Consider the following 56731-nt stretch of genomic DNA (forward strand, 5'->3'; position numbering starts at 1 on the left):
ACTGCAGGTAGTCCAGCAGCAGTGTGCGAATGGCGTGGTCGTCATCGACCAGCAGGCAGCGGGTCATCGCAGAAAGCCCGAAAAGGCCAGCGGGCCGATGGCGCGAGTATCGGCGCGCTGGGGTGGACCCAAATGCGATCCATATGCGCGGCGGGGCAGGATGAACCCGGGCCCGCCGAGGCCACCGAGCCGCACACCCGCCAGGGAGTCGGGTACGCGTCTTGATTCGAATGACTCTCGACGAAGGGAATGATCGTGGAAATCGCGTTTGTGCTGCTGGTCGTTCTGTTGCTTTCCGGCCTGCGGATCGCGCAGGAGTACCAGCGTGGCGTCGTCTTCAGGTTGGGCCGCCATGTCGGTCTGCGCGGGCCGGGCCTGTACTGGATCATTCCGCTGGGCATCGAGCGGGCGGTGACGATCGACATCCGCACGCGCACCGTGTCGGCCGAACAGCAGGAAACGATCACCCGCGACAGCGTCACGATCAAGGTCAACGCGGTGCTGTGGTATCGGATCGTCGATGCTGCCAAGTCGGTGATCGAGGTGGCGGACGCCGAGGCGGCCGTGTACCAGCTGGCGCTTACGGGCCTGCGCAACATCATCGGTCAGCACGACCTCGACGAGGTGCTGCAGGAGCGCGACAAGATCAACTCGCTGCTCGGCGAAAGCATCGAAGGCTCGACGCTGGCCTGGGGGCTGGAAGTCCAACGCTTCGAGATGAAGGACGTCGAACTGCCGGTGGCGATGCAGCAGGTCATGGCGATGCAGGCCGAGGCCATCCGCGAGAAGCGCGCACGCATCATCAAGGCCGAGGCCGAATTCGATGCGTCGGTGAAATTGTCTGCGGCCGCAGCGCAGATCATGGCCAACCCGGCCGCGCTCGAACTGCGGCGGATGCAGATGATCTCCGAGGTCGGGGCCGAGAACAGCAGCACGACGGTGCTGATGATCCCGTCCGATTTCGTCACCTTGTCTCAGACCTTGAGCCAGTACCTGCAGCGCGGTGGCGCGGCGCCGGCAGCGGCGAGCGCCTGAGGCCGCAGGCGTCGGCCGGCGCGGTGCTCGCGCCCCTGTCGCCCCTTTGACAGCCACCGGCGACCGGCGTGACTAGAGTGGCCGCACAGGGCACTCTCAAGGAACGACGATGGGCGAGCTCAATGATCCGCTGGCGCAACTGCGCGCCGTGAACGAGACGGCGGCGTTCAACCGCTGGTGCGGGATCGAGGTGATGAGCGCGACGCCGGGCCAGGTCGAGATCGCGATGCAATGGCGGCCCGAGGTCGGCCAGTACGCCGGCTTTCTGCATGCGGGCGTTGTCGGTGCGCTGATCGACACCGCCTGCGGTTATGCCGCGGCCACGCTGGTTGGCCAGGTGCTGGCTGCGCACTATTCGGTCAACTGCCTGCGGCCCGCGATCGGTGAACGTTTCGTCGCCCGGGCGCGGGTCATCAAGCCAGGTAGGTCACAGGTGTTCACCGCCTGCGAGTTGTACGCCTGCACCGGCGGCGACGAGACGCTGGTGGCCACTGGCGAGACGCTGTTGTCGGTCGTGGCCAGCGCCGGCGGCCTGGCCACCGGTACCTAACGATTCAGCGCGCCTTCCACACCTTGCTCAACCGGTCGGCCGCGCCGTCGATGCGCTCCAGCCGCGGGTAGCGCAGGCCGCCGCGCCAGTCGATCGTCACGGTGCGGTACCGCTCGCCGTCCTTGACCAACAGCCGGATCGGCGCCTCGCCCTTGGTGTTGGCGCGCACGGCGGCTTCGAGCCGCTCGGCCTTGTAGGCGAGGTCGTTGACGGCCAGCACCGACATGCCCTTGGTCAGGCCGGCGTCGAAGGCCGGGCTGTTCCAGAACACCTGGGTGACGCGGCCATCGCCGATCAGCCGCAGCCCCAGCGAATAGGCCAGGTTCTGCGGCCGCTCGGTGCCGTTCTCGCCTTCCCAGCCGCGCTCGTTGCTCTCGAAGCTGCTTTCTTCGGCAGCCCAGGCCAGGCGCCAGCCACTGTTCGCGAGGCCGGGCGTCGGGCCGCCGACACGGTCGAGCCGCTCGTGCAGGAAGCGCCGCCAGTCGTGCGGGTGGATTGCATTCAATGCGGCCAGCAGTTCGTCTTCGGTGTAAGTCAGCCGCGCGATCGAGCCGTCGTCGCGGTGCTGCGTGTGGCCACCGAAGAAGGCGCGGCCCAGGTCGTCGAGCGAGTGCTGGTCGTGGCTGAGTGCACGCAGCGTCAGGTCGACATCGAGCCAGACCAGCTGCGCTTCGTCGTAGTAGTCGGCATTGCGCTRCCACTCGTCCCACTCGCGCGTCGGGCCAGGGCCGATCGCGGGGTCGATCACCGTGTCTTGCAAGGGCCGCCAGCTGCGGCCGCTGCGTGCGGCGACTTCGGCATAGACATTGGCCAGCCGGTCGCGCGCCTGCTCGGGTGTGCTGAGGCCGGCGCGGGCCGTCAGCACGTGGCCCCAGTACTCGGTCAGGCCTTCATAGGTCCACAGCAGGCTGTTGCCCATCGGCTGGTGGTAATCCGGCGTGGCCAGGTCGGCTGGCCGGCGGTGCTTGCCGTTCCACGAGTGCACGTACTCGTGGGCCAGCAGCTCGCGGCCGCGGATCGCCTTGTCCCAATCCTTGAAGTAGTCGGTTCGCAGGCCGTTCTCGCTTGACTCGTGGTGCTCGAGCCCGATGCCGCCGAACTCGTCGGACAGCGCGAGCATCAGGTCGTAGTGGCGATAGTGCCGCGCGCCGCCGAACAGCTTGTCGGCCTGCGTGATCAACGCGCGGTGCGCGTCGAGCTGCGCCTTGCTGGCGTCGAGCATCGTGGCCTCGTCGGCCAGCACCGTCAACGTGACCGGGTGCGCGGCGCCGGCGGCGTCCAGCGGCACCTGCTTCACATGGCGGCCAGCGAAGACCGGTGAATCGACCAGCGATTCGACCGACACCGGCGCGAAGTCGATCCAGCCGTCGGCGCCCGCCTGCACCGCCGCGCCCGACGGCCCGCGCAACGCGCTGACCTGCTGCCACTTGGGCGGCAGCTTCAGCCGCGGCTGCACGCGGATCGCGTGCACCGCCGGGCCGGCTGGGTACAGCAGCACGTTTTCCCACTCGACGCCGAGCAACTCGCGCGTCACGCTGATGCGTTCGCCGCTGCCGCGCACCGGTGCGAGGTACTGGAAATTGAGGGTTAGGCTGGCCGCGCCGGCCGGCACGTCGACCAGGAACGTGAACGGATCGGCCGCTTCGCGCCGCCATGACAAGCGCTGGTTGCCGGCCTGGATCGTCAGGCCGGCCAGCCGCGTCACGTCGCCATACGGGCCGTGGCCGCCCGGCAGGTAGCGCGCGTAGCGCAGCGCCAGGCGCTGGCCGGGCGTCGCCACCGGCAGGGTTTGCTGAACGCGCAGCACACGGCGATCGAGGTCGGTCGCATCGACCGCCAGCGTCATCGTGCCGGGCCAGCTGGCGGGTGGGGGGACCGTGGGCTGGGCCGCAGCGCTGGCGGCCGGCTCGGCGTGATCGCCATGTTCTCCATGCGCACGAGCGGGCAGCGCCGACCCGGCCAGCGCAGCCCATACCGCGAGGCCGAGCGCGCTGTGCCGGAGCGACGCTGCCGCGCTCATTTCGCCGCCCAGATGGCGCTGAGCCGATCGGGCGTGCCGTCCGTGCGCTCGAGCTTCGGATAGCGCAGGCCGCCACGCCAGTCGATGCGCATCAGCTTGTAGAGCTCACCGTCCTTGACCAGCAGCTCGATCGGCGCCTCGCCGTTCTTGTTGGCGCTGATCGCAGCCGCCAGCCGCTCGGGCTTGTAGACCTGCATGTTGACGGCCATCAGCTTCTGGCCAGTGGCAGCGCCCGCCTGGAAGGCAGGGCTGTTCCACATCACCTGGTCGAGCTCGCCGTCGCTGGCGACCATCAAGCCGAGCGAGAACGCGAAGTCGTCCGGCCGCTCGCGTCCGCTCGGGCCGCTGCGGCCTTCGTTGTGCTTGGCGAACTCGCTCTCGGTCTCCGACCAGCCGAGCTTCCAACCGCCGCGCGTCAACCCGTCCAGCGGTGCGCCGGGGCCGGTGCGGTCCAACCGCGCGCGCAGGAAGGCCGCCCAGTCGTGTGGCTGCACGCTGTTCAGCGTCTTGACCACGTCGTCGAAGCTGTAGGTCATGCTCTGCGGGCTGCCGTCGTCGTGCGGCTGCATCGTCGGGCCGAAGAAGGCACGGGCGAAGTCGTCGAGCGACTTGGTGTCGCCACTCTTCTCGCGGATCAGCGTGTCGGCGTCCAGCCAGATCAGCACCGCTTCGTCGTAGTAGTCGACGCCGCGTTGCCAGTCGCGCCAGATCTTGTCGCGTTGCGAGGCCAGCGTGCCTTCGGTCGTCGTGTCCTGCAGGCTGCGCCAGGCGCGGCCGCTGCGCGCGTCGAGGTGCGCGGCCAGTTGCGCCAGCCCGTCACGTGCCTGTTCGGTGGTCGCGAGGCCGCTGCGTGCGGTCAACACCTGGCCCCAGTACTGGGTCATCCCTTCGTAGACCCACAGCAGCGGGTTGCGCATCGGCACGTTGTACTGCGGTGTCCACAGATCGGCCGGGCGGCGGAACTTGCCGTTCCACGCGTGCGTGTACTCGTGCGGCAGCAGGCCGCGTGCGCGGATGGCCTTGTCCCAGTCCTTGAAGTAGTTGCTGCGCACGCCGTTCTCGCTCGACTCGTGGTGCTCCAGCCCGATGCCACCGAACGAGTTCGACAGCGAGAGCAGGAGGTCGTAGTGGCGCCACGGGCGCGAGCCGTAGAGCTTGTCGGCCTGCTGCACCAGCGCCTTGTGGGCGTCGAGCTGTGCGTTGCTTGCCTCCAGCTGCGAGGCCTCGTCGGCCAGCAGGTTCAGCGCCACCGGGTTCGGTGTGCCGGGTGGGTCCAGCTCGATGCGCTTGGCGTTCGGGCCGGCGAACAGCGGCGAGTCGACCAGGGTCTCCAGCGACACCGGCGCGAAGCGCACCCAGCCGTCCGAGCCGGCCTGCGCGACGTTGCCGTCGGCCGAGCGCAGCGCGCTGGCCTGCTGCCAACCGCCAGGCAGCTTGACGCTGGCCGCGACGCGGATCGCGCTGGCGTAGTGGCCGGCCGGGTACAGCACGGTCTGGTTCCATTGCACGCCCAGCAGCGCGCGGGTCATCGAGACGCGGCCCTGGCCGCGCTCGGTCGGCGTCAGGTGCTCGTAGCTCAACGTCAGTGTGCTGACACCGGCTGGCACATCGACGTGGAAGGCGTAGGGGTCGACCATGTCGCGCTGCCACGGCACGTTGCGCTCGCCGGCACGCACCTGCAGGCCGGCCAGTCGGTCGACATCGCCGTAGGGGCCGTGCGTGCCGGGCAGCCAGCGCGGGTACAAGAGTGTGAGCCGGCCGGGTTGTGCCACCGGCACTGTCTGCTGCACGCGCAGCACGCGGTGGTCGAGGTCGGTCGCATCGACGGCCAGCGTGATCACGCCGGGGTAGGGCGCGTTGCGCGGCGTCGGCTGCGGGATCGCGGCCACGTCGGCCATCGGCGTGACCGGCGTGATCGCCTGCGCCGCGACGGGCCAGGTGGTGGCGGTGAAACAGGCGAGCCCAGCGAGTCCGGTCCGAACGGCGCCGATCAGGCCCGCCCGGCCGCCCGCTGCGAACGCCGTGCCGGCCGGATGGGCCAGGCGGTGGGTACGCTGCATGGGTCGGTTCTCCAAAAGCCCCGCACCATACACGAGGGCAGGTCACCCCCTAACGCGCTAGGGACACGGGCTTGGGGCACGGGCTGGGGCACGGGCTGGGGCACCCGACGACGGCACGGCATACTACGTATCTACATGTATCCGCATGGCCAAGACCGAGGCGCTGTTGCCCACCACAGGTCGCGCCGTGCCATCACCAGAGGGAGGCTGGTTCGATGAAACAACAATGGAAGGCCGTCCACGGCCTGTTTTTCGGCCTGGCGCTGAGCACGCTCGCGCAGGCCCAGGGCTGCTACACCGTGTTCAATGGCCAGGTCGTCGAGCAGCGTTGCGCCCGGATGTTGCCGGCCGCCGACAGCACGTCGGAGCTCAACCGCCACCTGAGCCCGCGCTGCGCCAGTCTGAACGACGCGATGCGCAGCGCGGCCCAGCAGGGCAACTACAACACCATGCGCGATCTGCGGCAGGAGTTCATGCGCAAGTGCACCGACGAGGCACAAGCCGCCATGCAGAGCACCTACCGTGAACGCGAGAACGAACGCGAGCAGCAGCAGGAACAGCGCCGCCAGGTCGAGCAGGCTCAGGCCCAGTCGCGGGCGACGGCGCAGCAATGCGACGGCATGCGCGACGTGATCCAGATCAAGCGCAAGCGCGAGGCCACGCTGAATCCGACCGAGGTGGCGGCGCTGCGCCAGCTCGAGACGAGTTTCAACGAGCGCTGCCTGCGCCGCTGAAGGGGCGACCGCCGCGGTGGCGGTCGCCCGACTCGTTGGGGTCAGTGCTTCGGCGCGCTCAGCGAGATGCTGCCGTACAGCCCGCCCTCTTCGTCTTCGACGCCGGCGGCGAAGAACAGCGTGTTCTTCGGTTGGCCGAACAGGCCGTTGCCAAAGGCCAGGCCCCACAGCCCTTCGATGTGCAGCTTCTTGCCGTCTTCGCCGTGCAGGTAGCCGCGGAAGTGGCCGGTGCGCGGGTTGTAGGCCGCGATCGTGCCGTCACCGAAATTGCCGACCAGCAGCGCGCCGCTGTACTGGCCGAAGTCTTCCGGTGCCATCGCGAAGCCCCAAGGAGCGTTCATGCCGTCGTGCTTGACCAGGCGCTGCAGGAAGTGACCGTCGAAGTCGAACACGTCGATGAAGCCTTGGCCCTTGCCGGCGTGCTCGTCTTCGCCTTCCTTGTCGCGCTTGGCGTAGGCCACGTAGAGCTTGTCGCCGAAGGCCTGCACGTTGAACGGCGCGTAGTCGTTGTGCAGCTTCGGGTTGACGAAGCCGCCGCCGGTGGTGACCGGGGCGAAGCTGGCATCGAAGGTGTCGATGCGGCCGTTGACGAAGTCGGCCGCGTACAGCCGGTTGCCACTCGGCGTGGCGGCGATCGCCATGCCGCGGTAGCTGGCGTACGGCGTGGTGACCGCGACGATCGCGTTGTGCAGGTCGACGTTCGGCGCCCAGCCCGAGATCGTGCCGTCTTCGGTGCAGAAGATGAAACGGCTGGGGCCGCTCAGGCCGTTGGCGCTGACGACGAAGTCGCTCGAGCCGCTGAAGACGATGCCCGTCGGCGAGCCCATGTCGCCGCCCGGCGCCGGTGGCACCGCGACGACCAAGGTCTGCGGTACGCCGGCGCCGTCGTACAGCGTCGAGGTGCCGGTGTGGTTGTTCGAGACCCAGACGAAGCCGTTCGGGTTGAACGCCACGCCCCACGGATTTTTCAAGTTAGGGTCGGAGTGGTCGGCCGGTACGCTGCCGTCGGACACCAGGTTGTGCACGCTGTAGGCACTGCGCTCAGCCTGCGCGGCCGGGCTGAAGGCCGTGCCCAGGGCGAGCGCCAGCAGCGCGGCCAGCGGGCCACGCATCAGAAAACGTCGTTGCATCAGGTTCTCCTCGCATCCATGGTGGCCGCGCGCGGTTCACGCAGCGCGGGGTGGCGAGGCATGGGACGCTAGGACACACACCGGCCACCGTCAGTGGGTGCGGTGTGCGGTGCGCAAAGTTGCTGGCTGATTGTTTTTCGTTTCAGCGTTGCCAGCCGTGCTGCAGCGCCTGCTGCTCGGCCGCGGCGTTGAGTGGCGGGCCCTCGATGCGGCGGTCGACTTCGGCCAGCAGGGCGGCGGGCAAGGCGCTGCTGGCCTGGCGCATGCCACCAGACGGAGCAGCGCCGGTTGGCGAATCGACCAGCAATTGCACCGCCCAGTCATGGCCTTCGCGGCAGGCCAGACCGGCATTGCCGCTGGTGCTGAACGTCCGGCAGTAGCGGCCGGCCTGGTCGACGAAGCTGAAGTGCAGCTGCACAGCGGCGCCGGGCTCCGGCGTTGCGGCGGTCTGGGTCGACAGCGAGGCTTGCACCGGGCCGCGCGCCACCAGCTTGCCGGCTTGGAGCGCAAAGCCATCGGGCGCTGCGTTGCCGCTGGGCCAGCCGAAGTGGCCGATCAGCACGCCGATGGCGATGCTCGCGGCCAAACCGCCCCACTGGACCCAGCTGGGGCGAGCAGAGGGCATGGCAGGCACGCGTGCAGCTTCGACGGCGGCACGATGCCGGGCCAACGAGATGACGGGCGCGCGTGCTGGCGCAGGCGCAGGAGTTGGGGCCACGGTCTGCAGCAGGCGCTCGGGCACCGGCTCGTCCAGCTCGTCGGCAAACGCTGCGTTCAGCCGCGCACGCAACCGCTGCTGCTGCGCCAACCGCTCGGCCAGTGTCGGGTCGGCGGCCACTGCGGCGGCGACGCTGTCGCGCTCGGCGCCGTCCAGCTCGCCGTCGGCGAAGGCCATCAACTGCTCGTCGGTGATCGGGGTCGGGGTCATCGGGGTCTCGCGGTGTTCACGGTGCGGCCAGCAGGCCTTGCAAGGTTTCGCGGGCGCGGGCCAGGCGGCTGGTCAGCGTGCCGATCGGGATGCCCAGCACCTCGGCCGCTTCCTTGTACGGCAGGCCCTCGACCAGCACCAGCGCAACGACCGCACGCTGGTCGTCGCCCAACCTGGCGACCGCGTTGCGCACCGCGATTGCATCGATCTGGCTGTCGTTGGTCGACACACCGACCTGCAGGCCTTGCTCTTCGGGCACGAAGGTTTCGTTGTGCCGGCCGCGGGCGCGCAGCTCGTCGATCCAGGCGTTCTGCATGATGCGGAACAGCCAGCTGTCGAGCCGGCTGCCCGGCTGCCATTGGCTGCTGCGGTTCAAGGCGCGCTCCACCGCCAGCTGCACCAGGTCGTCGGCGTCTTCGCGGTGGCGGGTGAGGGTGCGGCCGAAACGCCGCAGGCGCGGCAGCAGGGCGGCGATGTCTTGGCGCAGCGATTGGTTCTCATCGTCCATCATGGCTTTGTCGCGACAACGTCGGGCGACGGGATTTTCTTCCCTCCGGCCGTCGTTATGCTCGGCATGGTGAAGATGCTGAGACCCGGTGCCTGCCTGCGTGGCTTGTTGTTTGCCGGCGCGGTGGCGGTGGCCTTGCCGGCGTGGGCGCAGCTGCGCTTGCCTGGCGCCGGTGGACTGCCGAACCTGCCACGCTTGCCCACGCAGCCGCTGGGGGTGCCACTGGACACGCGGGCGGTGGAGAGACAGGCCGAAGAGCGGCTGCGCGAGCTGCGGCGCACGACCTTGCGCGCGCTGCTGGCCGATCACGCCGACGTGCTCGAAGCCGACCCCGCTGGCGAGCCGATCGTGCGGGGCGAGCTGCTGCTGGTGTCGCCTTCGGCCGCGCTGTTGACCGCGGCGCAGGCGCAGGGCTTTTCGCTGCTGCGTGAACAGACGCTCGATGGCCTGGACGAGTTGCGCAACGTCGTGCTGCAGGCGCCGCGTGGCCGCAGCACGGCGCAGGCCCTGGCCACATTGCGGCTGCTGGACCCGGCGCTGGTGGTCGACTTCAACCACCTCTACACGCGCAGCGGTGAAGTCGATGCCTCGGCCACGAGTGCGCCCGCCGCGTCCGCGCCTTCATCGTCTGCAGCCAAGCCACTGCGCATCGGCCTGATCGACAGCGGCGTCGACGCCACGCACCCGGCGCTGCGAGACGGCGCGCTGCAGCGCTGGGGTTGCGACGGCGCGGTGCGGCCGAGCGTGCATGGCACGGCGGTCGCGTCGCTGCTGGTCGGGCGGGACGGTCGCTTTGCCGGCGCCTTGCCGGGCGCGACGCTGTATGCGGCCGATGTCTACTGCGGCCAACCGGTCGGCGGCTCGGCCGAACGCGTCGCGCAGGCGTTGGCGTGGATGGCGCGTGAGCGCGTGCCGGTGGTCAACGTCAGCCTGGTCGGGCCGGCCAACCGGCTGCTCGAACAAGCGGTGCACGCATTGACGGGCCGCGGCCAGCTGGTGGTGGCGGCGGTCGGCAACGACGGCCCGACGGCGCCGCCGCTGTACCCGGCGGCTTATCCCGACGCGGTCGGCGTGACCGGCGTCACCAGCCGGCGCCGCGTGTTGCCGGAGGCCGCCCAAGGGCCGCAGGTGCAGTTCGCCGCACCGGGTGCCGACCTGGCGGTGGCCGCGTCAAGCGATGGCGGTTACGGCACGGCGCGCGGCACCTCTTTTGCGGCGCCGGTGGTCGCTGGCCTGCTAGCGGCGCAACTGTCCAGCCCCGATGCGGCTGCGGCACGAGCGGCCGTACAAGTGCTGGCCCGCCAGGCGCTGGACCTGGGCGCCAGCGGCCGCGACCCGGTGTTCGGCTGGGGCCTGGTTGGCGAAACCTTGCGCACTGCGCCCGAGCGGGTGCAGGCCCGCGCCAGCGTCTGGCCTTGAGGCGATCCTGTAAGGGTTTGCAAGCGGCGGAAGAAGCGCTCAGCGGGGCTCGTTGTCAGGTGGCAAGGCGCAGATGGTCTGCCGCCGACACCATCGACAAGGAGTTTCACCATGAACACCCGCAACACCACCCGCATCGCTGCTGCTCTGATCACCGTGGCTTCCAGCCTGTTGACGCTGCCCTCGGCCCACGCCGGCCTGTTGGGTGGCGGGGGCGGCAACCTGGGCGGTGGCCTGATGGGCCAGGGCGGCCTCACCGGTTCACTCGGCCCGCGCAGCTTCGATGCCAATGGCGGCTTGGCCGGCCAAGGCCAGCAGGACCTGCGGTTGCCGCGCGCGCAACGCCAACTGAACAGCAGCGCTGATGCGACGGGCACGGCCTCGGCGCAAGGTCGTCAAGCGACGGCAGCGGCGCAGGGCAATGGCCAGGCGCTGTTGAGCGGCGCCAACGCGCCGGCGGCCCCCGCCCCAGCTGTCCCGACTGCGCCGGCCACTCAGAGCCTGAGCGGCGCCGCGGCCGGTGCCGCCGCAGCAGGCCCGGCCTCGGCCAACGGCGCGGCTGCGGCCCAGGCTACGCGCGAAGGGCGCAACGTCAACGCCGGCGGCAATGCGTCGGCCAGCGGCAACGTGCAGCGCTGACGGCGCCGCGCCTCAGGCGGGCTGCTCTTCGATCAGGTAGCTCGCCCCGTCGTACTGCGCCAGCACTTCGGTGAGGTAGGGCATCACGCCTTGCAGTGTCTCGTGCAGCGTGAACGGCGGGTTGATGACGAACAGCCCGCTGCCGGCCAGGCCGAAGCCCTGCGAATCGGCTTGTGCCACCGTCATGCGCACATGCAGCCAGCCTTTGGGCGCCAGCGCCATCAGGCGCTTGGGCGACTGTGCGGCTTCAACCCGCGCGATCTGCGGGTACCAGATCACGTAGACACCCTCGGCGTAACGCGCAATGGCCTCGCGCATCGCAGCCACCACCTTCCCGTAGTCGCCGACCAGCTCGTACGACGGGTCCATCAGCACCAGCGCGCGGCGCGGGTTCGGTGGCACCTGGCCCTTCAGGCCGGCAAAGCCGTCTTCGTTGAGCACCTGCACGTGGCGGCCGCCGAAGTGCGCAGCGAGCGTGCGTGCATCGCTGGAATGCAGCTCGAACAGCCGCATCGAGTCTCCTGGACGCAGGTGCATGCGGGCGAACGACGGCGAGCCGGGGTACAGCGCCAGCGGCGGCGTCATGCCTTTTTCCAGCACCGGCGCGGGCTGGCCCGGCTCGGGTGCCGGCAGGTTGAACTGCTGCACCAGCTGCACATAGTCGGCCACGGCCGGCGGCAGGTCAGGGCGGCTCCACAGCCGGTTGATGCCTTCGCGGTACTCGGCCTTCTTTTGCGCCTGCGCGCCCTTGAGCAGGTAACCACCGGCGCCGGCATGGGTGTCGATGTAGCGGAACGGCTTGTCCTTGGCCGTCATGTAGCGCAGCACCTGGTCGAGCACCAGATGCTTCAGCACATCGGCGTGGTTGCCCGCGTGAAAGGCGTGTCGGTAGGCGAGCATGGCGGGTCTTCTTTCTGGGCTGAACCCCAAATCGCGGCGCGCTGCCGCCTGGTTCGACGGAGGGCCTGGATCGCGTGGGGCCTTGGTTCAGCTCGCACTTTAGCCGGCGTGGCTTTCGATAGGCTGCGTGCCCATGACTTCATCTCTTTACGACCCGCTGCAGATGGGCGACATCGCGCTCGCCAACCGCATCGTGATGGCGCCGCTGACCCGCAACCGCGCCGGTGCCGGCCAAGTGCCGACGCAGCTGATGGCCGAGTACTACCGCCAGCGCGCCAACCCCGAGACGGGGGCCGGCCTGATCGTCACCGAGGCCAGCCAGATCAGCCCGATGGCCCAGGGTTACCTCGACACGCCGGGCATCTATTCGCCCGAGCAGGTGGCCGGCTGGCGGCGTGTCACCGATGCAGTTCACGGCGAAGGCGGCAAGGTCGTGATCCAGCTCTGGCACGTCGGCCGCATCTCGCATGTGTCGCTGCTGCCAAGCGGCGCGCAGCCGGTGTCGTCGACGGATCGCCCGGCCAAGGGCCGCACCTTCATCGAGGGCGGCTTCTTCCCGGTGTCGGCGCCGCGTGCCTTGCGCACCGACGAAATCCCCGGCCTGATCGCCGACTACCGCCGCGCCGCCGGGCTGGCGATGCAGGCCGGCTTCGACGGTGTCGAGCTGCACGCGGCCAACGGCTACCTGCTCGAGCAGTTCCTGCGCGACAGCATCAACGACCGCAGCGACGACTACGGCGGCTCGATCGAGAACCGCACCCGGCTGCTGGCCGAGGTGTTGCAGGCGATCACCAGCGAAATCGGTGGTGGCCGTACAGGCGTGCGCCTGTCACCGATCACCCCGTCCAACGACGCCGGCCAGGACAGCGATGCCCAAGCCACCTACGGCCGCGCAATGGAGCGCATCGCGCCGCTCGGCCTGGCCTACGTCCACGTGGTCGAAGGCGCGACCGGCGGCCCACGCGACCTGGGCGCGCAAGGCGTGGCTCCGTTCGACTACGCCGCCTTGCGGGCCCATCACGCCGGCGCCTGGATGGTCAACAACGCCTACGACCGCCCAATGGCCGAAGCCGCGGTCCGCCACGGCGATGCCGACCTCGTCGCCTTCGGCAAACTCTTCATCGCCAACCCCGACCTCGGCCGCCGCCTTCGCAAAGGCGCTCCGCTGAACCCGCTCGACAACGCGACGCTCTACGGCGGCGACGAACGCGGCTACACCGACTACCCCGCACTGGTGGATTGAGCAGGTCGCGGCGCCCGTAAGGGCCGCCGCTTCCAAGTGGCGTGCGCGGATCTGGCTTTGCCAGTCCGCTGCGCGAGCCCCCTCGGGGGCCGAGGCCGGACATGAACAGTCCAGTGGACTGTTCGTGCCTGCCGAGGGGCTTGGCCACTGGCCAAGCGCGGCCTGCAAGGTAGCCCCCCTGGAAGGGGCGTGGGGGCTTTATTTACGCGGGGACTCGCAGCAGCCATCCCGGCTGCAACTCGTCGGTGTCGCCAATCAGCGGCTGGTTGGCGGCGCGCAGTTGCTGTTCGCGTTGCGCGTCGCGATACAGGTCTTTGGCGATACGCGCCAGCGTGTCACCCGGCTGCACGAAGCGCCAGCGGGAGACCTCGGACGGCATCACCACCGTCATGCGGTCGTCGACCGCCGCCACGCCGCGCACGTTGCCGCAGCACAGCAGGATGCGTTCTCGGGCGTCCTGGCTCGCCGCACAACCGGTCACCCGAAGCATCGAGCGGGCCGGCTCGTAGGTCACTTCCAGCTGCTCGGCGCGCAGGCCCAACTGGGCCAGGCGGGCCTCGATGGCTCGGCACAGGGTGGCCGGCACAGCGAGAGTCGTCTCACCGTCCGGTTGGACGGGGTTCGTGACCAGCAAGTCGGCGCCGGCCTCCCGATCAAAACTCAATAGACTCACGGCCATCCCTCTTATCTTTTGTGAGCAGACGTAGGGTATCTGAAATTAGGGGGGTGCGATAAATGACGAGAGCATCGTTGACATTTCAAGTGTGATATTGGTCGCCGCTTGGCGGTGGGTGCCGGCGCGGCGGCTCTAAGTTCAATCGAAAGCATTCTTTGTTCGGCCCAGGGCCCGCCGCTAAGGTGGCTGGCATGCTGAATGCGATTCCGGTCCGCGAGCTTCCCCGGCAGGGCGCCGAGCCGGGCGCTGTGGCCGATGTCGCCGGGCCCGACCGGCCCAACCGACGAGTCGCCGCGCTGGCCGGCAGCCCGTCGGCACACTCCCGATCTGCCGCCTTGCTGCGGCAAGCCCTGCAGCTGTTGGGGCCGGACGCGCAGCCGGTGACGATCGACATCCGCAACTTGCCTGCTGCCGCACTGTTGCGGGCCGATGCCGCTGAGCCAGCCCTGGCGCTGGCTGTGACCCAGGTGCAAGCGGCCGAACTGGTGCTGGTCGCCACCCCGATCTACAAGGCCGCCTACAGCGGCGTGCTGAAGCTGTTTCTCGACCTGCTGCCGCCGGACGCTTTGCGCGGCAAGCGGGTGCTGCCACTGGCCACCGGTGGCAGCGTGGCGCACTTGCTGGCTGTTGATTACGCGCTGCGGCCGGTGCTGGCCGCGCTCGGTGCGCGCGAGATCCTCGACACGGTGTTCGCCTCCGATGCGCAGTTCGATGCCGACGAGTCCGGCGGCTGGCACCCCAACCACGCCGTGCGCGACCGGTTGCTGCGGGCCTTGGCCGACCCGCGCGCGCCTGCCGCAGAGCCGTTGAACTGGGTGCCGGCCTCGCCGCCGCATCCCACGTCGGTCGACCGCAGCGGTGCCGTCACCGCGGCGTGTTGACGCCCGCGCTGCCCCACTGATTTTCCTGAGCTCTGGTGGCTCCTCGTCCCGGCGCCGGCGCCTGTGTGCGCGCGTCGGGCGTTCGACCCCGGCTTTTTGCCGCGGGTCGCTTTTATTCGATGGCCGCCGCGCGCTGGCGCGGCGGCCCTGAAAGGCAAACCTTTTCATGAACGCTGTCATCGTCTGGATCCGCCGCGTCGTCGGCCTGCTGGTCGTCTCCTTGTCCCTGCCGGTGCTAGCGCAGAGCGCGTCCGCGCCGCTGCGCATCGGCTACCAGAAGTCCGCCAGCCTGCTGGCGCTGCAGAAGTCGCAAGGCACGCTGGAAAAGCGTCTGGCGCCGCAGAGCGTGGCTGTGCAATGGGTTGAGTTCCCGGCCGGGCCGCAGTTGCTCGAAGGGCTCAACGTCGGCTCGGTCGACGTCGGCTTCGTCGGTGAGGCGCCGCCGATCTTTGCCCAGGCCGCCGGCGCCAACTTCGTCTACATCGGCAACGACCCGGCGGCGCCCGAGGCCGAGGCCATCGTCGTGCCCAAGGACTCGCCACTGAAGAGCGTGGCCGAGCTGCGCGGCAAGAAGGTGGCGCTGAACAAGGGCTCGAACGTGCACTACCTGCTGGTGCGTGCGCTCGAGAAAGCGGGCCTGAAATACAGCGACATCCAGCCGGTCTTCCTGCCGCCGGCCGATGCCCGTGCGGCCTTCGAGCGTGGCGCGGTCGACGCCTGGGTGATCTGGGACCCGTTCCTCGCCGCGGTCGAGAAGCAGACCGGCGCACGCATCCTGGCCGATGGCCGCGGCGTGGTGAACAACTACGCCTACTACCTGGCCGAGCGCGGTTATGCCGAGCGTTACCCGCAGGTCATCCGCACGCTGTTCGACGACACGGTCGAGCGCGGGCGCTGGCTGAAGGCCAACCTGAAGCAGGCGGCCGCGCTGATCGCGCCGCTGCAGGGGCTGGACCCGGCGGTGATCGAGCTGAGCCTGCAGCGCTACCAGTTCGGGGTCACGCCGCTGACGCCGGCGGTGGCGGCCGAGCAGCAGAAGATCGCCGACACCTTCGTTGAGTTGAAGTTGATCCCGAAGCCGATCCGCATCGCCGACGCGCTGCCCGGTGTGCGCACCGCGCAGGCGAACTGAGGGCCGCGGCATGGATGGCGAACCTTTTCACTTCTCACGCCGCAGCCTGTTGGGTCTGCTGGGCGCCGCGGTGTCCGTGCCCGCATGGCGCAGCGCCCGTGCGGACGACAGCGCGCCGCTGCGCATCGGCTTCCAGAAAGGCACCGTCAATCTCGCGCTGTTGAAAAGCCTGGGCCTGCTCGACAAGCACCTGCCCGGCACGACCGTGCAGTGGGTCGAGTTTCCGGCCGGCCCGCAACTGCTGGAGGCACTGGCGGTCGGCAGCATCGACCTCGGCGCGACAGGCGACGCGCCACCGGTGTTCGCGCAGGCCGCGGGCAAGGACCTGCTCTATGTCGGCGCCGAACCACCCAAGCCCGACAGCTCGGCCATCCTGGTCAAGCCCGATGCGCCGCTGCATACGCTGGCCGACTTGAAGGGCAGGCGCATCGCGCTGCAGAAAGGCTCGTCGGCGCATTTCCTGACCGTGCAGGCGGTGGCCAAAGCGGGGCTGGCCTGGGCCGACATCACGCCGGTCTACCTGCCGCCGGCCGATGCCCGCGCGGCCTTTGAGCGCGGCGCGGTCGACGCCTGGGCGATCTGGGACCCGTACTACGCGGCGGCCGAGATCGATGGCCAGGTGAGGGTGCTGGTGAGCAGTCGCGGATTGACCGGCAACAACACCTTCTACCTGGCCTCTCGGGCATTGGCTGGACGCGAGCGCGCGCTGGCCGGCGTGTTCGCCGCATTGACCGAGACCGACGCCTGGGTGCAGTCGCATCGGCAGGACGCGGCCAAGCGCTACGCCGATTTCGCCGGCCTGGGCCTGGCGACCGTGCTGCGGGTGCTCGAGCGGCGTCAGCCCTCGCCGGTGGCGCCGCTGTCACCTGCGCTGGTGGCCGAGCAGCAAAAGGTGGCCGACGCGTTTGCCCGCCTCGGCCTGATTCCGAAGCCGATTCAGGTTGCACAAATCGTCTGGACGCCGGGCGCACCGCGCGTGGCGGCCCGCTGACGCGATGACAACACGGAGCTTGGTTCGATGAAGATCCTCTGGTTCATTCCCACCCACGGTGACAGCCGCTACCTTGGCACCTCGCAAGGCGCGCGCGTGGCCGACTTCAACTACTTCAAGCAGGTGGCGGTGGCGGCCGACACGCTCGGCTACGAAGGCGTGCTGATCCCGACCGGCCGCTCGTGCGAAGACCCATGGACGGTCGCGTCCAGCCTGATCGGCGCGACCGAGCGGCTCAAGTTCCTGGTCGCGCTGCGGCCGGGCCTGATCACGCCCAGTCAGTACGCGCGCATCGCCGCGACCTTCGACCGCCTTTCAGGCGGCCGGCTGCTGATCAACCTGGTGACCGGTGGCGACGCGGCCGAGCTCGCCGGTGATGGTCAGTTCCTGCCGCACGGCGAGCGCTACGCGCAAGCGGCCGAGTTCATGACCATCTGGCGCGAGATCCTGGCCCGCAGCCACCGCGGCGAAGCGCTGGACTTCGACGGCCAACACCTGAAGGTCGAAGGCGCGAAGCTGTTGTACCCGCCGCTGCAACGGCCGTATCCGCCGCTGTTCTTCGGTGGCTCATCGCCCGAGGCGCACGAGCTGGCGGCCGAGCAGCTGGACACCTACCTGACCTGGGGCGAGCCGCCGGCGGCGGTGGCCGAGAAGGTCGCCGACATTCGCCAGCGCGCCGCGCGTCACGGGCGAACCTTGAGCTTCGGTATTCGCCTGCACGTGATCGTGCGCGAGACCGAGGATGCCGCCTGGCGCGCCGCGGCCGAGCTGATCTCGCACCTGGACGAAGCGACGGTCGCACGCGCTCAAGAGACCTTCGGCCGCATGGACTCCGAAGGCCAGCGCCGGATGGCCGCGCTGCACGGCGGCCGCTTCGACAAGCAGGACGTGCGGCGCGGGCTGGAGGTGGCGCCCAACCTGTGGGCCGGCGTCGGCCTGGTGCGCGGCGGCGCCGGCACCGCGCTGGTCGGCAACCCGCAGCAGGTGGCCGATCGGATCAAGGAATACGCCGCGCTGGGGCTGGACTACTTCATCCTGTCGGGCTACCCGCACCTCGAAGAGGCCTACCGTTTCGCCGAGCTGGTGTTCCCCTTGCTGCCGCTCGACGTGCGTGAGCGCCTGACGCAGCCGGCGCTCAGCGGCCCGTTTGGCGAGATCGTCGCAAACACGCACGCACCACGGCCCGCCGAGCCTGCGTTGGCGCGGTCGGCGAGTTGAAGGGCAACGAGATGGCTGTATCGCGTGACGCGACCAGGCGAGCATTGCCGTGGCTGGTGCCGCTGACGATCCTCGTCGCCTGGGAGCTGGCCTCGGCCAGCGGCTGGTTGTCCACCCGCGTGCTGCCCGAGCCGCGCGCAGTGCTGGCGGCGTTCGTCTCGCTGCTGCGCTCGGGTGAGCTGCTGCACCACGTGCTGGTCAGCACCGGCCGCGCATTGGCCGGCCTGGCGATCGGTGGCAGTGCCGGCCTGCTGCTGGGGCTGTTGTGCGGCAGCTTCCGCTGGGCCGAGACCTTGCTCGACAGCAGCCTGCAGATGCTGCGCAACATCCCGGCGCTGGCGCTGATCCCGCTGGTGATCCTGTGGTTCGGCATCGACGAGGCGGCCAAGCTCTTCCTGGTCGCTGTCGGTGTGTTCTTCCCGATCTACCTGAACACCTTCCACGGCATCCGCTCGGTCGACCCGGGGCTGATCGAGATGGCGCGCAGCTACGGGTTGTCGGGTTGGGCGCTGTACCGACAGGTCATCCTGCCCGGGGCACTGCCGTCGATCCTGGTGGGCTTGCGCTTTTCGCTCGGGCTGATGTGGGTGCTGCTGATCGTCGCCGAGACGATCTCGGCCCAGGCCGGCATCGGCTACCTGACGATGAATGCGCGCGAGTTCCTGCAGACCGACGTGGTGCTGGTCGGGATCATTCTTTACGCGCTGCTGGGCAAGCTGGCCGACGGTATCGCCCGCGGCCTGGAGCGATGGTGGCTGCGCTGGCACCCGGGGTACCAGGCGGCGGTGTGACGATGAGCATGAGAGGGATGTACCGCATGATGCACAGCTCAGAGTTCGACTTGGCGCCTTGGGGCGCCGTGGCCTCCTTGCGCGAATGGCTGGGGCCGGTGCCGCGCGAGGAGTGGCAGCCTGCAGGGCGAACACCGGCAGGTTCGCCTGGCGTGGCAGTGCAGGTGCGCGGCCTGTCCAAGCGCTATGGCGACCGGCGTGTGCTGCAGGACGTCGACCTGGCGCTCGCGCCGGGCGAGTTCGTTGCCATCGTCGGCCGCAGCGGTTGCGGCAAAAGCACCTTGCTGCGCCAGCTCGCCGGGCTCGAAACGGCTGATGCCGGTGCGGTGACGTTGGACGGTCGGGCCGTCGACGGCGCGCGCGACGAGTTGCGCATCATGTACCAGGACGCTCGGCTGCTGCCCTGGAAGCGGGTGATCGACAACGTGGCGTTAGGCCTGAGTGGCCACAATGCGCGTGCCCATGCCCACGAGGCGTTGGCTCAGGTCGGCCTGGCCGATCGATCCTTCGACTGGCCGGCGGCGCTGTCGGGCGGCCAGCGCCAGCGGGTGGCGTTGGCGCGTGCGTTGGTGCACCGGCCACGGCTGTTGCTGCTCGACGAGCCGCTGGGCGCCTTGGACGCGCTGACCCGGATCGAGATGCAGCAGCTGATCGAGCAGCTGTGGCAACACCACCGCTTCACCGCACTGCTGGTGACGCACGACGTGGCCGAAGCGGTGGCGCTGGCGGACCGGGTGGTCTTGATCGAAGGCCAGCGCATCGCGTTCGACGAGGTGGTAGCGCTGGCCCGGCCGCGCTCGCGAGGGCTGGCGGGCTTTGCGGCGTTCGAAGAACGGGTGTTGAGCCGCGTGTTGCAGCAGGCGGAACGCTCGTCGTCACCCGACGCGCCGATTCAGCGATGGCCCGACGCCTTGCCGCCGGGTTTACGCTTCGCCATCTGATTCCCACCTTCCGTTTCGCATGTTCCGCCAACTTTTCGACCCCACCTCTTCCACCTTCACCTACCTGCTGGCCTGCGATCGCACCCGCGAAGCGGTGCTGATCGACCCGGTGCTCGACCAGCGCGAACGCGACCTGGCCCTGCTCGCCGAATTGGGGCTGCGACCGCGCTGGCTGCTCGACACCCATGTGCACGCCGACCATGTGACGGCCGTATCGCTGCTGAAGGCCGCGCTGGCCGACGGGCCGGCGATCACGACCGCGGTCGGCCTGGCCTGCGAGGCCGAAGGCTACGAATGGGCTTTGTCGCACGGCGAGCGCCTGACTTTTGGTGACGAGCACCTGGACGTCATCGCGACACCCGGCCACACGCCCGGCAGCATGAGCTTTCTGTGGCACGACAAGCTGTTCACCGGCGATGCGCTGCTGATCGGCGGCTGCGGCCGCACCGACTTCCAGGGCGGGGACGCCGGCCAGCTGTACGACGMCGTGACCCAGCGTCTGTTCACGCTGCCCGGCGAAACGCTGGTCTACCCGGGCCACGACTACAAGGGCCGCCGCGTCTCGTGCATCGCCGAAGAGCGCGAGGGCAATGCCCGGCTGGCGGGCAAGAGTCGCGACGAGTTTGTCGCGCTGATGGCGGGGCTGAACCTGCCGCGGCCGAAGCTGATCGACATCGCGGTGCCGGCCAACAAGCAGGCAGGGATGCTGCAGCAGGGCTGAGCGGCGGGGCCGAGCCCCGATTCCTTTATATCTGAATGGCCATAAGCATATGGTTATTCGGAAATATGAGTTCGACTCCAGGCGCCGGCTCGCCAAGATGCCCGGCATGGGCTCGGTGCTATCCGCGCTGGGCCGCTTGGGGAGAACCAATGTCTGCTTCCACATCTGCCCCGTCGCCCGCCGAACCCGCGCGGGCGGCCGAGAGCGCCCGCAACGGCGACGATCAGTCGCCCTGCGTGGCCGTCATCGGCCTGGGCTTCAGCGGCGCTGCGACTGCAATGCAGCTGATGCGTCAGCTGCCGCGCGGCGCCCGCCTGCTGCTGATCGAGCCCGACGCCCGCCGCGCCCGCGGCCTGGCCTTCGGCACCCGCTGCGCCAGCCACTGGCTGAACGTGCCGGCCGGCCGCCTGGGCTGGGACGCTGAGAACGAAGCCGGCTTCATCGATTGGCTCAGAGGCCAGTACGGTGCCTACAACGCGTCCGATTTCGTGCCGCGCATGTTGCTGGGCGACTACCTGGCCAAGGCCCTGGCCGCCGCCGAACAGGTGGCCGCCGCGCGTGGCGTGCAGGTCCAAACAGTGACCGACAGCGTGCGCTCACTTGAACGCACCGCCCGCGGTGGCAGCCTGCTGCGCTTGGCTGGTGGCGGCGTCTGCCGTGCCGACGTCGTCGTGCTGGCCACCGGCCACCTGGCGCCGGAGTCGCCTCGCATCGCCGGGGCGCCGGCCTGGGGCTCCCCAGGCCTGATCGATCAGCCCTGGGACGACGCCGCGCTGACCGCGCTGCCCGAAGACGGCGAGGTGCTGCTGCTCGGCAGTGGCCTGAGTGCGATCGACATGATGACCTGGCTGCAAGACCGTGGCCATGCTGGCCGGGTGACGATGCTGTCGCGCCGCGGCCTGCTGCCGCAGCCGCACCGCAGCCTCGAAGCCCGTCCGCGGCCGGGCCTGGTGCCGTCGCAGGCGCTGGCCGACGCGCAGGGCTTGGTCGGGATGGTGCGCGCGGTGCGCGGCTGGGCCGCCCAGGCGCAGGCCGAAGGCCACGATTGGCGCGACGTGATGGCCAACCTGCGTGGCTGCACGCCGCGGCTGTGGCAGCGGCTGACGACACGCGAACGACGCCAGTTCCTGCGCCACCTGCAGCCGTGGTGGGACACCCACCGCCACCGCCTGGCCCCTGGCATCCACACCCGCATGCAAGCGGCCCTGCGCTCAGGCCAGGTCGAGGTGCATGCCGGGCGCCTGCATGCGATCACGCCGCGTGCCGATGGCAGTCTGGATCTGGCGTGGCGCCCGCGTGGCGCTGCCGCTGGCGCGCTCGAGCATCGCCATGTGGCGGCGATCGTCAACTGCACCGGCCCGTCCGCTCGGGTTGGTCACGCCGCCCGGACGCCGCCCGGCTCGCTGCTGGCGGCCCTGCAGGCCCAAGGCCGGCTGGCGGTCGACGAGATGGGCCTGGGCTTGCGGGTCGACGACCAGCACCGCCTGCTCGACGCCCAGGGCCGGCCGCAAGCCGGTCTGCACTACGTCGGGCCGATGCTGAAGGCGCAGTTCTGGGAAGCGGTGGCGATCCCCGAGTTGCGGGTGCACGCCCGCTCGGTGGCCGAGCAGGTGGTGCGCGCGTTGCGGGTCGGCGTGCCGGCCTGAAGGGCGCCGCAGGCAGGTCAGTACCTGCCCGTTGCGGGCAACGGCGTCAGAACTTCTTGCCGCTGGTGCGGGCGCGAAACAGCGCCAGCAGTTCCAGCTCGCGCGGGCCGGGGTGCAGCGTGAAGCTGTCGCCCGCCTGCACCTGACCCGGCTCCAGCACGGCGAGGTAGGCGCCACAGTAGCCCGACTCGACCATCAGCTTGGCCGCTTTCGAGAAGCCCATCGCGGCGTTGAACTTGAAGCAGGGAAAACGCGGCTCGCTGACCACCAGCACGCCGCCGTCGGCGAAACGCAGCTGGTCGCCGATCCACAGATGGCGTTCGTTCAGACCGTCGATGGTCAGGTTCTCGCCCATCGCGCCGGGCGGCGGCAACTCATCTTCCCAGCCAGCGGCGCGCGCCTGCGCCCGCACCGTGCGCCAGAACGCGTAGTGCTCCAGCGGGTAGGCGTAGACCGCCTTGCTCAGGCCACCGTGTACCGACAGGTCGGCCTGCTCGTCACCCTCCATCCCCATCGGCTGGTACGCCACCGGGCCGCTGCGCGGGCGCTTGCCGATCGCGGTGAGCACCTCGCGGCCGTTGATCTGCACCTTCTCGGCGCGGGCGGTGTTGACGCTGACGACTTTCATCCGGCCGCATTGTGCGGGGCGTCGCCCGGGCCCGCTCGCGTGGGGTGTTGGCAAACAGCTCGCCTGAATCCTCAAGAACCATCAACGCCGTGGGATTGCCCGATCGACGCGGTAACAGCATGTCTCCAGCATCGGCACTCTGACTTGCCAACGGCCAAGTCTCGGGCGTTTGTCTCTGCGCACCGGGCTGGCTTGCTTGTTGCGTGTTGGTGGCCGCCGTGGCCAGAAGCTGCGGCGAGTCTGACCGTGTTGTTCATCGCTGGCGTTCGGCCACCCGCCGCCGCCAAGCATTTCGAGGAGCGAGTGAGTGAAGCAAATTCGTAAAACGCTGCTGGCCACTGCCGCCGCAGCAGCACTGACGCTGGTTGTGGGGGGAGTCCACGCGGCGCCGCAATCCGTGCCGGCCAAGGTCGCCGAGCAAACGAACCACTGGTTCGTCGAATTCAACAGTGTGCCGACGATCGAAGGCGCCAAGCTCGACACCGTGCGCGGCGAGAAGGCCGCCTTCCGCAAGGCCGCCCAAGCCGCCGGCATCAAGTTCAAGGAAAGCCACTCGTTCGACGTGCTGTTCAACGGCGTGTCGCTGGTCGCCGGCCCTGCCGAGCGCGCCAAGATCGCCCGCCTGCCCGGCGTGAAGGCGATGTACCCGGTCGAAGTGATCCAGGCGCCGCAGCCGATCCGCGCTGAAGGCGGGCTCCAGCCGCAGCTCGACACCGCGCTGGCCATGACCGGCGCCGACGTGCTGCAAAGCATGGGCATCAAGGGCGACGGCATCAAGGTCGGCATCATCGACACCGGCGTCGACATCGACCACCCGGCCCTCGGCGGCAACGGCACTCCGGGCAGCACGCCGTTCCCGTCGTCGCGCGTGAAGTACGGCCACGACTTCGTGGGTGATGCCTACGACGCCGTGACCAACCCGTTCCCGGTGCCCGATGCGAACCCGGATGACTGCGCCGGCCACGGCACGCACGTCGCCGGCATCGTCGGTGCCGAAGGCGGCGTCACCGGTGTCGCGCCGAAAGTGACCTTCGGCGCCTACCGCGTGTTCGGTTGCACCGGCTCGACCGACTCCGCGATCATGATCGCGGCGATGGAAATGGCGCTGGCCGACGGCATGCAGGTCGTCAACCAGTCGATCGGCTCGTCGTTCCAGTGGCCCGAGTACCCGAGCGCCAAGGCTGCTGACCGCCTGGTCAAGGCCGGCGTCGTGATGGTCGCCTCGATCGGCAACAGCGGCACCAGCGGCTTGTACGCCGCCGGCGCGCCGGGTGTGGGCGAGAAGGTGATCGGCGTCGCGTCGTTCGACAACACCCATGCCAAGCTGAGCGAATTCTTCGTCTCGCCGGACAGCACGCCGACCGGCTACATCCCCGCGACCGGCGCCCCGGCTGCACCGACCTCGGGCACCCAGCCGATGTCGCGCACCGGCACCGTCGCCTCGACGGCCGACGCCTGCACCGCGCTGACCCCGGGCAGCCTGACCGGCACCGTGGCGCTGATCCGCCGCGGCACCTGCAGCTTCTACCAGAAGGCCTTCAACGCGCAGACCGCGGGCGCCGCCGGCGTGGTGCTGTACAACAACGTGCCGGGCCGCATCAGCCCGACCGTCGTCGGCACGCCGGMGATCACGATCCCCGTCGTGTCGGTGTCCGACACCGAGGGCGCGCTGATCGACAGCCGCCTCGCCTCGGGCGCGGTCGACATGACCTGGTCGGACCAACTCGGCTCGTTCCCGCAGCTGACCGGTGGCCTGATCTCCAGCTTCAGCTCGTACGGCCTGGCCGCCGACCTGAGCGTCAAGCCGAACATCGGCGCCCCGGGCGGCTCGATCTACTCGACCTACCCGCTGGAGCTGGGCGGCTACGCCACGCTGTCGGGCACCTCGATGGCCTCGCCGCACACCGCCGGTGGCGCTGCACTGCTGCTGCAAGCCAACCCGAAGATCACCGCCAAGACCATGCGCGACCGCATGMAGAACGCGGCCGATCCGAAGAACTGGCAAGGCAACCCGAACCTGGGTTACCTGGACGAAGTGCACCGCCMAGGCGCCGGCATGCTGGACCTGGTGCAGGCTTCGCAAGCCACGACGATGATCCAGCCGGGTGAGCTGGCGCTGGGCGAAAGCCAGGCCGGCCCGGTGACCCGCACGCTGACGTTCAAGAACAGCAGCAACACGGCCGTCACCTACGACCTGAGCCACTCGAGCGCGCTGGCGACGGGCCCGAACACCTTCACGGTGTCGGCCTTCGACGCTCCCGCGACGGTGGCCTTCAGCGCCGCCAGCGTGGTGGTGCCGGCCAAGGGTTCGGCGACTGTCGACGTGACCGTGACCGCGCCGGCTGGCCTGGCCGACAAGGGCCTGTTCGGCGGCTACGTGGTGGCCACCTCGCAAGCCGACGGCAAGGCGCTGCGCGTGCCTTACGCCGGCTTCAAGGGTGACTACCAGTCGATCCAGGTGCTGGCCCCGACGGCCAACGGCTTCCCGTGGCTGGCCAAGTTCGATGGCACGAACTACACCAACCAATCGGGCGGCGCCACCTACACGATGGCCGGCACCGACATCCCGTACTTCCTGATCCACCTGGATCACCAAGCACGCCAGATGAAGCTGGAAGCCTTCGACGCGGTGACGAACAAGAACATGCACTTCGTCAGCCTGGACAACTACCTGGGCCGCAGCTCGACCGCCACCGGCTTCTTCGCCTCGACCTGGGACGGCACGACCTTCAAGAAGGGCGGCACGCCGACCCCGGTGCCCAACGGCACCTATGTGGTCAAGCTGTCGGTGCTGAAGGCACTGGGTGATGCCAACAACGCGGCCGACTGGGAAACCTGGACGTCGCCGGCCGTGACCATCTCGCGCCCGTAAGCCTCAAGGCTTCAAGCGCCAGCCAAGCCCCTGCCTTCCCGGCAGGGGCTTTTTTCTTGCCCGCTTCAGGCGTCTGCCGGCCACTCGACCTTCATCGCACTGGCGATCAGCGCGAAGTCTTCCGCCGGCACTTTCAGGTAGCCGAAGCGGAACGCCGCGCCCCAGTGCGTCTTGCTCTTGATGAACGACAAGCGCTCGATCAGCGGCTGGATCGGTGCTTCGCGGCACACGGCGAAGTCGACATCGACCCGGTAGGGGTGGAAGTCGGGCGCCATCTCGACCTGGTAGACCTCGCCAGTGCGCACCACGCCGATGGCGGTGAAGCACTGCAGCGGCGCGCCGTCGGGGTAGGCGGTGCGCGGCGAATAGATCGCCACGCGATCGCCGGCATGCAGCTTCTGCAGCGGCGCCTTCTTGCCGTGGTTCAGCTGGATGAAGCTGCCGGCCACGCCGCGCAGCACATGTTCACGCGAGACGACGCCGACCCAGCCCTGGCGCGGCGTCGACTGGTGCATCGGCCCGGTCTGGTTTTGAGGAGCCGGTCGTCGGGCGACGTTTGGCGTCGACAAGGCCAGTGGCTGTTGCATGGGGGTGCTCCTGGAGGCGATGAGAGGCCCGCCAGTCTGGTCGGCTCCTGCTGACACCCTGGTGTCAGCAGTGTCGTCAGCCGCGCGAATTTGTCGGAGCGGCGGGCTGGGCCTGGCCCAGCCCTTGGGCACTCAATAAAGGCTCACGCAACCCGTCTTGCGCTGGATCTCCGACCAACCCAGGTACGCCCGTGCGCGCGAAGTCGATACCGCGTTTGGATCGGGCAGATAACGGTTGTAGACGTTGATCGCCTTGTCGAGCAGCGCTGCGTCGTAGTCGACCAGATCGATCCAGTCGTACCCCATCGGCACGCGGAAGTCGTCGCTGGGGGCACCGCTGCCATCGACGCTGTGTGAGACGTCGTTCGGACCGGGCGCACCGTTCGTCACGGTCTTCATCGTCCCCACGAGCAATTGCATGTCACTGCCGGTGAGCCCGCCCAACCCGGCGTTCCTGGCCCAGAGCAGCAGCGACAGATCAAGGTGCGCATGGCTGGTGTCTTCGATGGTCGTCGGCTGGTCGAGCCGGGCGCCTTCGTAGTTCCAGACGTACCCACCGTTGTTGACCGCCGCGAAGGTCTTGAAATACGCGGCCGCCTTGTCGGCCTTGTAAGCGTAGTCGGGATCGGGGACCTTGCCTTCGAGCCGCTTGGTGCGGTCGATCAGCAGCAGTGCCTTCGCCAGCGCCGCGCCTTGGTTGTACATCAGCAGCGAGTTCTTGCCGCAGATGCCGCCGTCGCAGGTCGCGTAGACGTAGAAGCTCGGGTTGCCCGGGAACGGCGCGTCGTCGACCCACTGCGGGTTGTAGCTGCGCAGGATCGGCTCGATCACGGAGAGRTACGAGTCCGCCTGGGCCCGGTAAGCGGCAAACCTTGGATCCTTCCACGCCTGATACGCGAACAGCGCGATCGCACTCGAAATGACGCCGGTGTCGAGGCTCATCTGGGACGGGCCGAGGTTGGTTCCCCAGCCTTGCGGACCGTCGGTGTGCGCGATCCAGAAGTCGATCATCTTCGATGCACGCGCGAAGTACTTCGGATCGCCGTACCTGGCCGCCATCGATAGGTAGGCGCGCACCCAGTAGTGCCCGTGCCACGCAAAGTCTTCCGCGCCGCCCGAGGTGTTCGGCAGGGTTTCGCCATATTCGGGGTCGTAGAGGGCATCCCATTGGGCCTGCGTTGCAACCACAGGCGTCAGTGTCGGATGCGGACAAACCGGCTTGTCTGACAGAGGCAGCACCCGCCAGGCCTGGTTCGTGGCGCCTGGAACGCAACTCCATTGCTCGATCGGCACGCCGTCCTCGATCGCCTGCGGACCACCGGTGACATCCAGGCATTTGCCGGTGGCAGAAGAAACGACCGTCGTTACGCCTCCGCCAACATCGCTCAGCTTCCACGACTGCTTCTTGCTCCCGTTGCAGTCCCGCTGATCGATGACCGCGCCGTCGGCCTTCGATCCGCCCCGCACTTCGAGGCACCGCCCGCTCGGGGTGACGAGCTGGTACTTCCTGCCGCTCACGTGCCGCAGGGTGAAGGCTTGCGTCTGAACGTTGGCCGTGCAACCCCATTGCTCGAATGTGCTGCCATTGCCGCCCCCGGCGGAAACCGACGTGAGGCATTTGTTCGAGTGTTGTGCCACCAGTTGCGCAGGGGATGGCGGATGCGCCGTGGCACAGGCGGCATGGCTGATCAAACACATGGCGATCGCAGTGGCGGCGCCAGGCGCGAGGGTCGGAAGCTGATGGTTGCGGTGGGTCAATTGCGGCTCCTTGCCTAGCTCAACGATCGAGCCCGGCCGATTCTGTGGGGCCCATCGCCCGGCACGGCGCGTGGCAAGGTGACCGCGAGGTGACGCCTGCGTTACCGGGTGAAAAACCACTTGCATCGGTGCGGCGCCGTGGAGACAAGGTGGATCTGCCCCCATTCGATGCAGCCTCATTCGCCGATCGAGACATTCTGCGCATTTGGTTATTCCGGATTTGCATGGATTGGGCAGGCGCCCAGGTTACGGCCCCATTACACTGGGTTGACAGGTGATCCACCTCGACAAGACGCGCGCGCATGGCGCGGCGGGCGAGAAACCGGGCGTAACCAGGCCCGAAGGTTGCTCTAGCAGGCCAAGAACACCTCGCGCCCACGGCATTGGGCGAGCCCCGCAGCGGCAGGCAACAGACCCAGGCCGGCGCGAGGCTCGCCCAATTCCGTCTTAGCTATCTGTCTTGTCTTGAAAATTGGAGCTTTGCCTGTGAACCGTCCCGCCATGGAGGGGCTGCGCTTGAACGCGCCTGCCTACGTCAAAAACGCTCGTCTGATCGCCTGGGTCAGCGAGATCGCCGCCCTGACCGAAGCCGCCGACATCTACTGGTGTGACGGCTCCAAAGAGGAATACGACCGCCTGTGCGAACGGCTGGTCGATGCAGGCACCTTCAAGAAACTGAACCCGGCCAAGCGCCCGGGCAGCTACCTGGCCTGCTCCGATCCGTCGGACGTGGCGCGCGTCGAAGACCGCACCTTCATCTGCAGCGCGAAGAAGGAAGACGCCGGCCCGACCAACAACTGGATGGACCCGGCCGAGATGCGCGCGCTGCTGCAGACGGGCGACAAGCCGCTGTTCCAGGGAGCGATGAAGGGCCGCACGCTGTACGTGGTGCCGTTCTCGATGGGCCCGCTGGGCTCGCCGATCGCCCACATCGGCGTCGAGTTGTCCGACAGCCCTTACGTGGCCGTCAACATGCGCACGATGACGCGCATGGGCAAGCCGGTGATCGACCTGCTGGGCACCGATGGTGAATTCGTCCCCTGCGTGCACACCGTTGGTGCGCCGCTGGAAGCCGGCCAGAAGGATGTCTCCTGGCCTTGCAACAAGACCAAGTACATCGTCCACTTCCCCGAGACGCGCGAGATCTGGAGCTACGGTTCGGGCTACGGCGGCAACGCGCTGCTGGGCAAGAAGTGCTTCGCGCTGCGCATCGCCTCGACGATGGGCCGGGACCAGGGCTGGCTGGCCGAGCACATGCTGGTGCTGGGTGTCACCTCGCCGGCAGGCAAGAAGTACCACGTCGCGGCCGCCTTCCCCAGCGCCTGCGGCAAGACCAACTTCGCGATGCTGATCCCGCCCAAGGCGCTGGACGGCTGGAAGATCACGACCATCGGCGACGACATCGCCTGGATCAAGCCGCAGGCCGACGGCAAGCTGTACGCGATCAACCCCGAAGCGGGTTACTTCGGCGTCGCGCCGGGCACCAACACCGCGACCAACCCGAACTGCATGGCCAGCCTGAACCGCGACGTGATCTTCACGAACGTGGCCCTGACCGACGACGGCGACGTCTGGTGGGAAGGCATGGGCGACGCCCCGGCCCACTGCATCGACTGGCAAGGCAAGGACTGGACGCCGGCGATCGCCAAGGAAACTGGCGCCAAGGCTGCGCACCCGAACGCCCGCTTCACGGTGGCCGCGACCAACAACCCGGCGCTTGATTCGGCCTGGGACGACGCGGCCGGCGTGGCGATCGACGCCTTCATCTTCGGTGGCCGCCGCTCGACGACGGTGCCGCTGGTGACCGAAGCGCGCAACTGGACCGAAGGCGTCTACATGGCCGCCACGATGGGCTCGGAAACGACCGCTGCCGCCGCCGGCCAGCAAGGCGTCGTGCGCCGCGATCCGTTCGCGATGCTGCCGTTCATGGGCTACAACATGAGCGACTACTTCCAGCACTGGCTGGACCTGGGCGCCAAGCTCGAAGCCGGTGGTGCCAAGCTGCCGAGCATCTACTGCGTCAACTGGTTCCGCAAGGGCGCCGACGGCAAGTTCGTCTGGCCGGGCTACGGCGACAACATGCGCGTGCTCAAGTGGATGGTCGAGCGCATCGAAGGCAAGGCCCAGGGCACCGAGAACTTCTTCGGCATCAGCCCGCGCTACGAAGACCTGGAATGGGCCGGCCTGGACTTCAGCCAAGAGAAGTTCGACTCGATCATCAGCGCGACGCCGGAAGCCTGGCGCGAAGAGCTGAAGCTGCACGAAGAGCTGTTCACGCAGCTGGCCTACCACCTGCCGCAAGCCCTGCGCGACACCAAGGCGCGCATGGAAGTCGAGCTGAGCAAGTAAGCTGCTGACCCGCAGGCGCGCCGCGGGCGCGCATGAAGAAAGAAGGCCACCGCGAGGTGGCCTTTGTCGTTGGGGCGGGCGGTGCGCCAGCGTGTCTTGCCCGCGGTTCAACGACGCCGAAGTGCCACGCCCTCGTGCGCTTGTGGCACTGCACGCTGACCCGCGAATCTGGGGCAGGCCCGGGCGGCACTGCGTGTCCTGCGGTGCTACGATTTCATCGGGCCAGGGAGGCCGGCCGCCGAAGACGGTCCGTTTTGTCTTCTGGGGGATAGGATGAACCAGATGCGCCGGTTCCTGGGCCGCGTGCTTGCGCTGTGCCTGGCCGTGCAGCCGCTGGCCGCCCGTTGCGCCGATCTCACCCTCTACACCGAGGAATACCCGCCGATCAACTTCAGCCGCGACGGCAAGGCCGCCGGCCTGTCGACCGAGGTGGTTGAAGAGATCCTGCGTCGAACCGGCGCGCATGTTTCGATCACGGTGGTGCCATGGGCGCGTGGCTACCGCAGCGCACTGGAAGAGCCCAACGTCGGCCTCTTCGTCGCGATGCGCACGCCGGAGCGTGAGCCCCTGTTCAAGTGGGTCGGGCCTGTCACCACGGTGCGCACCAGCTTCTACAGCCGCCGCGGCACTGAGCTGAAGGTGACGAGCCTCGACGACGCACGAAAGGTCGAGGTCATCGCGGTGCCGCGCGAGTGGTTCTCGCACCAGGTGCTGCGCTCGCTCAGCTTCGCCAACCTCGACGCGGTGACCAACACCGACGTGATGGTGCGGATGGCGCTCACCGGCCGCGCGCAGCTGATGGTGGCCGACAACCAGACCTTGCCCGCCCAGCTGGCCCAGGTCGACGCGACGATGGCGCAGGTCGACCGCCACTACACCTTCATGAAGACGAGCAGCTATATCGCCTTCTCGCGCGGCACGCCCGATGCCGTCGTGCGCCAGTGGCAGCAGACCCTGAATGAGATGAAGCGTGATGGCAGCTTCGCCCGCATCTACACGCGCTGGCTGCCCAGCGACACGCCGCCCGGCATCGAAGCCGAGCCGGACATGGTGCCCACGCCGAGATGAAATCCTCATGAAGCTGCGAGCGACGATCGTGCTGGCCGTGGTGGCCGGCCTGCTGCTCCCGGCCACGATCGTCAGCGTGTTCACGCTGCGCCAGCAGGAGCAGGCGCTGGCACGCCAGCTCAACGCTGACCTCGATCGCATCACCGAGGTGATGAGCCTGGACATGGCACCGCCGATGTGGCACATGAATGCGGCGGAGGTGCCGCTGTTCGACGTGGTGCTGTCGGACGAGCGCGTGGTCTCGGTCGTCGCCCGCGACACCAAGTTCGGGATCTTCCTGTCGCGCGAGTACCCGCAGCGGCGCACCGGCTCGCAGCGGACGACGACGCGGCCGATCAGCTTCCGCGGCAAGGTGATCGGCGAGGTCACGGTCGAGATGGACAGCGGCCAGCTCGATGCCGCGGTGGCGAGCAACCGCAAGGCCCTCGTGCTGACGCTGTCGGGCCAGCTCGTCTTCAGCCTGCTGCTGATCGTGGCGCTGCTGCAATTGCGCATGCTCGCGCCGATCCGCCGCCTGATGCAGGAGTCGACGATGATCGCGCGCGGCGAACTCGACAAGCCCTTCGAGTGGCGACGCAAGGACGAGTTCGGCCAGCTCGGCGACAGCCTCGAGGCCGCGCGCCAGGCGCTGCAATCGCTGTTCAACGCGCTGCAGACCAAGGCCCACGAGCTGGGCGAGAGCGAAGCCAAGTACCGCAGCTTCTTCGAGAACGCACTCGAGGGCATCTTCCAGACCTCGATCGACGGCCGCACGATCAACGCCAACCCGGGCATGGCGCGCATGCTCGGCTACGACCGGCCGGACGAGCTTGTGCACAACCTGACAGACATCCGCCGCCAGCTCTACGTCCGCCCGGGCGACCGCGATGCCTTCATCGCCGCGCTGCTCGAACACGGCCAGGTCGTCGGCTGGGAAGTCGAGTTCCAGCGTCGCGACAACCAGACGATCTGGGTCGCCATGACCGCGCGGGTGGTGCGCAGCGAGCAGGGCGAGCCGCTGTTCATCGAAGGCCTGGTCGCCGACATCACCCAGCGCAAGCGCAGCGAGGCCGACCTGGCGCTGCATCGCGAGCGGCTGGAGGAGCTGGTTCGAGAGCGCACCGCCGAGCTGCAGGCCGCCAAGGAGCGCGCCGAAGTGGCCAACCAGGCCAAGAGCAGCTTCCTGGCCAACATGAGCCACGAGCTGCGCACACCACTGAACGGCATCCTCGGCTACGCGCAGATCCTCAAGCGCTTCCGCAGCTTCACCGGGCGCGACCTGGCGGGCTTGAATGTGATCGAGCAGAGCGGCAAACACCTGCTGATGCTGATCGACGATGTGCTCGACCTGGCCAAGATCGAGGCCGGCAAGCTCGAGCTGTACTCGAGCGCGATCGACCTGCCAGCCTTCCTGCAGACGATCGCCGACATCATCCGCGTCAAAGTCGAGGAGAAGGGCCTGTTCTTCGCCTGCGAGCTGGCACCGAACCTGCCGCGCGTCGTGCGCGCCGACGAGAAGCGCCTGCGCCAGGTGTTGCTGAACCTGCTCGGCAACGCGGTGAAGTTCACCGAGCACGGCCGGGTCAGCCTGCGCGTGCGCGGCTTCGCCAAGGATGGCTCGGAAGCGTGGCTGCACTTCGAGGTCGAGGACAGCGGCTGCGGCATCGCCGCCGGGCAGTGGGAGACGATCTTCAAGCCGTTCGAGCAGGTGGGCGACGTGCGCAAGCGCGTCGGCGGTACCGGACTGGGGTTGGCGATCAGCCGCCAGTTGGTGCGGCTCATGGGCGGCGACATCCAACTGCGCAGCGCGCTCGGCGAGGGCAGCCTGTTCGGCTTCGAGATCGCATTGCCCGTCGAGGCGGGCCTGCCCGCGCCACCGACGATGCGCATGATCGACGGCTATCTCGGCGCGCGGCGCAAGGTGCTGATCGTCGATGATGTCGAGACCAACCGCGCGATGCTGGTCGACCTGTTGAACTCACTCGGCTTCGAGACCGCCGAGGCCGAGGACGGCGAGCAGGCCATCGCGCTGGCCCAGGCGTGGCTGCCCGCACTGATCCTGATGGACATCGTGATGCCGGTGATGGACGGCCTGGAAGCCACGCGCCGCCTGCGTCGGTTGCCGGCGCAGCAATCGGTGCCGATCATCGCGCTGTCGGCCACAGCCTCGCACGACCACCAGCTGCGGACGCTGGCCGCCGGCGTCAATGCCTTCATCACCAAGCCGATCGAGCAGGACCAGCTGCTGGAGCAAATCCGTCTGCAACTCGGCCTGGAGTGGACTTACGAGGTGGCTGAGCTCGACGTCTGAGCAGCGCAAGAAAAAAGGCCACCGCGAGGTGGCCTTGGTCGTTGGGGCGCGGTGCGCGCCTCGGCTGCCGCTCAGGGCGTCTTGGTGGACGGCGTGGCCGCCGTCGTCGCGCCTGAGGCTTGGCCAAACTGCCACAGCATGAACGCATAGACATCGGCCAACTTGCTGGCCTGCTGCGTCGCGGTGCTGCCCACCCCGTGGCCGGCCTGGCCGTCCAGGCGCAGCAACACCGGCTTGCCGCTGGTGCTGGCGGCCTGCAGGCGGGCGCCGGCCTTGGCGCTTTGCCAGACGTCGACGCGCGGGTCGTTGATGCCGTGGATCAGCATCACCGCCGGGTACGCCACGCCATCCTTGATCTGGTGGTAGGTGCTCATCTCCAGCAGCGCCTTGAACTCGGCGGGGTCCTTGACGGTGCCGAACTCGCTGATGTTGGTGATGCCGTTGGCCGACTCTTCCGAGCGGATGGTGTCCATCATGCCGACATCGAAGATCGCCGCGGCGAACAGGTCCGGCGCTTCGGTGACCGCGCGGCCGACGAAGATGCCGCCGGCGCTGGTGCCCCAGATGCCCAGCGTCTTGGTCGTCGCGTAGCCCTTGTCGACCAGGTACTTCGCGCTGGCGATGCCGTCTTTCCAGGTGTTGGGCTTGGTCGTCTTGAAGCCGGCGCGGTGCCACTCTTCGCCGAAAGCGCCGCTGCCGCGCACGTTCGCGTAGGCGATCACGCCGCCGCGCTCGAGCCAGGCCACGCTGCGCGCGTTGAAGAAGGCTTCCATCGACAGGCCGTAGGCGCCGTAGCCGACCAGCAGCGTCGGGTGCGGCACGTCGCGCTTGAGGTCGGCGCGGTGGATGATGGCCAGCGGCACCTGTGCGCCGTCATGGCTGGGCACCAGCACTTCGCTGACCGTCAACGCCGGCGTGCCGGGCGGCACACGGATCTGCAGCAAGCCGGTGTCGACCGGCGGCTTGTCGGAGCCGGTGCTGCGCAGCACGCGCGCCGGTTCGGTCCAGGCGCTGCTGGTCAGCCACACGTCGGCAAAGGCGTGTGCCGGATCGTCGATCGTGAATGTGCTGCCGACGCGGCCCGGTGCCATGTCGGCCGGCGCCTGGCCCGGTGCAAAGCGCCAGGTGCGGGTCGAGAAGCCTTGCGATTGCTCGGCGTACAGCGTGCCGCCCTTGCCGATCGTCAGGCCCTTCAGCACGCCTTGGGCGGGTTCCTCGATCACGGTCTTGGCATCGGCGACCGTCTGGCCTTTGGCCAGGTCCAGCGCCAGCCAGCGCCCGCGCGGCGCGCCTTTGTGGGTGCGTAGGTACAGCGTGTTGYCGAACATCCGCGCATCGGTGACGCTGTCGTCGAACGCGCTGACCTGACGCCAGCCGATCTGCGCCTTGCCCAGGTCGGCCACCGGCGCGACGAAGAGCTTGCCCTCCTGCACCGTGGTGTCGGWGGTGCGCGCGAGCATGTAGCGGCTGCTGGGATCGAAGGTCACGCCGGCCACATCGAGCCGGTCGAGCTTCAATGCCTTGTTGACCAGTGGGCCGAACAGCGGCTTGGCCGTCTTCGTGGCGGCGCCCGCCTGCAGCAGGAAGACGGTGGTGTCGAGGAAGGTCTCGGTCGGCGGGCTGCCCGCCGGCAGTTCGCGGATCTGGTTGTAGCTCAGCGCGCGGCTGTCCGGCGTCCAGTGCACCAGGCCTTCGTGCACGCGCGGCACCGGCTCGCCGAGCGCCTTGCCGCTGGCCACGTCCAGCACGTACAGCGACGCGTCTTCCGAGCCGCCCGCCGACATGCCGTAGGCCAGCAGCTTGCCGTTCCACGACGGCACGAAGTAGTTGATCGCGTGCGGCACGCCCTTGGCCTGCGTCAGCTGCTCGGGGTCGACCAGTACGCGCTCGGCGCCAGTCAACCCGTTACGGGTGACGAGCTTGAACTGCGCATGGCCGGCTTCGCGCTTCAGGTAAAACAGCTGGTCGCCCGGCAGGCGGACGACTTCGCGAATGATGTCGCCGGTCGCGCGGCCGAGTTCGTCGATGCGCTTGGCGAGCACGTCGCGCTCGGGCATCGTCGCCAGCGCGCTTTCGGCGTAAGCGCCCTGGGCCTTCAGCCAGTCCTGCGTCGCCGGGCTCTTGACGTCTTCGAGATCACGGTACGGGTCATGCACGGTCACGCCGTGCAGCACCTGCGTCACGTCGTGCACGGGCGTCGGGGGCGGGCCCGCCAGGGCGCTGAGGGCGGCGGCCAGCAGCGTGGCGGCCAGGGGAATCTTGCGAAGCGGCATGGGGGTCTCCCGAGTGAGTGCCGTGGAACAACGCGGCCGGGTAGGCCAAGCGCCGGATGTTACGTCGCTCGGCTGGTGCGCTGCAGGCTCAGCGGTAGCGGGCTAGCATCCGGGGCCCTTGCCGCTGCAGCCCACCATGTCCGACCGCCTCGAAGCCCGTGTTGACGCCTTGTTCATCTACCCGATCAAGGCCTGCGGCGCGATGCGCGTCACGCAGTTGGACATCACTGCCGCGGGCCTGATTGCCGGCGACCGCGAATGGGCGGTGATCGATGACAAGGGCGAGGTCACTTGGCAGGGGGCGCACCCACGCCTGGCGCTGGTTCGGCCGGCGCTGGACGGTGGCGTGCTGCGGCTGACCGCGCCTGGCGAGACCGATGTAGAGGTGGCGTCGGCCGAAGGGCCTTGCACCGTGCGGATGTGGAACGACAGCGTGAAGGAGATGGAGACCTTTGCTGCGTTCGACGCTGGCGATGCGGCGGCGGCGTTGATGCAGCAGGTCACCGGCGCGCCGCTGCGGCTGGTCCGGTTCGGGGCGCAGGCGCTTGCCCGGCGTGGCATCAATCCCTTGCACCTGGTCAGCCTGCCATCGGTGGACGAGCTGAACGCCCACCTCGCCGGCGAAGGAATCGCTGAGGCCGAAGCGCTGCGCTTTCGGCCCAACCTGGTGCTCGGCGCGACGGCGGAACCCCTGCTGCCGTTCATCGAAGAGCAGGTGACCCAGGTCCATGGCGGCGAGGGCGAGCACTCGTGGCAGATGCCTGTGTCGGCGCCGTGCATCCGCTGCGTGGTGCCGGGCGTGAGCCCGTCGAGCGGTGAGGTGAACGAGGCCTTGCCGCCAGCCGTGGCTCAACTGAGCGGCCAGCGCTTTCCAGGCGAGCCGTCGATCTTTGGCGTCTATGCGATGCCGGCCCCCGGCACCCAGATCCGCGCTGGCGACCGCTTGTGGCTCGAGCTGAACTTCTAGCCGCCATATTCGGCCACCGCGCAAGCATCGTCGGCATTTGTCGTTGGCGACGGGCACAGGGCTTTCGATAATGCAAAAAACGATGAAGCACTGCCCAGAAGCGGACAAAGAACCAATATGAACTTCCAGCAACTGCGCTCGGTGCGCGAAGCGGTGCGCCAAGGCTTCAACCTGACGACGGTGGCCGACGCGCTGCACACCTCGCAGCCCGGCATCAGCCGGCAGATCCGCGAGCTGGAAGACGAACTCGGCGTCGAGATCTTCGTGCGCGCCGGCAAGCGCCTGACCGGCCTGACGCCGGCCGGCGAGCGCGTGCTGCCCTGGGTCGAACGCACGCTGCTGGACGTCGAGAACCTGCAGCGCGCCAGCGACGATTTCCGTCTCGGCGACAGCGGCGTGCTCAGCGTTGCCGCCACTCACTCGCAGGCCCGCTACGCGCTGCCGCAGACCGTGCACGACTTTCGAGCGCTGCACCCCAAGGTGCAGTTGCAGATGCACCAGGGCTCGCCGCAGCAGATCGCGCAGATGTTGCTGACCGGCGCCGCCGAGATCGGTATCGCCTCGCATGTGCTGTCGGAAAACCCCGRCCTCGTCGCGCTGCCCTGCTACCGGTGGACCCACTCGGTGGTCGTGCCGGCCGGCCATGCACTGCTCGATGGCGATCTGACGCTGGACCGCCTGGCCGAACACCCGGTGATCACCTACGACACCGGCCTGACCGGCCGCGGCACGATCGACGATGCCTTCAGCCGCGCCGGCCTCAGCCCGCGCGTCGTGCTGACCGCGATGGACGCCGACGTGATCAAGACCTATGTCGAACTCGGCCTGGGCGTCGGCATCATGGCCTCGATCGCTTTCGACGAACAGCGTGACCAGCACCTGCGTGCGCTGGATGCGCGCCACTTGTTCTCGATCAACACCACCAGCGTCGCGGTGCGCCGCGGTGGCCTGTTGCGCGGCTTCGCCTACGACTTCATTCAGACCTTCGCGCAGCACCTGACGCCGGACATCGTGCAGCAGGCTCAGGCTGCACCCGCGGGAACGCCTTCAGCCCCGCTCTGAGCCTGGATCCTCAGCGCTGCTGCAGCGCCGCCGCCTTCGCCCGCTGCACCGACTCGCGCGCCTGCATGCGGGCGCGGTGGGCCAGCAGCTTCGGGAAGCGGCTCACTTCGACACCATCACCTTCCAGCCATTCGGCGATCGTGAACAGGTAGGGGTCGGCGACGGTGTAGTCGTCGCCGAAGACCCAGGGGCCACGCAGCCAGTCGACCTCGATGTACTCGAAGATCTCGGTCATGTTGGCCGGCACCTTGCGCTGCATCGCTTCGATCGCGGCTGCGTCGTCAGCCCAGCGCGCGCCGCGCCGCTTGTGGGCATGGGCCACATGCACGGTCGAACAGAGAAAGCTGTTGAAGCCCTGCAGCTGAGCCAAGCGGAACGGGTCGTCAAGCGGCGCGAGCTTGGCAGCCGGAAACGACTGGGCGATGAACATCAGCAGCGCCGGCACCTCGGTCAGCGTGCCGTGCTCGGTCACCAGTGCCGGCACGCGGCCGCGCGGGTTCACCGCCAGGTAGGCCGGACTGCGCTGCTCGGCCGCCGAGAAGTCGAGCGAGTGCAAGGTGTGCGGCGCATCCGCGTCATGCAGTGCGATATGCACCGCCTGGGCACAGGTGCCCGGGGCGAGGTAAAGGGTCCACGGGGTCGTCATCGGCCGGTGTCTCCAAGAAGGGGCCGGGCGGCGACATGCCGAACGGCGGCCCGCAGCTTAGGCCCGTGCACGCGATACCGTGGATGTCCGCGGTAATGCCCGACGTGTACGCCGGGCATCACGCAGCAGCTCGACGCTGCGAGCTTCAGTGTGCGGCGGTTTCGGCCACCTCGGCCGGCGCGACAGTGAAGCGCGTCACGCGTCGCGGCCGCAGGTAGACCTTGCGGCCATTCGCCAGGCCGAGCGAATCACGCAGCTGCACATAGGCCTCGCGCGACAGCTCGACGTCGACATACGAGCCGTCTTCTTCGCGGCGGAATTCGATGCGGGTGTTCGGGCCAACAGTCAGCGTCTGCGCCAGTGTCACCGCCCAGGTGCCCTCGCTCGGTTCGGCGACGATGTCCAGCTCGTGCGGGCGCACGTAGCTGACGGCCTCGTCGTGGCCGGGGGTCAGGCCGGCGCGGCCATGGAACAGGTTCACGTCGCCGAGGAACTTCAGCACGAAGGGCGTGGCCGGCTTGTCGTAGACCTCGTCCGGCGCGCCGACCTGCTCGATGCGGCCTTCGTTCATCACGACGATCCTGTCGGCGACTTCCATCGCCTCTTCCTGGTCGTGCGTGACGAAGACGCTGGTCACATGCATCTCGTCGTGCAGGCGGCGCAACCAGCGGCGCAGTTCCTTGCGCACTTTGGCGTCAAGTGCGCCAAAGGGTTCGTCCAGCAGCAGCACCTTGGGCTCGACGGCGAGCGCGCGCGCCAGCGCGACGCGCTGCCGCTGACCGCCCGACAACTGGTGCGGGTAGCGGCCAGCCAGTGCGTCCAGTTGCACCAGCTTCAGCAGCTCGGTGACCTTCTTGCGGATCGCTTCTTCGCTCGGCCGCGTGGCGCGCGGGCGCACCCGCAAGCCGAAGGCGATGTTCTCGAAGATGCTCATGTGGCCGAACAGCGCATAGTGCTGGAACACGAAGCCGACATTGCGTTCGCGCACGTCGGCGAAGGTCGCGTCTTCTCCGTGGAACAGCACCGAGCCCGAGTCCGGTTGCTCCAGCCCCGCGATCATGCGCAGCAGCGTGGTCTTGCCGGAGCCCGAAGGCCCGAGCAGGGCGACGAGTTCGCCCGAAGGGATGTCGAGGTTCAGGTGGTCGCAGACAGCGAGCGCGCCGAAATGCTTGACGAGGTTGCGGACTTCAATGCTCATGATGGATCCCTCTTTTGGCTCACTCGTGGTCGGCGTTGGCGGCCGCCTTCACGCGCTTGACGCGCTGCTCGACGAGGTACTTCAACACCAGCGTCACCAGCGCCAGGCCGGCCAGCAGTGAGGCCACGGCAAATGCCGCCGCGAACTGGTACTCGTTGTAGAGAATCTCGATGTGCAGCGGCATCGTGTTGGTCGCACCGCGGATGTGGCCCGAGACCACCGACACCGCGCCGAACTCGCCCATCGCGCGGGCGTTGCACAGGATCACGCCGTACAGCAGCGCCCACTTCACGTTGGGCAGTGTGACGCGCCAGAAGATCTGCCAACCCGACGCGCCCAGCACGCGGGCCGCTTCTTCCTGCTCCTGCCCTTGCGCCTGCATCAGCGGGATCAGCTCGCGGGCAATGAACGGGAAGGTCACGAATACGGTGGCCAGCACGATGCCGGGCACCGCAAAGACGATCTTCAGATCGTGGTCGCGCAGCCATTCACCGAACCAGCCTTGCAGGCCGAACACCAGCATATAGATCAGGCCGGCGATCACCGGGCTGACCGAGAACGGCAGGTCGATCAGCGTCAGCAGCAGGTTCTTGCCGCGGAAGTCGAACTTTGCGATCGCCCAGGCCGCCGAGACGCCGAAGACCAGGTTCAGCGGCACCGAGACGATCGCCGACAGCAGCGTCAGCTTGATGGCCGACACGGCGTCGGCCTCGACGATCGCCGCGAAGTAGACCTCGGCGCCTTTCTTGAAGGCCTCGTGGAACACGGCGGCCAGCGGCACGAACAGGAACAGCGCGAGGAACAGGCCGGCGATGCCGATCAGCGTCCAGCGAACCCAGGCGGATTCGGTGGTGGCGGCGAGGGCGGAGCGGGTTGCTGCGCGCTGGGGCAGGGCGGCGGGTGAGGCCAGGGCGTTGGAGGCGGCGGCAGTCATGGCGGTACTACTTCATCAAGAGAGGCGAGGTGTCACCGACCCTGGCGTTTGCGCGCCCAGGCTTGCACCATATTGATTGCCAGCAACAGAGAGAAGGCAATCACCAGCATCACAACGGCGATCGCGGTGGCGCCGGCGTAGTCGTACTGCTCGAGCTTGGTGATGATCAGCAGCGGCGTGATCTCACTGATCATCGGCATGTTGCCGGCGATGAAGATCACCGAGCCGTACTCGCCCAGTGCACGGGCGAAGGCCAGCGCAAAGCCGGTCAGCAATGCCGGCATCAGCGTCGGCAGGATCACGTGCTGGAAGGTTTGCAGGCGGGAGGCGCCCAGTGTGGCGGCGGCTTCCTCCAGCTCTTTCTGCAGGTCTTCGAGCACCGGTTGCACCGTGCGCACGACGAAGGGCAGGCCGATGAAGGTCAGCGCGACGAACACGCCCAGCGGCTTGAACGCCACCTTGAACGGCAGGAACTGGCCGATCCAGCCGTTGGTCGCATACAGCGAGGTCAGCGCGATGCCAGCCACTGCGGTGGGCAGCGCAAACGGCAGGTCGACCAGCGCGTCGATCACGCGCTTGAATGGGAAGCGGTAGCGCACCAGCACCCAGGCCACCAGCAGCCCGAACACCGCGTTGACCAGCGCCGCTGCGAACGAGGTGCCGAAGGTCAGCCGGTACGAGGCCATCACGCGGTCCGAGGTCACCGTGTCCCAGAACGCGGCCCAAGTCAGCGTGAAGGTCTTCAAGAACACCGCGGACAGCGGAATCAGGACGACCAGACACAGGTACATCAGCGCAAAGCCGAGTGCCAAGTCGAAACCTGGCAGCACGCTGTGGCGTTTGAGGAGGGTGCGGGAAAGAAACACGGTAGACAGCGCCGGGCTCTTTAGGAGGAGAGCGCATTTCGATCAGCGTGCAGCGATGCTAGGCAGCTGCGCTTCTGCGTGGAACGAAGCAAAACGCGCTTGCTTATGCGGCCGCGGCCATTCCACAGAACGTGGAGATGGCGAGGGAAGGCGTCATGAAAAGCGTCACGCGAAGCGGCGCCTTGTGCTTCAAAACGGACTCGGTTGGCCTTTTGCGGCGGGTCGCATGCAGGCAACGATTGGAATCACATTGCCGTTCATTCGGGATGTTAGGCCGTGTGACACGGTGCTAAAAGCCTGGCTTTTCTGTGACGACCTTCAGGAAGGGAAAGCCATGCACTTCAATAAATCCATCGTGGGCGCCGCGCTGTGCCTGTCATTGGCCGCCGTGAGCCACGCGCAGACGGCCGCTGATGCACCGGCTGACGCGTCGGTGGCTGTCGCCACGGCGGCTGCCACTGCACCCGCTGCTGCCRCCGCCGCCAAGGGCCAACTGCCCAAGCTGGTGATCAAGTGGCAGTGCAAGGAGGCCTGCACGACCAATGACAAGGTGCCGCCGTTGATCGAAGAGGCCTACGCCAAGGCGGCCAAGGCCCATGGCTATGAGGTGTCGGACGGCGATTCAGCTGAAGTCACCATCGTCGAATACCGCCAACGGCCGCCGACCGCGCGCGTGATGCTGGGCATGTTCGCCGGCAAAGACAGGCTGGGCGTGCACATCGCCTACCGCGGCAAGGAAGCCGACGCCGCCGATTCAGCCGGCAACATCGCGCAGGGCATGAACAGCATGAGCGCGTCGGTCGGCAAGCAGAGCTACGAACGGATCGTGGCGCTGGTCCAGTCCAGCGGCAAGTGACGGGCCGCCTCCAATGAAAAAGCGCGCCCTTGGGCGCGCTTTTGCTTGGGTGGTGAAGACCGAGGGGCTTACTTCTTCGCGTAGATCGAGTCGAAGGTGCCGCCGTCGTTGAAGTGGGTCTTCTGGGTCTTGGCCCAGCCGCCGAAGAGTTCGTCGATGGTGAACAGGTTGATCTTCGGGAACAGCTTGTCGAACTGCGCGGCGGCCTTGGGATCGATCGGGCGGTAGTAGTTTTCACCGGCGATCTTCTGGCCTTCGGGCGAATACAGGTACTCGACATAAGCCTTGGCCACGTCGCGCGTGCCGCGCTTGTCGACCACCTTGTCGACCCAGGTCACCGGCGGCTCCGCCAGGATGCTGACCGACGGCACGATGATCTGGAACTTGTCCGGGCCCAGCTCTTTCACCGCCAGGAAAGCTTCGTTTTCCCAGCTGATGAAGACGTCGCCGATGCCGCGCTCGACGAAGGTGGTGGTCGAGCCGCGTGCGCCGCTGTCGAGCACCGGCACGTTCTTGTACAGCGCGCTGACGAACTCCTTCGCCTTGGCGTCGTTGCCGCCCGGCTGCTTGAGCGCGTAGCCCCAGGCCGCCAGGTAGTTCCAGCGTGCACCGCCGCTGGTCTTCGGGTTCGGCGTGATGACTTCGACRCCGGGCTTGACCAGGTCGTTCCAGTCCTTGATGCCCTTGGGATTGCCCTTRCGCACCAGGAACACGATGGTCGAGGTGTAGGGGCTGGAATTGTGCGGCAGGCGCTTTTGCCAGTCGGCCGGCACGAGCTTGGCGTTCTCCGCCAGCACGTCGATGTCATAGGCCAGGCCCAGTGTCACGACATCGGCTTCGAGCCCGTCGATCACCGAGCGCGCTTGCTTGCCCGAGCCGCCGTGCGACTGCTTGACGGTCACCGTGTCGCCGGTCTTGCCCTTCCAGTACGCGGCAAACGCCTTGTTGAAGTCCTGGTACAGCTCGCGCGTTGGGTCATAAGAGACGTTGAGCAGTGTCACTTCCTTGGCCTGGGCGGCCAGCGGGGCGGCGAGGGTGCTCAGCAGGACAAGGCTGGCGGCAACAGCAGTCGTCAGCGATCGGGGCAGCATGGTGAAGACGTTCCTTGTGTGGGACCTGCGTGGATGCAGGCCCACCGATGCTAGGAAGCCCGCATCGCTCAAGGAACGAATCAAAACGCCGCTGCTTATGCGGTTTGTGCCGCCACAGTGTGAGCGATCAGACCGCGAAGCCCAGCGCCGGCGCGGCGGCGCGTGCCCGAGGCCGCAAGGTGCTGGCCACGCGCTGCACATGGCTGCGGGCCCAGGCCAGGGCATCGGGCCAGGCGCCGTAGCCGGTGGCTGGGTTGACGTGGCCGGCTTCGCCCAACTCGATCATTTCGCTGCCCCAGCGGCGGCCGAAGTACAGCGCATCGGCATGTGGCATCCAAGGGTCGTTGGCACTGACGACCAGCGTCGAGGGGAACGGCAGCGCGTGGCTCAGCGAGCCTTCATCGAGGCTGAAGCGCTCGGGCGCGGCCGGGGCCACCAGCAGCGCACCCTGCACGCCGCGACCACCGCGCGCTGCGTGGTGAGCCAGCGCCAGACAGCCGAAGCTGTGCGCCACGGCGATCCATACGTCGGCCGGGTGGCGGCGCAGCGTGTCGTCGATCGCGCCGGCCCAGCGGTCCAGGTCAGCGTGGCCCCAGTCCTCGACGCGGATGCGCACGGCGTCCGGCTGTTGGGCCTGGATCCAGCTCTGCCAATGGTCGGGCCCGCTGCCATGCAGGCCCGGCACGATGAGCAGGCGGACCTGCGGCTGGTCGGAGGAGGTGAACTTCGCGAGGCTCATGGGGCTCCTTCGCTCAAAGGGTGGCGATCGACACCTCGGTCGACTTCACCAGTGCAACCACATCGCGGCCGATGCGCAGGCCCAGCTCATGCACCGAGCGGGTCGTGATGACCGAGGTCACGATCAGGCCCGACGGCATTTCGACGTCGACCTCCGAGACGACCGGGCCTTCGATGATTTCCTTGACCTTGCCGCGGAACTGGTTGCGGGCGTTGACGGCGAGGATGCTCATGGGTTCTCTTTTCTGTGTTGCAGGGAAAGCGGGGGCGGCCGGTGGGGGCCGCCGAAGACTCAGAGTGACAGCGTGAACGCCTGCGACTCGTCGCGCACCTTGATCGGCCCTTCACGCGGCGGCACACGCACATGCACCGGTACCCGGTGGCCAAAGGCATCGGCGACCGAAGCACAGCCGCTTTGCAGCAGCTCGGTGGCCAGTTGCAGCGGCTCGAAGCGGTAGCCGGCCACACGCAGGTGGTGGGTTAGCTCGTTCAGTGCGCGCAGGTCGCGCTTTTGCAGCGCGTTGCGAAGCGACTGGCCGGTACACGGAAGTGCCAACGCCTGGGTGGCGGGCGCCTCCACAGAAGTGATGGTGGCGGTGGTCATGTGTCCATGGTGGGCGCCGCCCCCCCAAAAGAGAAGGAAGGAAATCGGCGCTTCATATCGGCCCATCGCATATGAGGCCCGCGCATATCGGATACGCTGACCGGCTCGCTGATCGTTCTTGCTGTCACAACGTGTTTGCCTACTTCGAGCGCCTCGTCGACCCTTATCCCGAGGCCGTGCCGCCGCCAGCGCCGACGAGCCTGTGGGCCTTCTTGTGGGCCAACACCACCGGCGTGCGCCGCTATGTGGCCGTGATGACCACGCTGACTGCGCTGATCGGTGCGTTCGAGGCGGTGCTGTTCGCCTTCCTCGGCCAGATCGTCGACGGCTTGTCGACCACCGAGCCGGCAAAGTGGTGGCCGCAGGAGCAGGGCCGTTTGTTCATGCTCGCGGCGGTGTTGCTGGCCAGCCCCTTGCTCGTGGCCTGGCAGGCGCTGGCCAAGTACCAGACGCTGAACGGCAACTTCCCGATGCGGCTGCGCTGGAACTTCCACCGCCAGATGCTGGGCCAGAGCATGTCGTTTTACCAGGACGAGTTCGCCGGCCGTGTCGCGACCAAGGTGATGCAGACCGCGCTGGCGGTGCGCGACGTGGTGATGACGGTGACCGACATCCTGGTCTTCATCATCATCTATTTCGTCACGATGATGGCGGTGGTCGGCGGCGTCAACGCGAAGCTGCTGCTGCCGTTTTTCGGCTGGCTCGCGCTGTATGTGGCGGCGCTGTTCTTCTTCGTGCCGCGGCTGGGCAAGGTGGCACGCGAGCAGGCCGATGCGCGCGCGCTGATGGTCGGCCGCATCTCGGACGCGTACACCAACATCGCGACCGTCAAGCTGTTCTCACATGCCGGCCGCGAGTCGGGTTATGTGCGCGGCGCGATGCAGGACTTCATGGGCATCGCCTACCGCCAGATGCGTCTGGTGACGGGGCTCGAGATCGTGATCCACCTGCTCAGCATGGGCCTGGTGCTGGCCACGGCCGGCGCCACACTGTGGCTGTGGACGCAGGGCGGCGCCGGCATCGGCGCGGTCGCCGCAGCCACCGCGATGGCGCTGCGGCTGAACGGCATCTCGCACTGGATCATGTGGGAGATGGCGACGCTGTTCGAGCAGGTCGGCACCGTCGCCGATGGCATCAACACGTTGACGAAGCACGCCGCAGTGGTCGACAAGCCCGATGCCGGCGAACTGCAGGTGCCGCGCGGCGAGGTGCGTTTCGAGCAGGTGCGCTTCGGCTACGGCCAGGCCGGCCGGGCGGTGATCGATGACTTCACGCTGACCATCAAGCCCGGCGAAAAGATCGGCCTGGTTGGCCGCTCGGGCGCGGGCAAGTCGACGCTGGTCAACCTGCTGCTGCGTTTCTACGACCTTGAGTCCGGCCGCATCCTGATCGACGGGCAGGACATCGCCGGCGTGACGCAGAACAGCTTGCGATCCCACGTCGGCATGGTCACGCAAGACACCTCGCTGCTGCACCGCTCGGTGCGCGACAACCTGGTCTACGGCCGGCCCGGTGCGACCGAGGAACAGATGCTCGACGCAGCCCGGCGCGCCGAGGCCCATGCCTTCATCGAGACGCTGATCGACCCGAAAAAGCGCACCGGCTACGACGCGCATGTCGGCGAGCGCGGCGTCAAGCTCTCAGGCGGCCAGCGCCAGCGCGTGGCGATCGCACGGGTGATGCTGAAGGATGCGCCGATCCTGTTGCTCGACGAGGCCACCAGCGCACTCGACAGCGAAGTCGAAGCGGCGATTCAGCAAAGCCTGTACCGGTTGATGGAGGGCAAGACGGTGGTCGCGATCGCGCACCGCTTGTCGACCATCGCCGCGATGGACCGATTGATCGTGATGGACGGCGGCCGCATCGTCGAGCAGGGCGACCACCGCAGCCTGCTGGCGCAAGGGGGTCTCTACGCGCGGCTGTGGGCGCACCAGAGCGGCGGCTTCCTCGGAGAAGAGTAAACCCCCGGACCGACTGGCTTCAGTGGCCGACGACGACCTTGCGGCCGTTCAGCGGTTGCACTGGGCGCGCGTTCATCGTGTAGAGCTTCTTGAACGAGGCGAACTGCGCGGCGGAAAACTCGACCGGCGTCTTCAGCACCTGCCAGCGCACCTCTTCGCTGCAGGGCGGCGTCGTCAGCGAGCCGGCGAAGCTGTAGTGGCTGCGGTCGGCGGGCAGCAGGTTGGCCGGGTTGATGCCGGCTTCGAGCGGCACGCTGGCGCCCTGGTTGGGCGGCAGCAGGTCGAAGACCGGCTTCAGCGTGGCGTTCTCCTTGCCGAGCTCGAACAGCACCGCGATCACCGCGAGCTGCCCTTGGGCACTCTTGTGCACCAGGTGCGCGACGAGCGGGTAGTCGCGGCCGTCGATCTTCTCTTCGCTGGGCGTGTGGAAGTGGAACTGCAGCAGCTTGTACTCGGTGCCGCCCAGTGTGATGGTGCCGGGTGACGCCAGGTTCACCTGGATCGTGTGGCCGTTGTTGACCACCGTGGCCGGGCCACTGGTGTAGTGGATGGCCAGCGGCGGCGCGCTCGGGGTCTTGGCGACCTTGTGCGTGTCGATGTCGATCGGCGACTGGTGTTTGCCGAGACTGCAGGTCTTGAACGCCGGGTCCAGCTCGGCCCAGTGGGCGGCGCCGCCGTGGCCTTCATAGTCCCAGTGGGGAGCGTCGGCGGCATATGCCGGGGCGACGCCGGCGAGCGCAAGCGCGGCGGCTGCCAATGTTGAAGCCTTCAAGGTCGATGTCATGACAGGACACTGGGAGGTTGCGGGGCTCGCACCCTAACACCCGCCCGGGGTGACCGACCCCGAGGCCGCGACCCGCAAAGGGTTTTGGTGCTGCCGCTCAGTGCACCAGCATCGGCGCGGCGATCAGCCCCAGGCCCAGCACGCCGACCGCCCAGACGGCGGTGCGCAAAAAGGGGATGCCAGCCCAATAGACCAGCACGAAGACCATGCGCGACCAGACGAACAGGTGGGCGCCAAGCGTGACCTGCGGCGTGACCGCATTCGCCACATGCGCAGCCAGCACCAGCGCGGCGAACAGCAGGAAGTTCTCCAGCGTGTTGCGCGCCGCGCGGTCCAGCCGCGCCGCGGCCGGCGACGGCTCGGGCATGTCGGCCCGGTTGCCGAAGGCCAGCAGCATGCCGCGGGGTGTCCACGCGCGGGCCTTGGCCAGGCTGGCCAGCATCAGCACGATCCAGGTGAACACGGTCATGCCAACCAGCATGTGCAGGGGAGCGGTCATCGCGGGCCTTTGTCGTGATGGGAAAGAACCGCAGCCTTCAGGCGGTCTGGCGCGCGTCTTCGCGGATCATGTCGACCGCCTTCTCGGCGATCATGATCGTCGGCGCATTGGTGTTGCCGCTGACGATGCGCGGCATGATCGACGCGTCGACCACCCGCAGCCCCGGCACGCCGCGCACGCGCAGGCGGCTGTCAACCACCGCGCCATCGTCGCTGCCCATGCGGCAGGTGCCCACCGGGTGGTAGATCGTGTCGGCGCGGTTGCGGATGAAGGATTCGATCTCGCTGTCGCTGCGCGCATCGGCCGAAGCCGCCAGCTCGCGCCCGCCGAGTGCCGCGATCGCAGGCTGCTGCAGGATGTGGCGCATCAGCTTGAAACCCCGCACCAGGCGCGCGGTGTCGTCGTCGTCACCGAGGAAGTTGGGGTCGATCTTCGGCGCCGCCAGCGCGTCGGCGCTGGCCAGCGTCAACTGGCCACGGCTCTTGGGCTGCAGCAAGCAGACGTGGCACGAGTAGCCGTGGCCGAAGACGGTCTTGCGGCCGTGGTCGACCAGCTTGCCGATGACGAAGTGCAGCTGCAGGTCCGGCAGGGCCTCTTCGGGGCGGCTGCGCAGGAAGGCGCCGGCCTCGGCGAAGTTGGTCGTCAGCACGCCCTTGCGCTCGTGGCGCCATTGGCCGATGCCTTGCCACACACTGGCCAGGCCGCTGAGCGACAGGCCGAAGAAGTCTTTCTGCGCCGGTGCGTCGACGACCTGCACCACGTCGACGTGGTCGTGCAGGTTCTGGCCCACGCCTTCGAGCGCGTGCTGTACCGCGATGCCGTGGCGCTGCAACTCGGCCGCCGGGCCGATGCCCGACACCATCAGCAGCTGCGGCGACTGCAGTGCACCCGCCGACAGCAGCACCTCGCGCTTGGCCTTCAGCATCACGCGCTGGCCGCCACGCAGCACCTCGACACCGACAGCGCGGCCGCCTTCGAGCACGATGCGCAGCACGTGCGCACCGGTGATCACCTCGAGATTCGGTCTGTTCAGCACCGGCGTCAGGTAGGCCTTGGCGGCGCTGTAGCGCTCACCGTTCTTGTGCGTGACCTGGTAGGGGCCGACGCCTTCTTGCGAGGCGCCGTTGAAGTCGTTGTTGAGCGTGAAGCCCGCCTGCTGGCCGGCCTGGATGAAGGCGGGCGTGTGCCGGTTCGGGCTGCGCAGGTCCATCACGTTCAGCGGGCCGCCCGTGGCGTGCCATTCGCTGGCGCCGCGCTCGTTGTGTTCGGCGCGCAGAAAATAAGGCAGCACGTCGCTGAAGCCCCAGCCCGGGTTGCCGGCGGCGGCCCAATGGTCGTAGTCCTCGCGCTGGCCACGGATGTAGACCATCGCATTGACCGAGCTCGAACCTCCCAGCACCTTGCCGCGCGGCTGATAGCCGCGGCGGCCGTTCAGGCCCCGTTGCGGCACGGTTTCGAAGGCCCAGTTGGCTTGGCCGTTCTTGGCCAGCACCGCCAGGCCGGCCGGGCAGTGGATCAGCACGCTTTTGTCGGGCGGGCCAGCTTCGAGCAGGCCGACGCGGCAGTTCGGGTCCTCGCTCAGGCGGCCAGCCAACACGCTGCCGGCCGAGCCCGCACCGATCACCAGGTAGTCAAATTCCATGCGCTCACATCCCCCCAGGCGACGCCCATGAATCGGTACGTCAATCGGCGAGGATTGGATGCCCGGGCCCCACCCCCGTCCATAGGGGCGAGTCCCGGCGGAATTTAGAGAGGGGCCTCGAGTGGCGGCTCAAGGCAAGACGTGGCGCGTGAAAGCATGTTCGCCACGCCCTGCTCCGACGTGGCAGGCTAGCGCATCACCCACGTCCCACCGACCCAGACCCAGCCGTGGCCACCCCAGCGCCAGTGGCCCCGGATCCAGACGTGCGAGCTGGTGGGTGGCGGGCCGGAATCTTCGTCGACCACCGGCGGCATCGGGGCGACGACCTCGTTGATCCAGTGGCCGCGCTCCCAGCGCCAGTGGTGACCGGCCCATTCCCAATGGCCGGGCACCCAACTCCAACCACTGGTCGCGGGCGGGGCCTGCGGCGATTCGACGATGGGCGCCGGCATCGGGCCGGGTGGGTATTCGGGTTCCGCCGGCGGCGGGGGTATGGAGGTCTCGACCGGGGCCGGATGTTCGCGGGGCGCACGCACGGCACAGCCGGTCGCGGCGAGCAGGGTCGACAAGGCCAGGCCGGCCAGGGCCAGGTGGCGAGGGTGGACATTGCGGTACATCTGCAAGACTCCTTTTTCGTTCAGCGGGCATCCCTTGCCCGGCGGTCCTGGTGGACCGCCGACGGGCACCCCACCGGCCAACCAGCAAGCGACGATCCCGCCGACTCTGCTGACCTGGCCGGCGGCGCGATCACTTGGCGGGTGGCGTGTAGTGCAGGTTCAGCTCTGCCGGTGTGCCGGCGCGCACCTCGACGGTCTGGGTGCGCTCGTTCTCGGCGTAGCGTGTGCTGACCGAGTAGCGGCCCGGCGCCAGCTTGACCTGGGTCAGCGGGCCGGCATCGTCCAGCGCCAGCACGGTGTGGCCCTTGGCGTCGGCGATGCGCAGGACCACGTTGGTCACGTAGTCGTTCTTGGCCCCTTCGGAAAAGGTCAGCCGCAGGTTGTAGTCGCTCTGATTGGCTTCGATGTGCTTGACCTCACCGCGGCCGATGCCGCCGTTGATGTAGGGCACTTCGGCCGTGGCGGCCCAGCCGCCGACAGTGGTGCCGAGCAGGGTCAGGGCGCACAAGGCACGGAAAAACGGGGCAACGGAATGCATGGCAATCTCCTTCTGGGGAGCCTGGCCGCACGCCGACCGCGCGCAAGTGCGGACGCCTTGCGTGGGCTGGTGTGTGTGGCCAAGCCTGGTGACAAGTCCCTTCGAGGGGCAATCGCCGCACCCGGCCGAGCGCGAGGCGTCAGTCCGCCGCCAGCCGCACCTGCTGCGGCTGGTCGCGTGCCAGGCGCTCCACCGCGTCGGCCATGCGGCGGGCGGTGGCATCGGCCAGTGGGGGCAATTCGCCAGCCAGGGCCTGGGCCAGCAGCCGGTTCAGCACGCCGGCGTGCGGCAGCAGCGTACCGAAGAAGTGCGGAACGCCGCCCCGGGCCAGCAGCAGCGTTGGGAAGTTCTCGATGTCTTCGGCCGCGCCTTCGGAGTCGTCCAGCGCGTCGGCGTGGTCCTCGATGTCGATCCACGCGAACTGCAGGCCCGGGTGGGTGCGCGCCGCCTCGGCCATCACCGCCCGGTAGTCGTCGCAGGTGCGGCACCAGGCGGCACACAGGCAGGCCACCAGCCAGGGTGAACGGGAAGGATCAGCATCGGGCATCGGCTGCGAGTGTGCCATTGCACCGCGCTGGCGGCCGGCAGGCTCAAGCCGACCCGGTCGGCGGCCGAAATCCGGTTCGATGCGGCCATTTGGCCGCCGCCCCGGTTCGGCCGCCGGTTGGGTACCCCTGTGCCAAAACCCTTCTCTTGATCCGTGATGACCCCCAGTTTTTCACGCCCACCCCACTTCGCGAGAGCCACCCGCAGGCTGTTGGTGGCGGCCCTCGCGGTTGCCGCGACCGCCGCGGGTGCGACCACGGTGCAAGTGCTGACCCAGGGCAAGAGCGGCCAGCCGCTGGCCGATGTGGTGCTGCTGCTGGAGCCGCAGGGTGCCAAGGCGGTCGTCAAGCCGCTGGCCCAGGTCGAGATCGCCCAACAGGGCCGCCGCTTCGTGCCGACGGTGACGGTGGTGCCGCTAGGCACCAAGGTGCAGTTCCCGAACCAGGACACGGTGCGCCACCATGTCTACTCGTTCTCGCCGGCCAAGAAGTTCGAGCTGAAGCTGTATGTCGGACGGCCGGAGAACCCGGTCGAGTTCGACCGCGCCGGCCTGGTCGTGCTGGGCTGCAACATCCACGACACGATGGTCGGCTGGGTCGTCGTCAGCGACACGCCGTGGTACGCCAAGACGCCGGCCGGTGGCCGCGCGACGCTGGCCGATGTGCCGCCCGGCAGCTATGTGCTGCGCAGCTGGCACCCCGACCTGCCCGCCGGCTCGACTGGCATCGAGCAGCCGGTGACTGTGGGGTCGGCGGCGCTGGACCTGGTCGCTCATCTGCCGGTGGCCGACAAATGAGCGTCGCCTGGCCGATCCGAAGCAGGTCTCGCCTCGCCGACGGGCCGGCGGCCTCAAGGAGGCACCAATGAGCCAGCGCCCCTTCCTGGCCAGCCTCGCCGGCCGCATCGTCACGATCTTTTTGAGCCTGCTGCTGGTGGTGCAGCTGGCTGGCTTCTTCACGATCCGCCACAGCATCGAGGCCAACGCTCGGGCCCAGCTGGCCGATCAACTGCAGGTCGGCGAACGGCTGCTCGTGCGGCTGCTGGACCAGAACGCGCAGGCGCTGACGCAGGCCGCCACCTTGCTGGCCGCCGACTACGGTTTTCGCGAGGCAGTGCTGTCGGGCGACGACGAAACCATCCGCTCTGCGCTGGACAACCATGGCGCGCGCATCGGCGCGAGCGTCACCGTGCTGTTGGAGCGTGACTTCACGCTGCGCGCGGCGGGCAGCCGGGGCGGCGAGGTGGTGCAGCCGTTGCGACAGCGCCTGGCCGCCGCGGCGGCCAGTGGCCGGCCGCCGACCACCGGACAGCTGGTGCTGGTCGGCGAACGGCCGTACCAGTTCGTCGTCGTGCCGATGAAGGCGCCGTTGGAGATCGGCTGGGTGGTCATGGGCTTTGCCGTCGATCACACCTTGGGACAGGACTTGCGCGCGTTGTCCGGCCTGCACCTGGCGCTGCTGGCACAGCCCGCGGGTGCTTCGGCGCGGGTGGTGCAAAGCACCTTGGCCCCATCGCTGAACGCCCACCTCGTCCAGCTGCCGCCGCAAGGGCCGACCGAATTCGAAGCCGGTGGCGAAACGCTGGAGGGTCGCATCAGCCAGTTGGCGCGCACGCCAAGCGGCGAGCTGCGGGCCGTGCTGGCACGTTCGGTGGACGAGACGGTGGCCCCTTACCGGCGGCTGCAGACGCTGCTGCTGGGCATCACGCTGCTGGGCGCCGCGGTGTTCGCAGTCGGCTGCGTGTTGACGGCCCGGCGCGTGACGCGGCCGCTGCGCGCACTGGTCGATGCCAGCCGGCGCCTGGGCCAGGGCGATTTCGACACCCCGGTGGCCCACCCCGACCGCGACGACGAGCTGGGCGAGCTGGCCACGGCGTTCGACGGCATGCGCGAGGTGACGCGGCGCCGGCTGTACCTGGACGACCTGACCGGGCTGCCGAACCGCGGCCAGTTCAGCCGCCGCTTGAGCCAGGCACTGGAGGCCGGCCCGGTCGCGGTGCTGATGCTAGACCTGGACCGCATCAAGCAGGTCAACGACAAGCTGGGCTACCAGATGGGCAACCGCCTGCTGGTGCGCGTCGGCGAAAGGCTGCAGGCGCTGGCAACCGGCCACGGCAGCATGGTCGCGCGGCTGTCGGGCGACGAGTTCGCGCTGATGCTGCCGGGCGCCAGCCGGCAAGAGGCCGATGCCACCGCGCAGGCCGTGCTGGCGGCGCTGGAGCAACCGGTGCGGCTGGACGACAGCGTCGTCGACGTGGCCGCCGGCATCGGCATCGCGTGCGCGCCTGAGCACGCCCAGAACGCCGAGGCACTGCTGAGCCGCGCCGAGGTGGCGATGTACGAGGCCAAGCACCGCCGCGCCGGCCGCCTGACCTACGACGCCGCGTTCGACCACGGCAGCACGACGACGCTGACGCTGCTGGGCGAGATGCGCCGGGCACTGCAGCACAACGAACTGCGCCTGTTCATCCAGCCCAAACTGCACCTGCTGGACGGCACGCTGGTCGGCGCCGAAGCGCTGGTGCGCTGGCAACACCCCGAGCGGGGGCTGGTGCCGCCGCTGGAGTTCATCCCGTTCGCCGAAGAGACCGGCTTCATCCACGAGCTGAGCCTGTGGGTGGTCGATGAAGCGGCTCGCCTGTTGGCGCGCTGGCAGGCGCCTGGGCTGCTGCCGCGGCTGTCGGTCAACCTGTCGGTGCACGACTTGATGAAGGCCGACCTGGTCGAACGCCTGAGTGCCAGATTGCTGCGCCACGGCGTGCCACCGCAGGCCTTGTGCCTGGAGATCACCGAGAGCGCGATCATGAACGACCCGCAGCGCGCACTGCAGACCTTGCAGGCACTGAAGGCGTTGGGCTGCAAGCTGTCGATCGACGACTTCGGCACCGGCTACAGCTCGTACGCGACGCTGCGCAACTTGCCTGTCGACGAGCTGAAGATCGACATGTCCTTCGTCAAGGCGATGGAGAAGGTGCCCAAGGACGCGATGATCGTGCGCTCGATCATCGAGGTGGCGCACAACCTGAACCTGAGCGTCGTCGCCGAGGGTGTCGAGAACGAGGCGATCCGCCAGCAGCTGGCACTGCTCGGCTGCGACGAGGCGCAGGGCTGGCACATCGGCCGGCCGATGCCGGTCGAGGCGTTCGAAGTCTGGGCCGAGGCGCACCACGCGCGGCTCGCGGCGGCGCGCAGCGTCACGGCCTGAAGGCGCGTCAGCGCAGCTTGGCCATCAAGGCCTGCACTTCATCCATCACTTCGACCAGCCTCAGCCCGCGGTCACTGCTGGCGAGGCGGGCGCCGAGCTCCTGCTGCATGTAGCACACCGTCAGGCGCACGTACGTGCTTTCCAGCGCCTTGCGCACGGCGGCCAGCTGGCCGGCGATCTCGAGACAAGGCTGGTCTTCCTCGATCATGCGCTGCACGCCGCGCAACTGCCCCTCGGCACGCTTCAGTCGGTTCAGCAGATCGGTGCGGGTCTTGGCATCGGTGAAGGTGACCATGCGCGCGATTGTGGCAAGAACGAAAAAAGGCGCCCACCGATTGCTCGGTGGGCGCCTTTGGATGTCAGCCTCGCGGCCGCGGCGTCAAGAAAGACTCAGAAGCGGTATGAAGCGCCGAGTGTGAACGCGCGTCCGGTCGGGTCGGTGTAGCGGCCGTCGTAGCCCACCTGGTTGCCGCCCACGAGCTTGAGGGAGCGCGGGGGGGCTTCGTCAAACAGGTTGGTGATGCCGGCCGTGAAGCGCAGGGCCTGGCTGAACTGCCAGCGGGTCTGCCAGTCGACGAGCGTGTAGGACCGCACCTTGCCGTTGTAGGCGACGCCATCGCCAGTCGCCTCATCCGTTACGTTGCCCGAGTCGGCCGTGAACGCCTGGTCCTTGTAGCCGGACTTGTTCTTCGCGATCAGCGTGTGCGTKAAGTCGCCGTGCTGCAAGCCCAGCGTCAAACGCACGATGTTGCGGAAGACCACGTTGTTGTCGCCGCCGAATTTGCCCAGGTCCGACTGCTTGCCGCCCGGCAGCTCGTAATCGGCCTTGAGCATGTGCGTTCCGCTCAGGCCGGCTGACAGCTTCCCGATCGGGGTGGTCGTGCGGTAGTCGAATTCCCAGTCGAGGCCTTGATAGTTGGCCTTGCCGGCATTGAACGGCTTCTGGATCAGGGCCACCGTCGGATAGCCGGCCGGATCCTGGTAGGGGATCACGAACAATTCCTGCAGCGAGCCCGCGTTGGCAAAGGCGTAGCCCTCGGGCATGCCGTTCAGGATCTGGTCCTTCAGCTTCACGGACCAGTAGTCGAGGCCCATCGACAGACCCGACTGCGCCGGCTCCCAACGCCCACCCAGGGTCCACTGGCGGGACGATTCGGCCTTGAGGCCCGCGCTTCCGCTGGCCGGGTTGCCCGCCGAGATCAGATCCCATTGCTGCGGGCCGGAGCCGTTTGCCACGCAAGTCGGGTGCGTCGGGAACGGGCAGACATAGGAGCCCGAGGTGTTCGTGGCGAACGCGAGCGGTGCTGCGATCTGGTTGACCGACGGCGCCTTGAAGCCAGTGCCCAGCGAGCCGCGCACGAGCACGCCCTCCAGCGGCTGGCTGCGGAAGCTCAGCTTGTAGGTCGCATGGCTGAAGGTGTTGCCTTCGTCCTCCGCCGGCAGCGGCTCAAGGTTGTTCGGATCCTGGGTGAAGGGCATCTGGTTGTGCACCTTGTCGTAGCGGTCGTAGCGAACCGAGGCGGTGATTTCCGTCTTTTTCGCCACCGGCATCAGCAACTCGGCGAACAGACCGTAGTTGTTGCGGCTCGCTTCCATCGGCACATAGCCATAGAAGCCGCCGACGGCGTAGTTGGTCTTGCCGACCTGGCCCGGGGTGCCGTTGCCGAATTGCGCCAGGTCGCTGGTCTCCTGCTTGAGCGTCTGTTTGGCGTAATCAAAGCCCAAGCCCAGCACCGAGGTGCCGCCGCCCATGGCGAACATGTCCTTCGAGGCGTGCAGGTTGAACACGTTCTGCGAGCTGGTCGTCTTCAGGAACGTGCCGCTCAACAACGCGTCGTCGAGGTTCTGACCGTCAATCGGCACGAGAGGATCGTAGGCACCCGTTTTGATCAGGTCCACGAACTTGTTGAAGTCCATGTAACCGCCCGCGAGCTTGTCCTGATCCCGGTTCGACGAGAACACCACGCTGGTGCCGTAGTCCCAGCCCGCCA

Annotated in this window: 51 protein-coding genes (1 of these 51 cut by a window edge); 24 read left to right on the forward strand and 27 right to left on the reverse strand. The window is 68.2% G+C overall.

What is annotated here, in order from left to right:
* Positions 1-255 precede the first annotated feature (255 nt).
* Together AC1DYI_RS01210 and AC1DYI_RS01215 are read left to right on the forward strand one after the other, a co-directional pair.
* The gene (locus AC1DYI_RS01210) at positions 256-1035 is read left to right on the forward strand and encodes an SPFH domain-containing protein (protein ID WP_477202252.1); all 780 of its coding nucleotides are present in this window, start codon (positions 256-258) and stop codon (positions 1033-1035) included.
* Between the two features lie 109 nt (positions 1036-1144).
* A complete protein-coding gene (locus AC1DYI_RS01215) occupies positions 1145-1585 on the forward strand; it encodes a PaaI family thioesterase (protein ID WP_477202253.1) in 441 nt (146 codons plus the stop codon).
* A 4-nt stretch (positions 1586-1589) separates the two neighbouring features.
* Here the strand turns inward: AC1DYI_RS01215 and AC1DYI_RS01220 are convergent, their stop codons facing one another.
* Positions 1590-3605 (reverse strand): M61 family metallopeptidase, encoded by a 2016-nt coding sequence (locus tag AC1DYI_RS01220; protein WP_477202254.1) that lies wholly within the window; start codon positions 3603-3605, stop codon positions 1590-1592.
* Positions 3602-5665: a M61 family metallopeptidase gene (locus tag AC1DYI_RS01225; RefSeq protein WP_477202255.1), complete on the reverse strand. Its 2064-nt coding sequence runs from the start codon at positions 5663-5665 to the stop codon at positions 3602-3604. The genes AC1DYI_RS01220 and AC1DYI_RS01225 overlap by 4 nt, the downstream gene beginning before the upstream one ends.
* A gap of 215 nt (positions 5666-5880) precedes the next feature.
* On the opposite strand from AC1DYI_RS01225, the gene AC1DYI_RS01230 reads away from it, so the two are divergent.
* Positions 5881-6399 (forward strand): hypothetical protein, encoded by a 519-nt coding sequence (locus AC1DYI_RS01230; RefSeq protein ID WP_477202256.1) that lies wholly within the window; start codon positions 5881-5883, stop codon positions 6397-6399.
* Between the two features lie 41 nt (positions 6400-6440).
* On the opposite strand, the gene AC1DYI_RS01235 is transcribed toward AC1DYI_RS01230, so the two are convergent.
* The 3 genes from AC1DYI_RS01235 to AC1DYI_RS01245 all read right to left on the reverse strand — a co-directional run bounded on the left by AC1DYI_RS01235 (position 6441) and on the right by AC1DYI_RS01245 (position 8965).
* Positions 6441-7529: a TIGR03118 family protein gene (locus AC1DYI_RS01235; protein ID WP_477202257.1), complete on the reverse strand. Its 1089-nt coding sequence runs from the start codon at positions 7527-7529 to the stop codon at positions 6441-6443.
* Between the two features lie 142 nt (positions 7530-7671).
* The gene (locus AC1DYI_RS01240) at positions 7672-8457 is read right to left on the reverse strand and encodes an anti-sigma factor family protein (protein ID WP_477202258.1); all 786 of its coding nucleotides are present in this window, start codon (positions 8455-8457) and stop codon (positions 7672-7674) included.
* Positions 8458-8473: 16 nt separating this feature from the next.
* Positions 8474-8965 (reverse strand): RNA polymerase sigma factor, encoded by a 492-nt coding sequence (locus tag AC1DYI_RS01245; protein WP_477202259.1) that lies wholly within the window; start codon positions 8963-8965, stop codon positions 8474-8476.
* Between the two features lie 75 nt (positions 8966-9040).
* Between AC1DYI_RS01245 and AC1DYI_RS01250 the strand changes: the two genes are divergently transcribed.
* Both AC1DYI_RS01250 and AC1DYI_RS01255 read left to right on the forward strand, forming a co-directional pair.
* Positions 9041-10384 (forward strand): S8 family serine peptidase, encoded by a 1344-nt coding sequence (locus AC1DYI_RS01250; protein WP_477202260.1) that lies wholly within the window; start codon positions 9041-9043, stop codon positions 10382-10384.
* Positions 10385-10495: 111 nt separating this feature from the next.
* Positions 10496-11023 (forward strand): hypothetical protein, encoded by a 528-nt coding sequence (locus tag AC1DYI_RS01255; protein WP_477202261.1) that lies wholly within the window; start codon positions 10496-10498, stop codon positions 11021-11023.
* Between the two features lie 12 nt (positions 11024-11035).
* Here the strand turns inward: AC1DYI_RS01255 and AC1DYI_RS01260 are convergent, their stop codons facing one another.
* Positions 11036-11923: a 23S rRNA (adenine(2030)-N(6))-methyltransferase RlmJ gene (locus tag AC1DYI_RS01260; RefSeq protein WP_477202262.1), complete on the reverse strand. Its 888-nt coding sequence runs from the start codon at positions 11921-11923 to the stop codon at positions 11036-11038.
* Positions 11924-12056: 133 nt separating this feature from the next.
* On the opposite strand from AC1DYI_RS01260, the gene AC1DYI_RS01265 reads away from it, so the two are divergent.
* Positions 12057-13166 (forward strand): alkene reductase, encoded by a 1110-nt coding sequence (locus AC1DYI_RS01265; RefSeq protein WP_477202263.1) that lies wholly within the window; start codon positions 12057-12059, stop codon positions 13164-13166.
* Between the two features lie 202 nt (positions 13167-13368).
* Here AC1DYI_RS01265 and AC1DYI_RS01270 read toward each other — a convergent pair whose 3' ends face one another.
* A complete protein-coding gene (locus AC1DYI_RS01270; protein ID WP_477202264.1) occupies positions 13369-13845 on the reverse strand; it encodes a BON domain-containing protein in 477 nt (158 codons plus the stop codon).
* 188 nt (positions 13846-14033) lie between these two features.
* Here AC1DYI_RS01270 and ssuE point away from each other — a divergent pair, with 188 nt between their 5' ends.
* From ssuE to AC1DYI_RS01310, 8 genes are all read left to right on the forward strand, one after another.
* A complete protein-coding gene (gene ssuE / locus AC1DYI_RS01275; protein WP_477202265.1) occupies positions 14034-14723 on the forward strand; it encodes an NADPH-dependent FMN reductase in 690 nt (229 codons plus the stop codon).
* A gap of 166 nt (positions 14724-14889) precedes the next feature.
* Positions 14890-15855, forward strand: a complete 966-nt coding sequence (locus AC1DYI_RS01280) for a sulfonate ABC transporter substrate-binding protein (RefSeq protein WP_477202266.1) — start codon at positions 14890-14892, stop codon at positions 15853-15855.
* A gap of 10 nt (positions 15856-15865) precedes the next feature.
* Entirely contained in the window at positions 15866-16846 is a 981-nt protein-coding gene (locus AC1DYI_RS01285) for an aliphatic sulfonate ABC transporter substrate-binding protein (protein WP_477202267.1), read from the forward strand.
* Between the two features lie 27 nt (positions 16847-16873).
* Entirely contained in the window at positions 16874-18064 is a 1191-nt protein-coding gene (gene ssuD, locus AC1DYI_RS01290; protein WP_477202268.1) for an FMNH2-dependent alkanesulfonate monooxygenase, read from the forward strand.
* An 11-nt stretch (positions 18065-18075) separates the two neighbouring features.
* On the forward strand, positions 18076-18855 hold the full coding sequence (gene ssuC / locus AC1DYI_RS01295; RefSeq protein WP_477202269.1) for an aliphatic sulfonate ABC transporter permease SsuC: 780 nt from the start codon (positions 18076-18078) through the stop codon (positions 18853-18855).
* A 26-nt stretch (positions 18856-18881) separates the two neighbouring features.
* On the forward strand, positions 18882-19796 hold the full coding sequence (locus tag AC1DYI_RS01300; RefSeq protein ID WP_477202270.1) for an ATP-binding cassette domain-containing protein: 915 nt from the start codon (positions 18882-18884) through the stop codon (positions 19794-19796).
* 19 nt (positions 19797-19815) lie between these two features.
* Entirely contained in the window at positions 19816-20517 is a 702-nt protein-coding gene (locus AC1DYI_RS01305) for an MBL fold metallo-hydrolase (RefSeq protein ID WP_477202271.1), read from the forward strand.
* Positions 20518-20666: 149 nt separating this feature from the next.
* Entirely contained in the window at positions 20667-22163 is a 1497-nt protein-coding gene (locus AC1DYI_RS01310) for an FAD/NAD(P)-binding protein (protein ID WP_477202272.1), read from the forward strand.
* A 46-nt stretch (positions 22164-22209) separates the two neighbouring features.
* Here AC1DYI_RS01310 and AC1DYI_RS01315 read toward each other — a convergent pair whose 3' ends face one another.
* Entirely contained in the window at positions 22210-22791 is a 582-nt protein-coding gene (locus AC1DYI_RS01315) for an MOSC domain-containing protein (RefSeq protein WP_477202273.1), read from the reverse strand.
* Between the two features lie 307 nt (positions 22792-23098).
* On the opposite strand from AC1DYI_RS01315, the gene AC1DYI_RS01320 reads away from it, so the two are divergent.
* Complete coding sequence (locus AC1DYI_RS01320; RefSeq protein ID WP_477202274.1) at positions 23099-25663, forward strand: S8 family peptidase; 2565 nt, start codon at positions 23099-23101, stop codon at positions 25661-25663.
* Positions 25664-25728: 65 nt separating this feature from the next.
* Here the strand turns inward: AC1DYI_RS01320 and AC1DYI_RS01325 are convergent, their stop codons facing one another.
* Together AC1DYI_RS01325 and AC1DYI_RS01330 are read right to left on the reverse strand one after the other, a co-directional pair.
* Positions 25729-26250, reverse strand: coding sequence for an EVE domain-containing protein (locus AC1DYI_RS01325; RefSeq protein ID WP_477202275.1), 522 nt, complete (start codon positions 26248-26250; stop codon positions 25729-25731).
* 132 nt (positions 26251-26382) lie between these two features.
* Complete coding sequence (locus tag AC1DYI_RS01330; protein ID WP_477202276.1) at positions 26383-28008, reverse strand: RICIN domain-containing protein; 1626 nt, start codon at positions 28006-28008, stop codon at positions 26383-26385.
* A 486-nt stretch (positions 28009-28494) separates the two neighbouring features.
* On the opposite strand from AC1DYI_RS01330, the gene AC1DYI_RS01335 reads away from it, so the two are divergent.
* The 3 genes from AC1DYI_RS01335 (at position 28495) to AC1DYI_RS01345 (ending at position 33715) form a co-directional block, all read left to right on the forward strand.
* Entirely contained in the window at positions 28495-30357 is a 1863-nt protein-coding gene (locus AC1DYI_RS01335) for a phosphoenolpyruvate carboxykinase (GTP) (protein WP_477202277.1), read from the forward strand.
* 282 nt (positions 30358-30639) lie between these two features.
* Positions 30640-31425: a substrate-binding periplasmic protein gene (locus AC1DYI_RS01340; protein ID WP_477202278.1), complete on the forward strand. Its 786-nt coding sequence runs from the start codon at positions 30640-30642 to the stop codon at positions 31423-31425.
* A gap of 7 nt (positions 31426-31432) precedes the next feature.
* Positions 31433-33715 carry a response regulator gene (locus AC1DYI_RS01345; RefSeq protein ID WP_477202279.1) on the forward strand — a complete coding sequence of 761 codons (2283 nt, stop codon included), beginning with the start codon at positions 31433-31435 and terminating at the stop codon, positions 33713-33715.
* Between the two features lie 71 nt (positions 33716-33786).
* On the opposite strand, the gene AC1DYI_RS01350 is transcribed toward AC1DYI_RS01345, so the two are convergent.
* Positions 33787-35988: a prolyl oligopeptidase family serine peptidase gene (locus tag AC1DYI_RS01350; RefSeq protein ID WP_477202280.1), complete on the reverse strand. Its 2202-nt coding sequence runs from the start codon at positions 35986-35988 to the stop codon at positions 33787-33789.
* A gap of 136 nt (positions 35989-36124) precedes the next feature.
* On the opposite strand from AC1DYI_RS01350, the gene AC1DYI_RS01355 reads away from it, so the two are divergent.
* Both AC1DYI_RS01355 and AC1DYI_RS01360 read left to right on the forward strand, forming a co-directional pair.
* Positions 36125-36955 (forward strand): MOSC N-terminal beta barrel domain-containing protein, encoded by an 831-nt coding sequence (locus AC1DYI_RS01355; RefSeq protein ID WP_477202281.1) that lies wholly within the window; start codon positions 36125-36127, stop codon positions 36953-36955.
* Between the two features lie 117 nt (positions 36956-37072).
* Positions 37073-38017: a CysB family HTH-type transcriptional regulator gene (locus AC1DYI_RS01360; RefSeq protein ID WP_477202282.1), complete on the forward strand. Its 945-nt coding sequence runs from the start codon at positions 37073-37075 to the stop codon at positions 38015-38017.
* 10 nt (positions 38018-38027) lie between these two features.
* On the opposite strand, the gene AC1DYI_RS01365 is transcribed toward AC1DYI_RS01360, so the two are convergent.
* The 4 genes from AC1DYI_RS01365 to cysT all read right to left on the reverse strand — a co-directional run bounded on the left by AC1DYI_RS01365 (position 38028) and on the right by cysT (position 41661).
* Positions 38028-38663, reverse strand: a complete 636-nt coding sequence (locus AC1DYI_RS01365; RefSeq protein ID WP_477202283.1) for a glutathione S-transferase family protein — start codon at positions 38661-38663, stop codon at positions 38028-38030.
* 145 nt (positions 38664-38808) lie between these two features.
* Positions 38809-39861: a sulfate/molybdate ABC transporter ATP-binding protein gene (locus AC1DYI_RS01370; RefSeq protein WP_477202284.1), complete on the reverse strand. Its 1053-nt coding sequence runs from the start codon at positions 39859-39861 to the stop codon at positions 38809-38811.
* A gap of 19 nt (positions 39862-39880) precedes the next feature.
* Positions 39881-40795, reverse strand: coding sequence for a sulfate ABC transporter permease subunit CysW (cysW, locus tag AC1DYI_RS01375; protein WP_477202285.1), 915 nt, complete (start codon positions 40793-40795; stop codon positions 39881-39883).
* Between the two features lie 32 nt (positions 40796-40827).
* On the reverse strand, positions 40828-41661 hold the full coding sequence (cysT, locus tag AC1DYI_RS01380) for a sulfate ABC transporter permease subunit CysT (RefSeq protein WP_477202286.1): 834 nt from the start codon (positions 41659-41661) through the stop codon (positions 40828-40830).
* Between the two features lie 334 nt (positions 41662-41995).
* On the opposite strand from cysT, the gene AC1DYI_RS01385 reads away from it, so the two are divergent.
* Positions 41996-42517 (forward strand): hypothetical protein, encoded by a 522-nt coding sequence (locus tag AC1DYI_RS01385; RefSeq protein ID WP_477202287.1) that lies wholly within the window; start codon positions 41996-41998, stop codon positions 42515-42517.
* A 68-nt stretch (positions 42518-42585) separates the two neighbouring features.
* On the opposite strand, the gene AC1DYI_RS01390 is transcribed toward AC1DYI_RS01385, so the two are convergent.
* The 4 genes from AC1DYI_RS01390 to AC1DYI_RS01405 all read right to left on the reverse strand — a co-directional run bounded on the left by AC1DYI_RS01390 (position 42586) and on the right by AC1DYI_RS01405 (position 44950).
* A complete protein-coding gene (locus tag AC1DYI_RS01390) occupies positions 42586-43608 on the reverse strand; it encodes a sulfate ABC transporter substrate-binding protein (protein WP_477202288.1) in 1023 nt (340 codons plus the stop codon).
* Between the two features lie 127 nt (positions 43609-43735).
* Entirely contained in the window at positions 43736-44347 is a 612-nt protein-coding gene (locus tag AC1DYI_RS01395; RefSeq protein WP_477202289.1) for an RBBP9/YdeN family alpha/beta hydrolase, read from the reverse strand.
* Between the two features lie 13 nt (positions 44348-44360).
* On the reverse strand, positions 44361-44579 hold the full coding sequence (locus AC1DYI_RS01400; RefSeq protein WP_477202290.1) for a TOBE domain-containing protein: 219 nt from the start codon (positions 44577-44579) through the stop codon (positions 44361-44363).
* Between the two features lie 59 nt (positions 44580-44638).
* Positions 44639-44950: a hypothetical protein gene (locus AC1DYI_RS01405; protein ID WP_477202291.1), complete on the reverse strand. Its 312-nt coding sequence runs from the start codon at positions 44948-44950 to the stop codon at positions 44639-44641.
* A 131-nt stretch (positions 44951-45081) separates the two neighbouring features.
* On the opposite strand from AC1DYI_RS01405, the gene AC1DYI_RS01410 reads away from it, so the two are divergent.
* Positions 45082-46911 (forward strand): ABC transporter ATP-binding protein, encoded by a 1830-nt coding sequence (locus AC1DYI_RS01410; RefSeq protein ID WP_477202292.1) that lies wholly within the window; start codon positions 45082-45084, stop codon positions 46909-46911.
* A gap of 19 nt (positions 46912-46930) precedes the next feature.
* Here AC1DYI_RS01410 and AC1DYI_RS01415 read toward each other — a convergent pair whose 3' ends face one another.
* From AC1DYI_RS01415 to AC1DYI_RS01440, 6 genes are all read right to left on the reverse strand, one after another.
* Positions 46931-47695: a carbonic anhydrase gene (locus tag AC1DYI_RS01415; protein ID WP_477202293.1), complete on the reverse strand. Its 765-nt coding sequence runs from the start codon at positions 47693-47695 to the stop codon at positions 46931-46933.
* A 97-nt stretch (positions 47696-47792) separates the two neighbouring features.
* Positions 47793-48194, reverse strand: coding sequence for an MAPEG family protein (locus tag AC1DYI_RS01420; RefSeq protein ID WP_477202294.1), 402 nt, complete (start codon positions 48192-48194; stop codon positions 47793-47795).
* Positions 48195-48231: 37 nt separating this feature from the next.
* A complete protein-coding gene (locus AC1DYI_RS01425) occupies positions 48232-49836 on the reverse strand; it encodes a GMC family oxidoreductase (RefSeq protein WP_477202295.1) in 1605 nt (534 codons plus the stop codon).
* Between the two features lie 188 nt (positions 49837-50024).
* Positions 50025-50453: a hypothetical protein gene (locus tag AC1DYI_RS01430; protein ID WP_477202296.1), complete on the reverse strand. Its 429-nt coding sequence runs from the start codon at positions 50451-50453 to the stop codon at positions 50025-50027.
* A 130-nt stretch (positions 50454-50583) separates the two neighbouring features.
* Complete coding sequence (locus tag AC1DYI_RS01435; RefSeq protein ID WP_477202297.1) at positions 50584-50991, reverse strand: hypothetical protein; 408 nt, start codon at positions 50989-50991, stop codon at positions 50584-50586.
* Between the two features lie 139 nt (positions 50992-51130).
* Complete coding sequence (locus tag AC1DYI_RS01440) at positions 51131-51538, reverse strand: thioredoxin family protein (protein ID WP_477202298.1); 408 nt, start codon at positions 51536-51538, stop codon at positions 51131-51133.
* A gap of 258 nt (positions 51539-51796) precedes the next feature.
* Here AC1DYI_RS01440 and AC1DYI_RS01445 point away from each other — a divergent pair, with 258 nt between their 5' ends.
* Together AC1DYI_RS01445 and AC1DYI_RS01450 are read left to right on the forward strand one after the other, a co-directional pair.
* Positions 51797-52333, forward strand: coding sequence for a methylamine utilization protein (locus tag AC1DYI_RS01445; RefSeq protein ID WP_477202299.1), 537 nt, complete (start codon positions 51797-51799; stop codon positions 52331-52333).
* 67 nt (positions 52334-52400) lie between these two features.
* Positions 52401-54740, forward strand: a complete 2340-nt coding sequence (locus tag AC1DYI_RS01450; RefSeq protein WP_477202300.1) for a putative bifunctional diguanylate cyclase/phosphodiesterase — start codon at positions 52401-52403, stop codon at positions 54738-54740.
* Positions 54741-54747: 7 nt separating this feature from the next.
* Here AC1DYI_RS01450 and AC1DYI_RS01455 read toward each other — a convergent pair whose 3' ends face one another.
* A complete protein-coding gene (locus AC1DYI_RS01455; RefSeq protein ID WP_477202301.1) occupies positions 54748-55035 on the reverse strand; it encodes a metal-sensitive transcriptional regulator in 288 nt (95 codons plus the stop codon).
* Between the two features lie 95 nt (positions 55036-55130).
* On the reverse strand, positions 55131-56731 hold the 3' portion of the coding sequence (locus AC1DYI_RS01460; protein WP_477202302.1) for a TonB-dependent receptor. 1291 nt of this gene lie beyond the right edge of the window; the window shows 1601 of its 2892 coding nt (coding positions 1292-2892); its start codon lies beyond the right edge, outside the window — the gene reads right to left on this strand; it ends in the stop codon at positions 55131-55133.

The sequence above is a fragment of the Ideonella sp. P3_A4 genome (assembly GCF_056403075.1).

Coding starts and splice junctions, on each gene's coding strand:
- AC1DYI_RS01215 (WP_477202253.1), top strand. CDS start 1,145: ATGGGCGAGCTCAATGATCCGCTGGCGCAACTGCGCGCCGTGAACGAG.
- AC1DYI_RS01225 (WP_477202255.1), bottom strand. CDS start 5,665: ATGCAGCGTACCCACCGCCTGGCCCATCCGGCCGGCACGGCGTTCGCA.
- AC1DYI_RS01230 (WP_477202256.1), top strand. CDS start 5,881: ATGAAACAACAATGGAAGGCCGTCCACGGCCTGTTTTTCGGCCTGGCG.
- AC1DYI_RS01235 (WP_477202257.1), bottom strand. CDS start 7,529: ATGCAACGACGTTTTCTGATGCGTGGCCCGCTGGCCGCGCTGCTGGCG.
- AC1DYI_RS01240 (WP_477202258.1), bottom strand. CDS start 8,457: ATGACCCCGACCCCGATCACCGACGAGCAGTTGATGGCCTTCGCCGAC.
- AC1DYI_RS01245 (WP_477202259.1), bottom strand. CDS start 8,965: ATGGACGATGAGAACCAATCGCTGCGCCAAGACATCGCCGCCCTGCTG.
- AC1DYI_RS01250 (WP_477202260.1), top strand. CDS start 9,041: ATGCTGAGACCCGGTGCCTGCCTGCGTGGCTTGTTGTTTGCCGGCGCG.
- AC1DYI_RS01255 (WP_477202261.1), top strand. CDS start 10,496: ATGAACACCCGCAACACCACCCGCATCGCTGCTGCTCTGATCACCGTG.
- AC1DYI_RS01260 (WP_477202262.1), bottom strand. CDS start 11,923: ATGCTCGCCTACCGACACGCCTTTCACGCGGGCAACCACGCCGATGTG.
- AC1DYI_RS01265 (WP_477202263.1), top strand. CDS start 12,057: ATGACTTCATCTCTTTACGACCCGCTGCAGATGGGCGACATCGCGCTC.
- AC1DYI_RS01270 (WP_477202264.1), bottom strand. CDS start 13,845: ATGGCCGTGAGTCTATTGAGTTTTGATCGGGAGGCCGGCGCCGACTTG.
- ssuE (WP_477202265.1), top strand. CDS start 14,034: ATGCTGAATGCGATTCCGGTCCGCGAGCTTCCCCGGCAGGGCGCCGAG.
- AC1DYI_RS01280 (WP_477202266.1), top strand. CDS start 14,890: ATGAACGCTGTCATCGTCTGGATCCGCCGCGTCGTCGGCCTGCTGGTC.
- AC1DYI_RS01285 (WP_477202267.1), top strand. CDS start 15,866: ATGGATGGCGAACCTTTTCACTTCTCACGCCGCAGCCTGTTGGGTCTG.
- ssuD (WP_477202268.1), top strand. CDS start 16,874: ATGAAGATCCTCTGGTTCATTCCCACCCACGGTGACAGCCGCTACCTT.
- ssuC (WP_477202269.1), top strand. CDS start 18,076: ATGGCTGTATCGCGTGACGCGACCAGGCGAGCATTGCCGTGGCTGGTG.
- AC1DYI_RS01300 (WP_477202270.1), top strand. CDS start 18,882: ATGATGCACAGCTCAGAGTTCGACTTGGCGCCTTGGGGCGCCGTGGCC.
- AC1DYI_RS01310 (WP_477202272.1), top strand. CDS start 20,667: ATGTCTGCTTCCACATCTGCCCCGTCGCCCGCCGAACCCGCGCGGGCG.
- AC1DYI_RS01315 (WP_477202273.1), bottom strand. CDS start 22,791: ATGAAAGTCGTCAGCGTCAACACCGCCCGCGCCGAGAAGGTGCAGATC.
- AC1DYI_RS01325 (WP_477202275.1), bottom strand. CDS start 26,250: ATGCAACAGCCACTGGCCTTGTCGACGCCAAACGTCGCCCGACGACCG.
- AC1DYI_RS01340 (WP_477202278.1), top strand. CDS start 30,640: ATGCGCCGGTTCCTGGGCCGCGTGCTTGCGCTGTGCCTGGCCGTGCAG.
- AC1DYI_RS01345 (WP_477202279.1), top strand. CDS start 31,433: ATGAAGCTGCGAGCGACGATCGTGCTGGCCGTGGTGGCCGGCCTGCTG.
- AC1DYI_RS01355 (WP_477202281.1), top strand. CDS start 36,125: ATGTCCGACCGCCTCGAAGCCCGTGTTGACGCCTTGTTCATCTACCCG.
- AC1DYI_RS01365 (WP_477202283.1), bottom strand. CDS start 38,663: ATGACGACCCCGTGGACCCTTTACCTCGCCCCGGGCACCTGTGCCCAG.
- AC1DYI_RS01370 (WP_477202284.1), bottom strand. CDS start 39,861: ATGAGCATTGAAGTCCGCAACCTCGTCAAGCATTTCGGCGCGCTCGCT.
- cysW (WP_477202285.1), bottom strand. CDS start 40,795: ATGACTGCCGCCGCCTCCAACGCCCTGGCCTCACCCGCCGCCCTGCCC.
- AC1DYI_RS01395 (WP_477202289.1), bottom strand. CDS start 44,347: ATGAGCCTCGCGAAGTTCACCTCCTCCGACCAGCCGCAGGTCCGCCTG.
- AC1DYI_RS01400 (WP_477202290.1), bottom strand. CDS start 44,579: ATGAGCATCCTCGCCGTCAACGCCCGCAACCAGTTCCGCGGCAAGGTC.
- AC1DYI_RS01405 (WP_477202291.1), bottom strand. CDS start 44,950: ATGACCACCGCCACCATCACTTCTGTGGAGGCGCCCGCCACCCAGGCG.
- AC1DYI_RS01415 (WP_477202293.1), bottom strand. CDS start 47,695: ATGACATCGACCTTGAAGGCTTCAACATTGGCAGCCGCCGCGCTTGCG.
- AC1DYI_RS01420 (WP_477202294.1), bottom strand. CDS start 48,194: ATGACCGCTCCCCTGCACATGCTGGTTGGCATGACCGTGTTCACCTGG.
- AC1DYI_RS01425 (WP_477202295.1), bottom strand. CDS start 49,836: ATGGAATTTGACTACCTGGTGATCGGTGCGGGCTCGGCCGGCAGCGTG.
- AC1DYI_RS01430 (WP_477202296.1), bottom strand. CDS start 50,453: ATGTACCGCAATGTCCACCCTCGCCACCTGGCCCTGGCCGGCCTGGCC.
- AC1DYI_RS01435 (WP_477202297.1), bottom strand. CDS start 50,991: ATGCATTCCGTTGCCCCGTTTTTCCGTGCCTTGTGCGCCCTGACCCTG.
- AC1DYI_RS01440 (WP_477202298.1), bottom strand. CDS start 51,538: ATGCCCGATGCTGATCCTTCCCGTTCACCCTGGCTGGTGGCCTGCCTG.
- AC1DYI_RS01450 (WP_477202300.1), top strand. CDS start 52,401: ATGAGCCAGCGCCCCTTCCTGGCCAGCCTCGCCGGCCGCATCGTCACG.
- AC1DYI_RS01455 (WP_477202301.1), bottom strand. CDS start 55,035: ATGGTCACCTTCACCGATGCCAAGACCCGCACCGATCTGCTGAACCGA.